This is a genomic window from Mesorhizobium sp. M0208 (assembly GCF_040322015.1).
Classification (GTDB): domain Bacteria; phylum Pseudomonadota; class Alphaproteobacteria; order Rhizobiales; family Rhizobiaceae; genus Mesorhizobium.
The window spans coordinates 1-53,504 of the sequence record NZ_JAMYSP010000035.1; the positions used below are offsets into that span (position 1 = coordinate 1).

Annotated in this window: 60 protein-coding genes and 2 pseudogenes (1 of these 62 running past the window's edge); 30 read left to right on the forward strand and 32 right to left on the reverse strand. The window is 62.7% G+C overall.

Going from position 1 to position 53,504, the window contains the following annotated elements; translation table 11 throughout:
• Positions 1 to 111: 111 nt before the first annotated feature.
• A pseudogene (locus NKJ17_RS26360) lies at positions 112 to 897 on the reverse strand (glycoside hydrolase family 25 protein); the annotation flags it as partial.
• 90 nt (positions 898 to 987) lie between these two features.
• A pseudogene (locus tag NKJ17_RS34120) lies at positions 988 to 1,131 on the reverse strand (glycoside hydrolase family 25 protein); the annotation flags it as partial.
• 260 nt (positions 1,132 to 1,391) lie between these two features.
• On the opposite strand from NKJ17_RS34120, the gene NKJ17_RS26365 reads away from it, so the two are divergent.
• Positions 1,392 to 2,306 carry a hypothetical protein gene (locus NKJ17_RS26365; protein WP_352509963.1) on the forward strand — a complete coding sequence of 305 codons (915 nt, stop codon included), beginning with the start codon at positions 1,392 to 1,394 and terminating at the stop codon, positions 2,304 to 2,306.
• Between the two features lie 12 nt (positions 2,307 to 2,318).
• Here the strand turns inward: NKJ17_RS26365 and NKJ17_RS26370 are convergent, their stop codons facing one another.
• From NKJ17_RS26370 to NKJ17_RS26390, 5 genes are all read right to left on the reverse strand, one after another.
• Complete coding sequence (locus NKJ17_RS26370) at positions 2,319 to 2,531, reverse strand: hypothetical protein (protein WP_023717422.1); 213 nt, start codon at positions 2,529 to 2,531, stop codon at positions 2,319 to 2,321.
• 118 nt (positions 2,532 to 2,649) lie between these two features.
• A complete protein-coding gene (locus NKJ17_RS26375) occupies positions 2,650 to 3,048 on the reverse strand; it encodes a GFA family protein (protein WP_352509964.1) in 399 nt (132 codons plus the stop codon).
• A 195-nt stretch (positions 3,049 to 3,243) separates the two neighbouring features.
• Positions 3,244 to 4,200: an alpha/beta fold hydrolase gene (locus tag NKJ17_RS26380; protein ID WP_352509965.1), complete on the reverse strand. Its 957-nt coding sequence runs from the start codon at positions 4,198 to 4,200 to the stop codon at positions 3,244 to 3,246.
• Between the two features lie 41 nt (positions 4,201 to 4,241).
• Complete coding sequence (locus tag NKJ17_RS26385; RefSeq protein WP_352509966.1) at positions 4,242 to 4,727, reverse strand: SRPBCC family protein; 486 nt, start codon at positions 4,725 to 4,727, stop codon at positions 4,242 to 4,244.
• A gap of 120 nt (positions 4,728 to 4,847) precedes the next feature.
• Positions 4,848 to 5,096 (reverse strand): ParB N-terminal domain-containing protein, encoded by a 249-nt coding sequence (locus NKJ17_RS26390; RefSeq protein ID WP_023674751.1) that lies wholly within the window; start codon positions 5,094 to 5,096, stop codon positions 4,848 to 4,850.
• A 156-nt stretch (positions 5,097 to 5,252) separates the two neighbouring features.
• Between NKJ17_RS26390 and NKJ17_RS26395 the strand changes: the two genes are divergently transcribed.
• The 5 genes from NKJ17_RS26395 to NKJ17_RS26415 are packed head-to-tail and all read left to right on the forward strand — an operon-like array spanning position 5,253 to position 10,752.
• Positions 5,253 to 6,893 (forward strand): N,N-dimethylformamidase beta subunit family domain-containing protein, encoded by a 1,641-nt coding sequence (locus NKJ17_RS26395; RefSeq protein ID WP_352690840.1) that lies wholly within the window; start codon positions 5,253 to 5,255, stop codon positions 6,891 to 6,893.
• Position 6,894: 1 nt separating this feature from the next.
• A complete protein-coding gene (locus tag NKJ17_RS26400; protein WP_352506403.1) occupies positions 6,895 to 8,262 on the forward strand; it encodes an aminotransferase family protein in 1,368 nt (455 codons plus the stop codon).
• A gap of 10 nt (positions 8,263 to 8,272) precedes the next feature.
• Positions 8,273 to 9,202: a 3,5-dioxohexanoate:acetyl-CoA acetone transferase gene (kce, locus tag NKJ17_RS26405; RefSeq protein ID WP_352506404.1), complete on the forward strand. Its 930-nt coding sequence runs from the start codon at positions 8,273 to 8,275 to the stop codon at positions 9,200 to 9,202.
• A 9-nt stretch (positions 9,203 to 9,211) separates the two neighbouring features.
• Positions 9,212 to 9,724: a GNAT family N-acetyltransferase gene (locus NKJ17_RS26410; protein ID WP_352506405.1), complete on the forward strand. Its 513-nt coding sequence runs from the start codon at positions 9,212 to 9,214 to the stop codon at positions 9,722 to 9,724.
• Positions 9,721 to 10,752 (forward strand): histone deacetylase family protein, encoded by a 1,032-nt coding sequence (locus NKJ17_RS26415; RefSeq protein WP_352506406.1) that lies wholly within the window; start codon positions 9,721 to 9,723, stop codon positions 10,750 to 10,752. Before NKJ17_RS26410 ends, NKJ17_RS26415 begins: the two co-directional genes overlap by 4 nt.
• An 18-nt stretch (positions 10,753 to 10,770) precedes the next feature.
• Here NKJ17_RS26415 and NKJ17_RS26420 read toward each other — a convergent pair whose 3' ends face one another.
• Positions 10,771 to 12,036, reverse strand: coding sequence for a cysteine desulfurase-like protein (locus NKJ17_RS26420; RefSeq protein ID WP_352690844.1), 1,266 nt, complete (start codon positions 12,034 to 12,036; stop codon positions 10,771 to 10,773).
• Between the two features lie 47 nt (positions 12,037 to 12,083).
• Positions 12,084 to 13,151 (reverse strand): aldo/keto reductase, encoded by a 1,068-nt coding sequence (locus NKJ17_RS26425; protein ID WP_352506408.1) that lies wholly within the window; start codon positions 13,149 to 13,151, stop codon positions 12,084 to 12,086.
• 329 nt (positions 13,152 to 13,480) lie between these two features.
• Between NKJ17_RS26425 and NKJ17_RS26430 the strand changes: the two genes are divergently transcribed.
• On the forward strand, positions 13,481 to 13,645 hold the full coding sequence (locus NKJ17_RS26430) for a hypothetical protein (RefSeq protein WP_352506409.1): 165 nt from the start codon (positions 13,481 to 13,483) through the stop codon (positions 13,643 to 13,645).
• A 50-nt stretch (positions 13,646 to 13,695) separates the two neighbouring features.
• On the opposite strand, the gene NKJ17_RS26435 is transcribed toward NKJ17_RS26430, so the two are convergent.
• The gene (locus NKJ17_RS26435) at positions 13,696 to 14,202 is read right to left on the reverse strand and encodes a DUF1993 domain-containing protein (RefSeq protein ID WP_254817666.1); all 507 of its coding nucleotides are present in this window, start codon (positions 14,200 to 14,202) and stop codon (positions 13,696 to 13,698) included.
• 123 nt (positions 14,203 to 14,325) lie between these two features.
• Here NKJ17_RS26435 and NKJ17_RS26440 point away from each other — a divergent pair, with 123 nt between their 5' ends.
• Complete coding sequence (locus tag NKJ17_RS26440; protein WP_352506410.1) at positions 14,326 to 15,363, forward strand: DUF1176 domain-containing protein; 1,038 nt, start codon at positions 14,326 to 14,328, stop codon at positions 15,361 to 15,363.
• Here NKJ17_RS26440 and NKJ17_RS26445 read toward each other — a convergent pair.
• From NKJ17_RS26445 to NKJ17_RS26465, 5 genes are all read right to left on the reverse strand, one after another.
• Positions 15,360 to 16,217, reverse strand: a complete 858-nt coding sequence (locus NKJ17_RS26445; protein WP_352506411.1) for an alpha/beta hydrolase family protein — start codon at positions 16,215 to 16,217, stop codon at positions 15,360 to 15,362. The two genes, NKJ17_RS26440 and NKJ17_RS26445, sit on opposite strands and share 4 nt — an antisense overlap.
• Before the next feature lie 92 nt (positions 16,218 to 16,309).
• Positions 16,310 to 17,920, reverse strand: a complete 1,611-nt coding sequence (locus NKJ17_RS26450; RefSeq protein ID WP_352506412.1) for an NTP transferase domain-containing protein — start codon at positions 17,918 to 17,920, stop codon at positions 16,310 to 16,312.
• The gene (locus NKJ17_RS26455; protein WP_352506413.1) at positions 17,917 to 18,621 is read right to left on the reverse strand and encodes an XdhC family protein; all 705 of its coding nucleotides are present in this window, start codon (positions 18,619 to 18,621) and stop codon (positions 17,917 to 17,919) included. The genes NKJ17_RS26450 and NKJ17_RS26455 overlap by 4 nt, the downstream gene beginning before the upstream one ends.
• A gap of 6 nt (positions 18,622 to 18,627) precedes the next feature.
• A complete protein-coding gene (locus tag NKJ17_RS26460; RefSeq protein ID WP_352506414.1) occupies positions 18,628 to 18,966 on the reverse strand; it encodes an XdhC family protein in 339 nt (112 codons plus the stop codon).
• A 224-nt stretch (positions 18,967 to 19,190) separates the two neighbouring features.
• Positions 19,191 to 19,685, reverse strand: a complete 495-nt coding sequence (locus tag NKJ17_RS26465; protein ID WP_352506415.1) for a flavin reductase — start codon at positions 19,683 to 19,685, stop codon at positions 19,191 to 19,193.
• A gap of 180 nt (positions 19,686 to 19,865) precedes the next feature.
• Here NKJ17_RS26465 and NKJ17_RS26470 point away from each other — a divergent pair, with 180 nt between their 5' ends.
• Both NKJ17_RS26470 and NKJ17_RS26475 read left to right on the forward strand, forming a co-directional pair.
• On the forward strand, positions 19,866 to 20,939 hold the full coding sequence (locus tag NKJ17_RS26470) for a branched-chain amino acid ABC transporter substrate-binding protein (RefSeq protein WP_352506416.1): 1,074 nt from the start codon (positions 19,866 to 19,868) through the stop codon (positions 20,937 to 20,939).
• 14 nt (positions 20,940 to 20,953) lie between these two features.
• Entirely contained in the window at positions 20,954 to 21,973 is a 1,020-nt protein-coding gene (locus NKJ17_RS26475; protein WP_352506565.1) for a P1 family peptidase, read from the forward strand.
• Between the two features lie 47 nt (positions 21,974 to 22,020).
• Here NKJ17_RS26475 and NKJ17_RS26480 read toward each other — a convergent pair whose 3' ends face one another.
• Positions 22,021 to 22,275 carry a DUF2171 domain-containing protein gene (locus tag NKJ17_RS26480; protein ID WP_254817658.1) on the reverse strand — a complete coding sequence of 85 codons (255 nt, stop codon included), beginning with the start codon at positions 22,273 to 22,275 and terminating at the stop codon, positions 22,021 to 22,023.
• A 245-nt stretch (positions 22,276 to 22,520) separates the two neighbouring features.
• Here NKJ17_RS26480 and NKJ17_RS26485 point away from each other — a divergent pair, with 245 nt between their 5' ends.
• From NKJ17_RS26485 to NKJ17_RS26500, 4 genes are read left to right on the forward strand one after another with little or no spacing between them, the layout of a single operon-like run.
• A complete protein-coding gene (locus NKJ17_RS26485) occupies positions 22,521 to 23,246 on the forward strand; it encodes a DUF2259 domain-containing protein (RefSeq protein ID WP_352506417.1) in 726 nt (241 codons plus the stop codon).
• Between the two features lie 11 nt (positions 23,247 to 23,257).
• Positions 23,258 to 23,758 (forward strand): hypothetical protein, encoded by a 501-nt coding sequence (locus NKJ17_RS26490; protein ID WP_352690847.1) that lies wholly within the window; start codon positions 23,258 to 23,260, stop codon positions 23,756 to 23,758.
• 59 nt (positions 23,759 to 23,817) lie between these two features.
• Positions 23,818 to 25,125, forward strand: coding sequence for an adenylosuccinate lyase (purB, locus tag NKJ17_RS26495; protein ID WP_352506419.1), 1,308 nt, complete (start codon positions 23,818 to 23,820; stop codon positions 25,123 to 25,125).
• Positions 25,125 to 25,697, forward strand: coding sequence for an RBBP9/YdeN family alpha/beta hydrolase (locus tag NKJ17_RS26500; RefSeq protein ID WP_352506420.1), 573 nt, complete (start codon positions 25,125 to 25,127; stop codon positions 25,695 to 25,697). Before purB ends, NKJ17_RS26500 begins: the two co-directional genes overlap by 1 nt.
• A gap of 5 nt (positions 25,698 to 25,702) precedes the next feature.
• Here NKJ17_RS26500 and NKJ17_RS26505 read toward each other — a convergent pair whose 3' ends face one another.
• Positions 25,703 to 26,515 carry a VOC family protein gene (locus NKJ17_RS26505; protein ID WP_352506421.1) on the reverse strand — a complete coding sequence of 271 codons (813 nt, stop codon included), beginning with the start codon at positions 26,513 to 26,515 and terminating at the stop codon, positions 25,703 to 25,705.
• A gap of 271 nt (positions 26,516 to 26,786) precedes the next feature.
• Between NKJ17_RS26505 and NKJ17_RS26510 the strand changes: the two genes are divergently transcribed.
• Complete coding sequence (locus NKJ17_RS26510) at positions 26,787 to 27,335, forward strand: RBBP9/YdeN family alpha/beta hydrolase (RefSeq protein WP_352506566.1); 549 nt, start codon at positions 26,787 to 26,789, stop codon at positions 27,333 to 27,335.
• Here NKJ17_RS26510 and NKJ17_RS26515 read toward each other — a convergent pair.
• Together NKJ17_RS26515 and NKJ17_RS26520 are read right to left on the reverse strand one after the other, a co-directional pair.
• Positions 27,332 to 28,105, reverse strand: a complete 774-nt coding sequence (locus tag NKJ17_RS26515) for an HpcH/HpaI aldolase family protein (protein WP_352506422.1) — start codon at positions 28,103 to 28,105, stop codon at positions 27,332 to 27,334. The two genes, NKJ17_RS26510 and NKJ17_RS26515, sit on opposite strands and share 4 nt — an antisense overlap.
• A 118-nt stretch (positions 28,106 to 28,223) precedes the next feature.
• Positions 28,224 to 28,544: a DUF1476 domain-containing protein gene (locus NKJ17_RS26520; protein ID WP_352506423.1), complete on the reverse strand. Its 321-nt coding sequence runs from the start codon at positions 28,542 to 28,544 to the stop codon at positions 28,224 to 28,226.
• A 270-nt stretch (positions 28,545 to 28,814) separates the two neighbouring features.
• Here NKJ17_RS26520 and purC point away from each other — a divergent pair, with 270 nt between their 5' ends.
• The 6 genes from purC to NKJ17_RS26550 are packed head-to-tail and all read left to right on the forward strand — an operon-like array spanning position 28,815 to position 32,318.
• Positions 28,815 to 29,609 carry a phosphoribosylaminoimidazolesuccinocarboxamide synthase gene (purC, locus tag NKJ17_RS26525; RefSeq protein ID WP_023674725.1) on the forward strand — a complete coding sequence of 265 codons (795 nt, stop codon included), beginning with the start codon at positions 28,815 to 28,817 and terminating at the stop codon, positions 29,607 to 29,609.
• Between the two features lie 40 nt (positions 29,610 to 29,649).
• A complete protein-coding gene (gene purS, locus NKJ17_RS26530) occupies positions 29,650 to 29,892 on the forward strand; it encodes a phosphoribosylformylglycinamidine synthase subunit PurS (protein WP_352477508.1) in 243 nt (80 codons plus the stop codon).
• Between the two features lies 1 nt (position 29,893).
• Positions 29,894 to 30,562 (forward strand): phosphoribosylformylglycinamidine synthase subunit PurQ, encoded by a 669-nt coding sequence (gene purQ / locus NKJ17_RS26535; protein ID WP_352506424.1) that lies wholly within the window; start codon positions 29,894 to 29,896, stop codon positions 30,560 to 30,562.
• Between the two features lie 31 nt (positions 30,563 to 30,593).
• Positions 30,594 to 31,259: a glutathione S-transferase family protein gene (locus NKJ17_RS26540; RefSeq protein WP_352477367.1), complete on the forward strand. Its 666-nt coding sequence runs from the start codon at positions 30,594 to 30,596 to the stop codon at positions 31,257 to 31,259.
• A gap of 2 nt (positions 31,260 to 31,261) precedes the next feature.
• On the forward strand, positions 31,262 to 31,672 hold the full coding sequence (locus NKJ17_RS26545; protein WP_352506425.1) for a hypothetical protein: 411 nt from the start codon (positions 31,262 to 31,264) through the stop codon (positions 31,670 to 31,672).
• A gap of 4 nt (positions 31,673 to 31,676) precedes the next feature.
• Positions 31,677 to 32,318, forward strand: coding sequence for a Pr6Pr family membrane protein (locus tag NKJ17_RS26550; protein WP_352506426.1), 642 nt, complete (start codon positions 31,677 to 31,679; stop codon positions 32,316 to 32,318).
• Positions 32,319 to 32,332: 14 nt separating this feature from the next.
• On the opposite strand, the gene NKJ17_RS26555 is transcribed toward NKJ17_RS26550, so the two are convergent.
• Positions 32,333 to 32,578, reverse strand: coding sequence for a DUF1127 domain-containing protein (locus NKJ17_RS26555; protein ID WP_352506427.1), 246 nt, complete (start codon positions 32,576 to 32,578; stop codon positions 32,333 to 32,335).
• A gap of 92 nt (positions 32,579 to 32,670) precedes the next feature.
• On the opposite strand from NKJ17_RS26555, the gene NKJ17_RS26560 reads away from it, so the two are divergent.
• From NKJ17_RS26560 to NKJ17_RS26570, 3 genes are all read left to right on the forward strand, one after another.
• On the forward strand, positions 32,671 to 34,083 hold the full coding sequence (locus NKJ17_RS26560) for an aminotransferase-like domain-containing protein (RefSeq protein ID WP_352506428.1): 1,413 nt from the start codon (positions 32,671 to 32,673) through the stop codon (positions 34,081 to 34,083).
• A gap of 148 nt (positions 34,084 to 34,231) precedes the next feature.
• Complete coding sequence (gene purL / locus NKJ17_RS26565; protein ID WP_352506429.1) at positions 34,232 to 36,469, forward strand: phosphoribosylformylglycinamidine synthase subunit PurL; 2,238 nt, start codon at positions 34,232 to 34,234, stop codon at positions 36,467 to 36,469.
• An 85-nt stretch (positions 36,470 to 36,554) separates the two neighbouring features.
• Positions 36,555 to 36,788 carry a BolA/IbaG family iron-sulfur metabolism protein gene (locus tag NKJ17_RS26570; protein WP_023674714.1) on the forward strand — a complete coding sequence of 78 codons (234 nt, stop codon included), beginning with the start codon at positions 36,555 to 36,557 and terminating at the stop codon, positions 36,786 to 36,788.
• A 12-nt stretch (positions 36,789 to 36,800) separates the two neighbouring features.
• Here NKJ17_RS26570 and NKJ17_RS26575 read toward each other — a convergent pair whose 3' ends face one another.
• Positions 36,801 to 37,607: a phosphodiester glycosidase family protein gene (locus NKJ17_RS26575; protein WP_352477360.1), complete on the reverse strand. Its 807-nt coding sequence runs from the start codon at positions 37,605 to 37,607 to the stop codon at positions 36,801 to 36,803.
• A 162-nt stretch (positions 37,608 to 37,769) separates the two neighbouring features.
• Between NKJ17_RS26575 and grxD the strand changes: the two genes are divergently transcribed.
• Both grxD and NKJ17_RS26585 read left to right on the forward strand, forming a co-directional pair.
• A complete protein-coding gene (gene grxD, locus NKJ17_RS26580) occupies positions 37,770 to 38,105 on the forward strand; it encodes a Grx4 family monothiol glutaredoxin (RefSeq protein ID WP_023674712.1) in 336 nt (111 codons plus the stop codon).
• Between the two features lie 206 nt (positions 38,106 to 38,311).
• Positions 38,312 to 39,511 (forward strand): multidrug effflux MFS transporter, encoded by a 1,200-nt coding sequence (locus tag NKJ17_RS26585; RefSeq protein ID WP_352690868.1) that lies wholly within the window; start codon positions 38,312 to 38,314, stop codon positions 39,509 to 39,511.
• Between the two features lie 18 nt (positions 39,512 to 39,529).
• Here the strand turns inward: NKJ17_RS26585 and NKJ17_RS34125 are convergent, their stop codons facing one another.
• The 4 genes from NKJ17_RS34125 to rpsD all read right to left on the reverse strand — a co-directional run bounded on the left by NKJ17_RS34125 (position 39,530) and on the right by rpsD (position 42,461).
• Positions 39,530 to 40,102, reverse strand: a complete 573-nt coding sequence (locus NKJ17_RS34125) for a UCP034077 family protein (RefSeq protein WP_502906571.1) — start codon at positions 40,100 to 40,102, stop codon at positions 39,530 to 39,532.
• Complete coding sequence (locus NKJ17_RS26595) at positions 39,987 to 40,814, reverse strand: inositol monophosphatase family protein (protein WP_352506431.1); 828 nt, start codon at positions 40,812 to 40,814, stop codon at positions 39,987 to 39,989. Before NKJ17_RS26595 ends, NKJ17_RS34125 begins: the two co-directional genes overlap by 116 nt.
• Entirely contained in the window at positions 40,804 to 41,685 is an 882-nt protein-coding gene (gene ttcA, locus NKJ17_RS26600; protein ID WP_352506567.1) for a tRNA 2-thiocytidine(32) synthetase TtcA, read from the reverse strand. The genes NKJ17_RS26595 and ttcA overlap by 11 nt, the downstream gene beginning before the upstream one ends.
• A 158-nt stretch (positions 41,686 to 41,843) precedes the next feature.
• Positions 41,844 to 42,461, reverse strand: a complete 618-nt coding sequence (rpsD, locus tag NKJ17_RS26605; protein WP_352506432.1) for a 30S ribosomal protein S4 — start codon at positions 42,459 to 42,461, stop codon at positions 41,844 to 41,846.
• Positions 42,462 to 42,841: 380 nt separating this feature from the next.
• Here rpsD and NKJ17_RS26610 point away from each other — a divergent pair, with 380 nt between their 5' ends.
• Positions 42,842 to 43,054 carry a hypothetical protein gene (locus tag NKJ17_RS26610; protein ID WP_023674706.1) on the forward strand — a complete coding sequence of 71 codons (213 nt, stop codon included), beginning with the start codon at positions 42,842 to 42,844 and terminating at the stop codon, positions 43,052 to 43,054.
• Between the two features lie 90 nt (positions 43,055 to 43,144).
• Here the strand turns inward: NKJ17_RS26610 and NKJ17_RS26615 are convergent, their stop codons facing one another.
• The 4 genes from NKJ17_RS26615 to NKJ17_RS26630 all read right to left on the reverse strand — a co-directional run bounded on the left by NKJ17_RS26615 (position 43,145) and on the right by NKJ17_RS26630 (position 45,971).
• Positions 43,145 to 43,333 carry a DUF3008 family protein gene (locus NKJ17_RS26615; protein WP_023674705.1) on the reverse strand — a complete coding sequence of 63 codons (189 nt, stop codon included), beginning with the start codon at positions 43,331 to 43,333 and terminating at the stop codon, positions 43,145 to 43,147.
• A 76-nt stretch (positions 43,334 to 43,409) separates the two neighbouring features.
• Positions 43,410 to 44,222 carry a glutamate racemase gene (murI, locus tag NKJ17_RS26620; protein WP_352477507.1) on the reverse strand — a complete coding sequence of 271 codons (813 nt, stop codon included), beginning with the start codon at positions 44,220 to 44,222 and terminating at the stop codon, positions 43,410 to 43,412.
• Between the two features lie 159 nt (positions 44,223 to 44,381).
• Entirely contained in the window at positions 44,382 to 45,026 is a 645-nt protein-coding gene (locus NKJ17_RS26625) for a DUF805 domain-containing protein (protein ID WP_352506433.1), read from the reverse strand.
• Positions 45,027 to 45,104: 78 nt separating this feature from the next.
• On the reverse strand, positions 45,105 to 45,971 hold the full coding sequence (locus NKJ17_RS26630) for an RNA methyltransferase (protein ID WP_352690855.1): 867 nt from the start codon (positions 45,969 to 45,971) through the stop codon (positions 45,105 to 45,107).
• Positions 45,972 to 46,177: 206 nt separating this feature from the next.
• Here NKJ17_RS26630 and NKJ17_RS26635 point away from each other — a divergent pair, with 206 nt between their 5' ends.
• From NKJ17_RS26635 to NKJ17_RS26645, 3 genes are read left to right on the forward strand one after another with little or no spacing between them, the layout of a single operon-like run.
• The gene (locus NKJ17_RS26635) at positions 46,178 to 47,389 is read left to right on the forward strand and encodes an NADP-dependent isocitrate dehydrogenase (RefSeq protein ID WP_352506435.1); all 1,212 of its coding nucleotides are present in this window, start codon (positions 46,178 to 46,180) and stop codon (positions 47,387 to 47,389) included.
• A gap of 9 nt (positions 47,390 to 47,398) precedes the next feature.
• The gene (locus NKJ17_RS26640; RefSeq protein WP_352690856.1) at positions 47,399 to 48,019 is read left to right on the forward strand and encodes a glutathione S-transferase family protein; all 621 of its coding nucleotides are present in this window, start codon (positions 47,399 to 47,401) and stop codon (positions 48,017 to 48,019) included.
• A 15-nt stretch (positions 48,020 to 48,034) separates the two neighbouring features.
• A complete protein-coding gene (locus NKJ17_RS26645; protein WP_352506437.1) occupies positions 48,035 to 48,616 on the forward strand; it encodes a demethoxyubiquinone hydroxylase family protein in 582 nt (193 codons plus the stop codon).
• A 128-nt stretch (positions 48,617 to 48,744) separates the two neighbouring features.
• Here the strand turns inward: NKJ17_RS26645 and NKJ17_RS26650 are convergent, their stop codons facing one another.
• The 3 genes from NKJ17_RS26650 to recA form a co-directional block, all read right to left on the reverse strand.
• Positions 48,745 to 49,524, reverse strand: a complete 780-nt coding sequence (locus NKJ17_RS26650) for a PhzF family phenazine biosynthesis protein (protein ID WP_352506568.1) — start codon at positions 49,522 to 49,524, stop codon at positions 48,745 to 48,747.
• Between the two features lie 58 nt (positions 49,525 to 49,582).
• Positions 49,583 to 52,249 carry an alanine--tRNA ligase gene (alaS, locus tag NKJ17_RS26655; RefSeq protein ID WP_352506438.1) on the reverse strand — a complete coding sequence of 889 codons (2,667 nt, stop codon included), beginning with the start codon at positions 52,247 to 52,249 and terminating at the stop codon, positions 49,583 to 49,585.
• A gap of 260 nt (positions 52,250 to 52,509) precedes the next feature.
• Positions 52,510 to 53,504, reverse strand: the 3' portion of a protein-coding gene (gene recA / locus NKJ17_RS26660; RefSeq protein ID WP_023674696.1) for a recombinase RecA. 103 nt of this gene lie beyond the right edge of the window; only the last 995 of its 1,098 coding nucleotides appear in the window; the start codon falls outside the window, past its right edge — the gene reads right to left on this strand; its stop codon occupies positions 52,510 to 52,512.

The following is a 53,504-nucleotide window of genomic DNA, read 5'->3' on the forward strand; positions in this document are numbered from 1 at the left end:
ACTGGCCCATCTGCTTCACTGCCATCGCGATTCCCTCCGAGCTTCGTCTCAGAGAATCACAATCAGCGAATTACGCAACAGGCCCACAAGGGGAGAAGGCAAGAGCTGCCGCTACTCCGCCTCCGCTACCATCTGCCGGCCGCCAACCCAGTCGCGCCATGCCCGCTCATCGCCATGGAACACGTTGAGGTCGATGCGGCCCCTCACCCCGTGCGACAGGCCGGAGCCGGAATATTGCCAGAACAGCCATTTGCGGCCGGGATAGACCTTTGACGGATGCGCGGCCACGGCGCGCAGCCAGAATGGATAATCGGGGAAGGCGCCGCGCAGATTGTCACGGTAGAAATCGGGCGCGGTGTAGATGATCGGGCGCTGGCCGTAGTGGCGCTCGAGCTTGTCCATGAACACCTGCATCTTTTCCAGCACCTTTTGCCGCGACGGGCGGCGCTTGCAGCTGGATTCGCCGTTCCACTCGACGTCGATCACCGGCGGCAGCGCGCCCTCGACCCTCGGCACGTTGCGGATGAACCAGTCGGCCTGCTCGCCGGCGGTGCGGCACCAGTAGAAGAAGTGATAGGCGCCGCGCTTCAGGCCGGCGGCGTCGGCATTGCGCCAGTTCCTGGTAAACATCGGGTCGATATGATCGCCGCCGTCGGTCGCCTTGATGTAGGCGAAGTTGGCGCCCTGGGCGCGCAGCTTTTGCCAGTTCACATTGCCCTGCCAGCGCGAAACGTCGACGCCATGGACGGCAAGGCGCCTCGGCGAGGAGGACTTACCGAAATTGATCGGCTTGGCGTCGCGAAAACCATAGCGCGTGACCGGCTCGGCAAGCATCGCCGGTGCTGCGCGTGTCAGCCGCTTCGGCGGCGACATCAGCGCGATGACCTCGGCCGGCGGTTCGATGTCCTGATCGGGCACGTTCATCGCGACCGGCTGTTCGTCGTGCTCCTGTTCGGCAAAAGCGGGCGCAGCATCAGTCTTCGCCACGGATGCCACCGGCGCGGGTGGCCGCACAACCGAGCTGGTGGTCTCGCCGGACGGCACTTGCAGCGCATCGACGCCGGAGGTCGACGTGCAGCCGGCAAGGCACAGCGCTGCGATCGAAAAGATGACGACGCCTGATAACCGCATCTGGACCTGTACGCAAAACACAACAGACCGAAGGCAGGACAACGCCGTCGGACAAACCAAGCTGGATTCCTAACAAGAAACTACCAACAAAGTTTGAATCGAATTGTTAGGGGGTTTGCATCGGAACGTTCGCCCGGACGGGGGTGCGCCATCCCCCAACGTTCGACCACGTGGCTGCCTCGCAATCCCGCTTGACAACTCACGGCATGAGATTAGTCTCCACTAATCTTACGGTGTAAGGCCATACTTGGGAGGAAGTCATGCAGCCCGCCGCCCTATCAGAATTGCAGCCCGTAGCCCCGCCCGAGCCACGCTCGCCCGCCATCGGGATCGACGAAATATCGCGCGATCTCAGCCGCGTTATCGAACGCGCCGAGGTCAATGCCTGGCTCGATCTCTATCGCGCCGCCCCGGCAGACTTTGCCGCAAGGCAAGGCCTTGCCATCGCCGAAGATGGCGATCTCGTCTGGACCACCTGCACGACGATCCCGTTCATCCATTTCAACTGCGTCAAGAATCTCGGTGTCGATAGCGCTGCCACCGAGAGCCGGCTCGACGCGCTTCTGGCGCATTATCGCGAGGCCGGTATTCTGCGGCCCTGGTTCTACACCAATCCGCATACCGAGCCCGCGACGCTCAGCTGCTGGCTCGAGGCACGCGGCCTGCAGCGTCAGGGCGGTTGGGAACGCATCTTTCGCGACGCCACGCCATTGCCAACGGAGCCGCTTTTCCCGTCGAAGGATGTCTCGGTCGAGCGGGTGACGTCGGCAACGGCAAGGGAATGGGCTGGGTTCATCGACAGCCAATATCGGTTGCCGACCTCACCATGGTTGCTAGCGCTGGCCGGCCGACGCGGCTGGCATCATTATATGCTGCGGCGGGACGGCGCGGTGGCGGCGGTGCGCTCGATGTTCATCGGTGCCGACGGCATGGCCTGGAGCGGCATCGACGCGCCGGTGCCCGGCATCATGGCGCCGAGCTTCGACCTCGATGCAATGCTCGGCGAAGCGATGGTGCGCGACGGACTTGCGGCCGGTGCAAAACTGTTCGTGGCCGACATCGAGGCGCGGCAGTGCGAACGCGACGGGCCGGCGTATCGCAACTATGCGCGCCTCGGCTTCAGGCTCGCTTATTTCCGCAGCCATTACAGCTATTTGCCGGCAAATTCCGGCTGACCGCTTCAAGACCTAGCCGCAAAGCCACAGCTTGTGGCAGGTCGTGGCCATAAGGTGGGCCGGCGGTACAAAACGATCGTTGACCGCCACATCATCGTCCGCCCGGCGGACCTTTTCCTCGAGCAGCGTGCGAAGTTCTGCCGGCTGCACGCGGTCGCGCTCCATCACCAGCTTGATCATCGGATCACTCAAGAGCTCGTCCAGGGTGTTGATGCTGTCGTTCATTCCGTCGCCTCCTCGACTGCCGCCCGCACGCAATAGATAGGCAGCAATGATGGCCCGCCAATGACGCTTTGCCGGCTATCTCGTGTCGCTTTGGATTAAATTTTACCCAGACTTCACCTCAAGCCGGAGGTGGCGCGCCTTCATATTGCGGCAGGCCGTCGTCGATCTGGACCCAGGGCTGCTTCGAGGCGGTCCAGATATGCATCTCAGGCCTGAACACCGAAGGATCATCGAGCGAGCCGGTCGTGATGCCGATGATGCCGGCGGAATCGCGCCGGGAAAACAGCGTCGTGCCGCAACGCGGGCAAAAGCCACGCTTGAGATCGGGCGAGGAATTCACCGTCGCCAGCGGACCGTCGACCGTCACATCGTCGATGCGGAACAGCACGCGCGCGTTGAAGGCGGCACCCAGTGCCTTCTGGCAGAGCCGGCAATGGCAGACGCGCTCATTGATCGGTGTCGCCTCGACATGGTAGCGCACCACACCGCACAAACACCCGCCCTGATATCTTGCCATCGCCCATGTCCCTTCCTGCGAGGATAGGCGATACCTATCGACAGGCGTGGCACCGTCAATTGAAAAGCTTTGATGGCGTCATCTAAAGCTGTGATCCGGGCCGATGGGCGATCGGCTGGATGCGCCGCGCCAAGGCCTCATCAACGAAATGCCGGCCATCTCGCGGGAGACGGCCGGCAGCCAATTGACTGGACGTCAGTTCGTTTCGTTGACGACCTCATCCCAAGTCTTGACCTTGGTCTCGCCATTGAGGAACGGCAGCGCGGCAGCTGTCAGTTCCGGCGCGAAGAACACGTCGTAATGAGTGCGGTTCGGCAGGATCGCCAGGCGGTTTTGCGACAGGTTCTCGCGCATCCAGCCGGCGTCCTTCAACCCGCCGCCAAGCATCTGGTAGAACTTGATCTCGTGCTCGGGCCGGTACATGTCACTGTCGCCGAACACCAGCATGACCGGCATTTTCAGCTTCGGCACGTCGGCAGAATAATCGTAGTCCTTGCGCATATAGGCGCCGAGCTGGTCGAGCAGTTTCGGAAAATCCTCCGGATGCGGCGCGACCGCGACGTAGGATTTGTACATCGGCGTGTCCTTCATCATGTCGGCCATCGCTGCGCCGACTTGTGCCTGCTGGCCACGCATCTCGGCATAGAAGCCGTCCGCGGCGTAGCCGGTCGAGACCAGGACGAGCCGGCGCACCACGTCGGGATGCTGCACGGCCATGCGGAAGGCGACGCCCCCACCCAGCGAATAACCCATGACGTCGACCTTGTCGTAGCCGAGCGCCTTGACGATCGCCGCCATGTCGTCGCCCATCGCCTCCAAGCTGAGCGGCCGGTCGCCGAGCGCGGTGCGGCCATGGCCCTGCAGGTCGACCCCGATGACGGTGCGGTCTTCGGTAAGCTTCGGCAGGATCGGCGCGAACATGTCGGTTGTGCCGAGACCGCCATGCAGCAGAAGCAGTGGCTCGCCCTTGCCATGGACGGCGTAATAATAGTTCAGGCCGTTGATCGGCAGCAGGCCGGACTTTTGCGGCTTCGGCAGTGTTGCGGTTGCGGTCGTCATGGCAGGCTTGGCCTCCTCTGCGTTGATGGTGCCCGGCGCGGCAAAGAGCGCGGCGGCCGAGGCGAAAATGGCAAAAAATATCGATCTGGACATATCAGTCTCCCTCTCTCGTTTGCATCAAAGTCGCTTGTGCATCAAAGTAGCTTGGCGACCTCCTCGAGCTGTTCGGCGCACTGGCCCCAGCCGTCGTGAAAACCCATTTTCTCGTGCTGTTCGCGGTCGGCGACCGACCAATGCGCAACCCGGGCGATGTAGCGGGTCTTGCCCTCGCCCTCGTCGTCGAAGGTCAGCACGACCGTCATGAACGGCTTTTCGGACGGCTCCCACGCCTTGGTATAGGCATCGGTGAAGACGAGCTTTTTGCCTGGTACGACTTCGAGGAAGATGCCTGGATTCGGGAACTCCTTGCCGTCGGGATCGGCCATGACCACAAGGGTGGAGCCACCGGTCCGCACATCCATTTCGGCGCGCGGCGTCGTCCACGGCTTCGGCGAGAACCATTGCGTCAACAGGTTCGGCTCGGTCCAGCAGCGATAGACGTTCTCGCGCGGCGCATCGATGATGCGGGCGAGAACCAGCTCGCGGTTGGAGTTGGGGGCGATGTCGAGCTTGGTGGTCATGGCGTTCCTCACACGTCGGTTTTGGCTTCCGTGTCTAGGACGAACCAACAAGACGCAAGCCGACACGGTCCGCGAAAAAATCCGCGGGACCGGAGATTCGAGCGACGGAACTGAATGGCTTCAGTGGCGCTTGGCTTGCACCAGATAGGCGTCGATCTCGGTCTCGCCGAGCCACTTGGCCGCTTCCAGCCGATGCAACCCTTCGACCAGGATATGACGCTTGCCGTCATGGCGCACCTGGATCGGCATCTTCATTCCGTTTTCCAGAATGTCCTCGGCCAGATGGCGGACGGTTTCGGGATGCAGCGTCTTCTTGCGCGCGGTCGGCACGTAGATATCGTTGACCCTGACCTTTTGCACTCTCAGCATATCGGCTCCCGTGGCGGACAACGCCGCCCTTTGTGAGATAGTCTGTTTGGCCGGCAAGGCCAAGGGAGCAGCCCGGCAATGGCTGGCCCGATCGTTTCCAATTGACGCTTGGCCGGCGGATGGCCGAAATGGCGGCCTTCGACCTTAGCGGTGTCCATGAACCATCTGCCGACCGAGTTTCCCGATTTCGGACTGACGCCGCAGCAGCGACGCCAGGCGGTGCGCAGCCATTACTGGGAATGGCCCGGTATGGATGGCGGGCGCGGCGAAATCTGGTGCTACAGCGACCGTTTTTCCTATCGCCCCGGCGAGATGGTGGCGCTGCATGTCAGTTCGACGGCCGCCGGTTTCGGCATCGCGATCATCCGCGACGGCGGCGCGGAAACGACAATGTTGGAAAGGACCGGGATTGCGGCGCGCTGGCAAGATACGCCGGATCAATGTTCGGTCGAAGGCTGCGGCTGGCAGGCGTCGTTCGAGTTTCGCATCGGCGACGACTGGCCATCCGGCGCCTATCGCGTCACGCTTGAAGCGGACGGTCGCGACGGCAAGCCGATCCGCTGTCATCACCTTTTCATCGTCTCGCCGCAGCCCGGCAAGAAACCCGGCCGCGTGCTGCAGGTCGCGGCCACCGGCACCTGGCTCGCCTACAACACATGGGGCGGTTCCAACCATTACGAAGGCATCACCGGGCCGGCCCGCGACCAGTATGCACGAATGGTGTCGACGCAGCGGCCTTGGTGCCGCGGGTTCGTCGTGCTGCCCAAGGATGCGCCGCGCGTGCCGCTCGAAGTCGCGGTGCCGCCGAAAACCGTGCCGCGCTATCCGCACATGGAATGGGCCTTTGCCACCGGCCATTCGAAGAAATACGCCTCAGCCGGCTGGGCAAGCTACGACAGCCATTTCTTCCGCTTCGCTGAGCGTTCCGGCTACGCCGTCGATCTCGCTAGCCAGCACGATCTGCATTTTTCGCCCGACATTCTCGACGGCTATGACTGCGTCGTCTTCGTCGGCCACGACGAATATTGGACCTGGGAAATGCGCGATGCGGTCGACACCTATGTCGAGCGCGGCGGTCATGCGGCGCGCTTTGCCGGCAACTTCATGTGGCAGACCAGGCTGGAGGACGAAGGCCGCCGGCAGGTCTGCTACAAATACCGCGCCCGCGCCGAGGACCCGGCCTATCGCGGCGGCGATATAAGGCGCGCCACCAATTCCTGGGAAGCGCCGGAAATCGGCCGGCCGGGTGCGGCGACCTTCGGCCTCAACTCGACAAGAGGCGTCTATGCCGGCTGGGGCGGCTGCGCGCCGCGCGGTGTGCGCGGCTTTCCGGTCTACCGGCCGGAGCATTGGGCCTTTGCCGGTACCGGCATCTACTATGGCGACCTGCTCGGCGCCGACAGCCATGTCTATGGCTATGAGGTCGATGGGCTCGATTTCGAGATCCGCGGCGGCCTGCCCTACCCGACGCCCGACAGCGGCGCACCGGACGGCCTGCAGGTGCTCGCGGTCGGCATGGCTGCCCAGGTCGAGGAAAGCGCCGACATCCCGTTCGAGGACCAGTTCCTCGGCGACGAGGACGGCCGCTTCACCGCCGAAACGCTGTTCGGCGAGGCGAGCGACGCCAATCTCGATAAGGTTAAGCGCGGCAACGGCATGATCGTCAATTTCCGGCGCGGCAAAGGCGAGGTGTTTCACGCCGGAAGCTGCGAATGGGTTGCCGGCCTGCTAAGGCAGGATGCGATGGTCGAGCGTGTTACCAGAAATGTCCTCGACCGCTATCTCGGAAAGTCATGACATGCTGAAGTCCCCTGCCCCGGAAGCCCGCGAAGCTTCGCATCTGTTTTATCTGTCCAGCCTGCGCCGGCCGCTGATCGACCGCGCCGAAGGCATCTACATGTGGACGCAGGATGGCCGCCGCTTCATCGACGGATCGAGCGGCCCGATGGTCGCCAATATCGGCCACTCCAATCGCAACGTGCTCGACGCGATGAAACGGCAGATGGACCGCGCCACCTTCGCCTACCGCCTGCATTTCGAGAACGAACCGGCAGAGGAGCTCGCGCGGCAACTGGCGGCCAAACTCCCCGAGGGCCTGGACCGCATCTTTTTCGTCTCCGGTGGCTCGGAGGCAACGGAATCCTGCGTCAAGCTGGCGCGGCAATGGGCGGTCGCCATCGGCCAGCCCAGCCGCTGGAAGGTGATCACGCGCTTTCCGTCCTATCATGGCGGCACGCTCGGCGCGCTCGCCGTCACCGGCGACGATGCGCTGGCCGAAACTTTTGCGCCGATGATGCAGCTCATGCCGACGGTTCCGGCGCCCACCGCCTGGCGTGACCGCGACAATCTTTCGATGGAACAGCGCGGTATCCGCTACGCCGACATGCTGGAGGAAAAGATCCTCGCCGAGGGATCGCAGAGCGTGCTCGCCTTCATCATGGAGCCGGTCGGCGGCGCTGCCACGGCAGCATTGGTGGCGCCCGACAGCTATTATCCGCGCATCCGCGAGATCTGCGATCGCTACGGCATCCTGCTCATCCATGACGAAGTGATGAGCGGTGCCGGCCGCACCGGAAAATTCCTTGGCGGCGACCACTGGAACTGCAAGCCAGACATCATCGCGCTGTCGAAGGGGCTGGGCTCGGGTTATGCCCCGCTCGGTGCGCTGGCGGCACCGATGCGGCTGGTGCAGCCATTGCTCGCGTCGGGCGGCTTCCAGCACGGCCATACCTATGCCGGCAATCCGCTCGCCTGCGCCGCCGGGCTCGCCGTGCTAGGTGAGATGGACCGTCTCGGCCTGATCGCCAACGCGGCTGTCATGGGCGAGCTATTGATGGACGAGCTGAAGGGATTGGCGAAGCGGTTTCCGTTCATCGCCGACGTCCGCGGCAAGGGCCTGCTCACCGGTGCCGAAATGGTCGCCGATCCGGACACGCTGAGGCCGATCGAGCCGGCGAAAAAGGCCACTCAGCGCCTGCTCGACCTCGCCTATGAGCGCGGCCTGATCATCTACGGACGCAAGGTCAAGGGCGGTGTCGACGGCGACAATTTCATGGTTGCGCCGCCGATGATCGTCACCGCCGCGCAGATCGGCGAGATCATATCCATCATCGGTGACGCGCTCGAGGTGCTGGCCGGCGAGCTCGACCTGCCGGTCGAAGGCTGAGGAACGAACCATGGCACCGCGCAAAGTCATCATCACCTGCGCCGTCACCGGGTCGGTGCACACCCCGTCGATGTCGCCGCATCTGCCAGTGACGCCGGACCAGATCGCCGCAGACGCAATCGCCGCCGCCGAGGCCGGCGCTTCGATCCTGCATCTTCATGCCCGCGACCCTAAGGATGGGCGGCCGACCGCCGACCCCGAGGTGTTCATGCAGTTCCTGCCGCGCATCAAGCAGGCGACCGATGCGGTGATCAACATCACCACCGGCGGATCGTCGCTGATGACGCTCGACCAGCGGCTGGCCGCGCCGCTCAGGGCCGAGCCGGAAATGAGTTCGCTCAATATGGGTTCGATGAACTTTGCGCTGTTCCCGATGCTCGAGCGGCCGCGGGAATGGCAGCACGAATGGGAGCCGAAACTGCTCGAGGCCACCCGCGACACGATCTTCAAAAACACCTTTGCCGACATGGAGACGGTGCTCGAGAAGCTCGGGCGCGGTTGCGGCACGCGCTTCGAATTCGAGTGCTACGATGTCGGCCATCTCTATTCGCTGGCGCATTTTCGCGATCGTGGGCTGGTGTCTGGACCTTTGTTCATCCAGTTTGTTTTGGGCATCCTTGGCGGCATCGGCGCCGATCCAGAAAACCTGATCCACATGAAGCGCATCGCCGACAAACTGTTCGGCGACAGCTACCAATTTTCGGTGCTGGCCGCCGGACGCCACCAGATGCCGATGATCTCGATTGCGGCGGCGATGGGCGGCAATGTCCGCGTCGGGCTGGAGGACAGCCTCTACGACGGGCGCCAACTCGCCAAGTCCAATGCCGACCAGGTGCGCCGCATCCGCAGCGTGCTCGACGGCTTGTCGCTGGAGGTCGCGACGCCGGCCGAGGCGCGGCAGATGCTGGCGCTCAAGGGCGGCGATCGCGTGGCGTTCTGAGATGCGGCCGTGACCAACCCACCGTCAAGAGACATCGTCATCCGCCCCGGCTGGGTGGAGGACGTCGAAACCATCCACGCCGCGCTCCTACGGCTCGGCGCGCATGTCGGCGCACATCAGGAGATCACCTCGACAGCTCGGGATCTCCGCACCTATGGCTTTGGCGAGAAGCCTGCCTTCTCGACCCTGATCGCCGAGGTCGGCGGCGAGTTTGCCGGGCTTTGCCTGCATTTTCCAATCTTCTCGACATGGATGGGACGGCCCGGCGTCTATGTGCAGGACCTCTATGTCGAGGACCGTTTTCGCGGCCGCAGGATCGGCGAGCACCTGCTGCGCCGGGTCGCGGCGCAATGCCGGAAGGACGGCGGCGTCTATCTCAAGCTGTCTGTCGATACCGACAACGAGACCGCCAAGGCTTTTTACGAACGGTTGGGCATTGCCTGGTCCAGCTACGAGCAGGTGCAGAAGATCGTCGGCGACGCCTTTTTCGCCTTCGCCGATGCACCGGAGGAGCCAACATGAAAGCCTTCTATGCCGAAGAACAGAAGCGCCACGACCCGAAGGCGTTCCTCTCCAGCGGCGCGCCGCAGCCCAATCCGGAAAAGCCGGAACGGGTCGAGCGATTGTTGGCCGGCGCAAAGGCTGCCGGCTGCACGATCGAACGGCCGCGGGATCACGGACTCGGCCCTATTGCCGCGGTACATACGCCGGAATATCTCGATTTCCTTCACCATATCTTCGCGCGCTGGCAGCGCATCGAGGGCGCCTCGGCCGAGGTCATCCCCAACATCCACCCGATCGCGCGGAACGGCTCCTATCCGGCCTCGGCGGTCGGCCAAGCCGGCTACCACATGGCCGACACAGCCTGCCCGATCTCCGGCGAGACGTGGCAGAGCGCGCTTTGGAGCGCCTGGAGCGCGGTTGAAACCGCCGAGGCGGTGATGTTGGGAGCGCCGGCCGCCTACGCGCTGTGCCGGCCGCCCGGCCATCACGCCTTTGCCGACGTCGCCGGCGGCTTCTGCTTCATCAACAATTCGGCGGTCGCCGCACAGGCTCTACGCAAGCAGGCAGCGCGGGTGGCGATCCTCGATGTCGACCTGCATCACGGCAACGGGACGCAAGGCATCTTCTATGCCCGGCCGGACGTGCTCACCGTGTCGCTGCATGCCGACCCGGCGCGGTTCTATCCGTTTTTCTGGGGCTATGCGGACGAGCGCGGCGAAGGCGCCGGCCTCGGCTACAATCTCAACCTGCCGCTGCCGCGCAAATCCGGCGATGCGGCTTTCCTCGAAGCACTGGCGGCAGCGTTCCAGCGCATCGACGCCTTCTCGCCCGATGCGCTTGTGGTCGCGCTGGGCCTAGACGCCTTCGAAGGTGATCCGTTCGGCGGGCTGTCGGTGAGCACGCCTGGTTTTTCGCGCATTGGCGAGGCGATCGCCCGGCTCGGCCTGCCAACGGTCATCGTCCAGGAAGGCGGTTATCTCTGCGATGAGCTCGGCGACAATCTCACCGCCTTCCTCACCGGTTTTGGCGGCGCCCACAAGCGATGATCCGTCGGCGTGGCCCGCTCAGGATCGCTCCTGCCTCAGCATGGCGACAACGCGGTGCACGCTCTCCAGCGTCTCGTCGATCTCGGCTGCAGTGTTGTAATGAGCGATGCCGATGCGCACCACGCCCTGCTCGGCCGGAATGCCGAGCTGGTGGACGATCTCCCAGGCGTAGTTGTGGCCGGACCACAGGAAGATGTTTTCCGCATTCATCTGCCGCACGACCGTCTCCGGCACTATGCCTTCGACAGTGAACGACACCGTCGGCACACGCTCATCGATCCGCTTCGGATCGGTGATGCCGTGGATGGTCAGGCCGGCAATATCCGACAGACCGTCGATCAACTGTTGCGTCAGCGGGTTCTCGTAAGCGATTGAGACTTCGAAGGCCTTGGCGATTTTCCGCCGACGCGACCCTTGCGCGCCAGCTGCCGCTCCCAACTCGGCAAAATAATCGATAGCCGCCGACAGGCCGGCCATCAATTCAATTTGCAGCGTGCCGAGCTCGAAGCGCTCCGGCAAGGCATTGGACGAGCAACGGCATTTATACGGCTTAAGCGCATCGATAACGCCCAGCCTGCCCCACAAAATTCCCATATGCGGGCCGAAGAACTTGTACGCCGAGCAGATCAGGAAATCGCAGCCGAGGTTTTGGACGTCGATCAGACCATGCGGCGCGAACTGGACGGCATCGACGTAGACCAACGCACCAGCCCGCCTAGCGATGCCGGTCAACGCCTTCACCCGGTTGATCGACCCGGTGAGATTGCTGGCGTAGTTGAGCGCGACGAGCCGCGTCCTCTCGGAAAGCAACGCGGCGAGCGCCGCCTCCTCGATCTGCCAGCTCTGCTGGTCGAAAGGCAGCCAGCGCACGACAAGGCCAAGGTCTTCAGCCAGTTGCAGCCAGGGTGAGACGTTGCCCTCATGGTCCATGCGGGTGAGGATGATCTCGTCCCCGGGCTTCATCGTGCGGCCGAGCGTTCGCGACATGTGGTAGGTCAATGTCGTCATGTTGGCACCGACGATAATTTCCGGCGGACTTGCCGCACCCAGGAAATCGGCCATCGCCAGATGGGCCTCGTCGACAATGTCCTGTGCCGCAATGGTGGTCTCGAAGAAGCCGCCGAGGTTGGCATTGGTGGTCAGCAGGCAGCGTGACACCGCGTCCGCCACCGACTGCGGCACCTGCGTGCCGGCAGGATTGTCGAGATAAATGCGCCGGCGGCCCTTGTCGGTCAGCGACAAAGCCGGAAATTTCGCGCGCACCGCGTCGATCCGGAAGCCCATGGCTGTTCCCCTCTCCTTATGACGATCGGACAACCACGCCCGACGCATCAAGGGCACGGATTGCCGACGCGCTGGTGGATCGCATCAACGGCTTTCTGCATGTCCTCGGTCCAGACCACGTCGGCGGAAGAGAGCGCCATTTCGAGTTGCGAAATGGTGGTGGCGCCGATGATGTTCGAGGTGACCAAGGGCCGGTTCGAGACATAGGCATTGGCAAACAGCGCCGGCTCCATGCCGAAGGTGCGCGCCAACCGGTTGTATTCGAGCTGCACCTCGGCAGCATTCGGCGTCTCGTAGCGCTGGCCGCGGTTGAACAACTGCGAGCGCGAGCCCTGCGGCCGCGCGCCATGATCGTATTTGCCGGTCAAATAGCCTTGCGCCAGCGGTGAATAGGCAAGCAGCGACACCTGCTCGCGCTCGCAGACTTCGGCAAGGTTCACCTCGAAGGTGCGATTGACGAAATTATAGGCGTTCTGCAGCGAGGCGACGCGCGGGCCGAGGCCCTTGTCGGCTTCGGCAATGAAACGCATGACGCCCCAGGAATTCTCGTTCGACAGGCCGAAATGGCGGATCTTGCCGGCCTTCACCAGTTCATCAAATACGGCAAGCGTCTCGGCGATCGGCGTCTCGCCTTCCGGCACACCGGCGGCATCGGAGCGTCGCGGCAAGGTGCCGATGCGGTTCGGATTGGCGCCCCACGGCACGTCGCGTTCCGGCCAATGGATCTGATATAGGTCGATGTAATCGGTGTTGAGCCTGGCGAGTGACTTATCAATAGCGTCGAAGATATCGGCGCGCACCAGCTTAGACGAGCGGTCGCCGCGAAACCAAGTGTTGGCGGTGCGACCAACTACCTTCGAGGCGACGATCACTTGGTCCCGATTGCGCTTCTCCTTCATCCAATTGCCGATGATTGTCTCGGTACGGCCTTGTGTCTCCGCCTTGGGTGGGATCGGATAGAGTTCGGCGGTGTCGATGAAATTGACACCGCGAGCAAACGCCAGATCCATCTGGGCGTGACCGTCCGCCTCGGTGTTCTGCTGGCCCCAAGTCATCGATCCGAGGCAGATTTGCGACACGAAAAGATCGGTCTGGCCGAGACGGCGTTTGTGCATGGAGTTTCTCCGGCGGGAATTTTGCGCGGCTGCGCGAGGAGGAAGCAATAGCATACAGGAAAGCGCCGCCCGCTTCCAAGCCCACCGACGGCAGGCCAGGCGACTTTCCAGGATGCCGGCGAACGGAGTTTTTCGCTGCGTCTAACAAAAAACCGGCCAAGTGCCGGGACTGAGGCCTACGCTCGAAGCACCGCCGAAGTTTCGCCGGAACAGCCGAATTATGTCAAAAAAGATCAGGGCAGCATGGCTGCCATGCGAATGCTGCACTGCACAATTGTCATGATCTGCCTATATTGACGGCCGTGGAGGTTCAATAAGGGGCTTGAATCATGGGATTCTTCACTGAAATGTTCGCCCGTCCGCGTCCGCGGGAACAACTGCGTTATCGTGCGGCACTGGCGCTGCTCCATTCGATGAGCAATGCCGATCGCGCCGATATCGGCGTCAAGCCGGCCGATTTCCCGCGCATCGCTCGGGAAATGTCCGTACGCTAAACAGCGCGCCGTGAGAATCCCGCCGCAGCGGGATATCTCACGAGCTAATCTCAACGCAATCCGAGGAAGATCGACTTGCCCAATGGCACGCCGTTGTGGCGCAGGATGTCGTAGGCGGTGGTCAGGTGGAAGTAGAAATTGGGCATGGCGGCATGCAGCAGATACTGCATTCCCGGCATCGAAACCTCGCGCCCGGCAAGCCGCAGTTCGACCATCCTGTCATCTGAACCATCGAATTCGGCCGCCGAAAATGTCGCGAGATAGTCGAGCGTCTTGGTAAGGCGGGCCTGCAGATCAACGAAGCTCGTCTCATTATCCTCGTATTTTGGCACCTCACGCCCGGCAAGCCGCGACGGCGCGCCCTTGGCGTGATCGGTGGCAATCTGTACCTGCCTGGTCAGCGCAAACATGTCCGGCGCCAGCCTCGCCGTCAGATACACCTGCGGATCAATCTTGCGATCAGCCGCATTTTGCTCGGCAATGTTCAGCACATTGGCTAGTGACTTCAGCCTCGCCGAAAATACCGGCACGGATGCTTCATACATTGATATGGTCACAAGAAATCTCCACGGGGCCCTACTGCCTATGGCGAGAGGTAGCGCTTTCGCAGGCGATTGTTCAAGCGCCACCACGTCGCCGCGATCGATATGATAGGATTTTTTATCGAGTGGAGGTTCCCGATGAGACGCGCCCTTTTTGCAGCGACCGCCTTTATCTCTCTTGCCGTTGCCGGCCAATCGGCGCTCGCCGCAGACGCGCCTTATATCGACGACAGGTCGAATGCCGAGGCGGTGATCCGGTCGCTTTATAGTGCCATCAGCCGGCACGAATTCGCGCGCGCCTGGGACTATTTCGGCGACACCAAGCCGGCCAAGGATTTCAATTCCTTCGTCAAAGGCTATGACGGCACGGACACGGTCGAAGTGAAAACCGGTGGCGTATCCGAAGACGGGGCTGCCGGCAGCATCTACTACAGCGTTCCGGTCGCCATCCGGGCGACGGCCAAGGACGGCAGCGAGAATGTCTTTGCCGGCTGCTATACGCTGCGCCAGATCAACGCCTCGATCCAGGAACCGCCATTTCGCTCGATCTTCATCGACAAGGGTGCGCTGAAACCCTCAAAGGCCGATTTTGAGGATGCCGTGCCGGCAAGCTGCGGCGAAGGACCGCCGCCGCCGAAGAAGGACGCAGCGCTTGAGCAGGCCAACAAGGCGTTTGCCGCGACTTATGGCGACCAGTGCGACAAGGATCTTTTGGCGCAGAAGCCGGACATTTTCTCGATCCACTACAAGGACAAGGATGCGGCTGCCAGCGATCCCGAAAGCGAAACGCGGCTTTTCCATTTCGCCTGCTCGGCCGCGGCCTACAACGAAAACTCGATCTATTACATGAGCGACGACGTGCTTGGCGTAAGACAATTGCAGTTCGCCGAACCTGAAATGGACATCCGCTACGAGAACAATGACAGCGACGGCAAATTGCTGGGCATGACCATAGTTGGCTTCCAGACCTCCGGCTGGGCAACCAATTCCGATTACGACGAAGAGACCAAGACGATCACCACCTTCAACAAATGGCGTGGCATCGGCGATGCCTCTTCGTCGGGGACCTATCTGTTTCGCAACGGCGATTTTTCCCTGGTCCAGTACGACGTCGACGCGTCTTATGACGGCGAGGAAAATCCGCAGACGGTCGTCGACTACAATACCGCGCCTTAAGGGGCCTTCGACAACATCCAGTTGAGCGTGCCGCGCCAGTCGGTCATGCGGATGGGCGTGCCGTGCGTGCCGGTCTCGAAGCGGACGAAGCGCGTGGGATAGCTCTTCGATTTGGCCAGGATGGAGCGGAAGAAGGCTTCCTGTTTCTCGATTGGAAACACCGGGTCCTTGCTGCCTTGGCCGAAGAAGACCGGCACACGACGCTTGAAGGCGGGGCTTGAGAAGAAACTCTCGTCCCATAGCGAGCCGAGCAGCAGCAGCCCGTCGATGCGCCGGCCGGTATCATTGCGGGCGGCCAGCTTCCAGCATAATGAGCCGCCCATCGAGCCGCAGGCGACGAAGATTTTTGCGCTCGGCGATTGTTCGGCATAGTGGTCGATCAGCGCGGCGATCTGGGCGGCACCTGTGTCGCCGAAATCGGAAAAGTCCGGCGATAGATAGAGACCGCCGTTGCCCGCCATCAGGTTCTTGATGCGATTGAAATTACCGCCGAAGGTAAAGTCGTCGGTGCCCTGCTTACGGCTGCCGCCCTGCCCGTGCAGATAAAGCACGATGATGCTGGCGCCCCCGGTCTTGCCGACGGCAATGTGGCGGACATCGCCGGCGTCGGTCTTCAGCAAGAGATCCTGCTGCACCTTGCGCACGCCGGTTTCGGTGTATTGCGCGTGCACACGACGCTCAGGCACTTCGTCACGAGCGTTGATGTCGCGCAGCTCACGATAATCGACCACCGTATAGGCGCCGTTGCTCTCGGACGAGAGTGTGACCGGATAGGCGAACAGATCGTCCTTGAAGGGTTTGAGTTCGAGAGCGTTGGCGTAGGCGACACAAAAGAGCTGCAAAAGAATCGCCATCGGCAGGGCCGGGAGGCCAGAGGGGGGCAAGCGGAACCGGAAGCAGGAACGAAAGGCCATCCCTCAGCCATGCGTTTTTCGGCTTCGGTTTGTCAATCCTGCAGCACGCCGCCGGCGCCTTCCAGCGCCTCGCGCGTGTCGACATCGATCGCTGCCCCTTCGCCGATCTCGACATCGATGACGTCGAGCCCTTCGGCCTCGACCAGATGGCGGGCGCCGGTATCGCCTTGGAGGTGAGCGATCGCGGCAAACAGCGAACGCGGCAGCAGCACCGGATTGCCGCGCCGCCCAGCGTGCGAGGCCCGCACCACCGATCGGCCTTCGGACCTGCGGAACGCCTCGATCAGCCTGTCGAGGTCGGCCGAGGCGACGCCGGGCATATCGCCGAGGACAATCATGGCGCCGGCGGCGTCGCCGGAAATCTTGGCGATGCCGGCCTTTAGCGACGAAGACAGACCCTCGGCGAAATCCGGATTGTCGGCGAAGGTCACATCGAGGCCAGACAGTGCACTGCGCACGCGCTCGCTCTGGTGGCCGGTGACGACGATGGTGGCCGCGGCTTTCGAACCGACTGCGCGTTCGGCGGTGCGGCGGACCAGAGGCTTGCCATCGAACAGTGCCAAGAGCTTGTTCGGCCCGCCCATGCGGCTGGAGCGGCCGGCGGCCAGAAGCACGATCTCGACCTTTGGTTCGGCTTTGGCCGGCAACGGCTCGCGCGGTTGCGGCCGCGTCGGAATTTCCATCAACAGCCCGCCGACACCCATGCCGGCAATATCCCTGGCGGTCACGTCGAGACCGGCGATCAGCCGGTCGAGCACCCAGTCGAAGCCGTTCTCCTTGGGACTGCGGGCGCAGCCCGGCGCACCGATGATGCGCTTGCCGCCGAGTGTGCCGAGCACCAGCAGATTGCCGGGATCGACCGGCATACCGGCGCGGATGACAGTGCCGCCGGCCCTTTCGATCGCAGCAGGAACGACGTCGCCGAAATCGGCCATCGCCGAAGCGCCGAAGATCACCACCATATCGTTGTCGCGGATCAGCGAGGCCGCAGCCTCGGCGACGGGGATAATTTCATGCGGCGTTCGACGCTCCGCCGTCAGCCTGCCGCCCGAACGCGCCAGGCGTGCTTCGGTGACGCGCAGCGTCTTGTCGAGCACGCTGGGTTTGATGCCGGGCAGCACCGTCTGGATGACGCCGACGCGCACCGGCTGATAGGCGTTGACCGCAAAGATCTCGCCGCCCGCGCAGATCCTTGCCACCGCATCGACCAAAGCGGAGGCGACCGCAAACGGAATGATCTTCACCGTTGCTACCATCTGACCTTTTTCGACCGGCGCATGCTGCGCGAGCGTGGCGATGGTGATCGTCGGATCGACGGCGTTGATGGCGTCGATCATCGCCGCGTCGACGGTGAACATGCCGGCAGCCTGCGCGTGGAGGTTGACCCTACCTGTCGCGGCAGGCTTCGCCTCGATGTTGCGATGGATCATACATGCGGCGATCTTTTCAGCGGCGACGTCCTCGCTGAGATCATCGGGCGCCAACACCGCCGCGACGACCTCGGAAATGCCAGCGGCCTTCAACAGGGACACATCCCCGGCGCTTAACCGGTGCGCCTTGCGGTAGCGGCGCTCTCCGGCTGTAGTGGCGTGCGCAAGCACTGCCCCTTCGGCCGCATCGATCGCAACGGGACCAAATTTCACGCGACCGCGCCTTTGGATTCGAGGCCGCGGGAGCGAAAGGCATGGATCGCTTGCGCCAACACCGCGACGGCAATCTCGGCCGGGCTGGCAGCTCCAATGTCGAGGCCGATCGGGGCATGAATGCGGGCGATCTGGTCGGCTGTCGCCCCCGAAGCCAGCAGGCGTTCCACACGTTTGGCGTGGGTCTTGCGGCTGCCGAGCGCGCCGACATAAAAGCAGCCGGCGTCGAGCGCCGCCTTCAACGCGAAATCGTCGATCTTCGGATCGTGGGTGAGAGCAGCCAGCGCCGTATAGTTATCGAGCGGCTGACGCGTCAGCACATCCTGTGGCCATTCGGCATGCAGCGCGATATCGGGAAAACGATCGGGCGTGGCAAAGGCCGTGCGCGGATCGATGATCTCGACAGGATAGCCGGCGATCCTGGCCATCGGTGCCAGCGCCTGGCTGATGTGGACGGCGCCGATCACCACCAGGCGCGGCTGCGGCAGATGTGCGTTGAGGAAGAACGTGCGCCCCTCAGCTTCGACCGAACCGGAATTGCCCGTGCGAAATGCCTTGGCGACGGCCGCCCCGAGTTCACCGGCTACCCGGTCTCCCTCGCGCACGACACGGTCGCGGCCGTCGCCGAGATCGGTGACCAGGATTGCCGCGCGGCGGGCGCGGCGTTCGGCGTTGAGTGTCTTCAGCGCATAGGGATCCATTCGAGATCAACCCAATCTTTCTACATAGACCTTGATGCGGCCGCCGCATGACAGGCCGACTTGCCAGGCGGTCTCGTCTGCGACGCCGAATTCGAGCATTTTGGCCTTGCCGCTATCGATAACCTCGAGCGCCTCGGTGACTACGGCGCCTTCGACGCAGCCGCCCGAGACGGAGCCGTGGAAATTGCCTTCGGCGTCGATGACCAGGTGGCTGCCGACCGGCCGCGGCGCCGAGCCCCAGGTCTCGACCACGGTGGCAATGGCGACATCCTTGCCGTCCTTCATCCAGCCCTCCGCGATGATCAGCGGGTCGCGAGCCTCATCGAGATAGATACTGCGTTCCATGATTTCTCCCTGAGAGACATGTGGTTATGCGACGCGCTTCACGCCAGCCTCGATCCACCCGCGCGGGTCGACCGAACCCATAAACAGCACGGTTGCCAGCGACCGGTTCCGCCACATAATCCGCACGGGGCAACAGATCGAGCGTCTCGTCGATCATCCGCGGCGCCGGACGCGGTTTTCCACTCGGTCATTCTGTCTCCGCGGGCGCAGCCATCTGAAAGCCTCTACAGAGCGTGGTAGCCGCGGTTGTGATAGATCAGCGGCCGCAAGTTATCGCCGATGCGCAAACCTGTAACCTTGCCAAAAAGCACACGGTGCGTGGCCAGATCCTTGGAGTCGATCAGTTCGCAGTCGAAGACGGCGAGCGCGCCCTTCAGCGTCGGCGCACCAGTCGAGATCACGTCCCATTCGGCCAACGCGAAACGCTCCTCGACCGGCAGGCCGGTCATGCCGGAAAAGCCGATCGACAGCGGCTCCTGATCCGAAGCCAGCGTGTTCAGGGCAAATTTGCCGTTTTCCACGAACGGCTCATTCTTGGGATTTTCGCGATTGAGGCAGACCAGGATCGTTGGCGGCGTGTCCGACACCGAGCAGGCCGCGATCACCGTCGCGCCGCGCCTGCCGGCGGGGCCATCGGTGGTGACTACATGCACATGACCGGCAAAATGGGCCATCGCGTCGCGGTAGGCCTGCGGCCCGATGTCATTCTTCTTCAGCACCGATGATTTTCCACTAGTCAGAACCAACCGTTATATATGGGGGGATATTGCAGCCCACAAGCGAAGTGCTTGACGTATATCCTGGATTCCCGTGTTGCGCCAAAGCTGGCCAGCCTTTAGGTCTTGACGGCATTGGCGCCGGCAGAACACGCGATCGGCGCGGAGGAATTCTTCGCTCGCATGCGACCTTGGACAACCACAATAGCGGTGCTGGCCTGGCTCTCGGTCGCCGGTGGTGCGAGCGCCGAGAGGCTGCGGGTCGGCGTCGCGGCACCGCTGTCGGGGCCGTCGGCGATCCTCGGCAAACAGATCGAGGCTGGCGCGACAACGGCGGCTGAAGCGAACGACGCCGAAATCACGACGATCGATGACGCCTGCACGGCCGATGGTGGCGCCGCCGCCGCGCGGGAGTTAACCGCGGCCAAGGTCAACGTCGTCATCGGGTTTTTGTGCACCGACGCAATCGAGGCGGCTCTGCCGATCCTCAAGGATGCCGGCATACCGGTGATCACAGTCGGCGTTCGCACGGAAAGCCTGACCGACCGGCGCGCCAAGACGGGATGGCCGATCTATCGTCTCGGGCCGCGCGGCGACGACGAGCGCAATGCCGTCGCTGCCATCCTCACCCGCCTATGGCAGGCCGAGCTGTTCGCCATCGTCGACGACGGCACGATCTATGGCCGCGAAATGGCCGAGACGTTTCGGGCAGCCGCCGAGCAAGCGGCTCTGAAGCCGGTGTTCGTCGACACGTTCCGGCCGCAGCTCGACAACCAGATCGGCCTGATCGGCCGACTTAAGAAAGCCGGCGCAACGCATGTCTTTGCCGGCGGCGACGGCGATGATGTCGCCATTATGGGCCGGGATGCTGGCCAGCTAAATACCGGCATGGTGTTTGCCGGCGGCGAAGCGTTGCGCGCGCCGCTCGGCGATGTGCCTTATGCCATCGGCACGCTGATGATCGCGCCGCCCGAATGGGCCGATGTCGCCGACCCCAAGGTGCTGCAGAGCTTTGCCGGGCAAAACATCGTGCCGGAAGGTTACACCCTGCCCGCCTATGCCGCGGTCGAGATCGCCAAGTCGGCTTCGGCATTGACGCAAAGCTCAGGCGAGAGACTGGCCAACGTGCTGACCGCGCATGACTTCACCACGGCGATCGGACCGATCCGCTTTGACGAAAAGGGTGACCTGACGCAAAATCCTTATCGAGCCTACCGTTTCGACGGCGGCCGTTTCGTGCCGGCGGAGAGCCAATGATGTCCAGCACGGGGATGTTCCGTACGGGTCCACGCAATCTCATCACCGACGTCGCCGGCCTGCGTGTCGGCAATGCGGCGAATGCGAAGCTGAAATCCGGCGTGACCACCGTCATCTGCGACGAGCCGGCCGTGGCCGGCGTGCAAATCCTGGGCGGTGCGCCAGGCACCCGCGAAACCGACCTGCTCGAGCCGCACAATTCGATCCACGCCATCCATGCCGTGGTGCTTTCGGGCGGCTCGGCTTTTGGCCTTGACGCCGCGTCGGGGGCGCAGGCGGCCTTGCGCGAAAGAGGCATCGGCGTCGAGGTCGGCGGCTTTCGGGTGCCGATCGTGCCGGCGGCGATCCTGTTCGACCTGCGCAATGGCGGCGACAAGGATTGGGGCCGGTATCCGCCTTACCGTGACCTTGGCTACGAAGCCGCGCAAGCCGCCGCGATCGACTTTGCCCTCGGCACGGCCGGCGCAGGTAGCGGGGCTTTGAGCTCCGGCCTGAAGGGCGGGCTCGGTTCGGCCTCGACAGTGCTGGACAGCGGCGTCACCATCGGCGCGCTCGCCGCCGTCAACCCGACCGGCTCGGTGACGGTCGCCGGGACCCGCCATTTCTGGGCGGCACCGTTCGAGATCGGCGACGAGTTCGGCGGCTTAGGCTATCCCCACCCGATGCCTGACGATGCCAGAAAGATCCTGCTGAAGTTCCGTGACAAGCATGCCGCAGAGCAGGCGGAAACCGGCGCCAACACGACCATCGCCTTGATCGCCACCGATGCGGTACTCACGAAGGCCGCCGCCAAACGCCTGGCGATATCAGCGCATGACGGCTTTGTCCGTGCCATTTGGCCGACGCACACGCCCGCAGACGGCGATCTGGTCTTCGCGCTGGCAACGGGCAAGAGCGGCATCGAGCTCAGGCCCAACGATGCAATCGATCTCTACGCCGCCGCCGGCGCCACGATGGCGCGCGCCATCAGCCGCGGCGTCTTTGCCGCGACGCCGGCCGAGGGCGATCTGTTCCCGGTCTGGTCGTCGCGCTGACCGCGCAGTGCTTATTCGGATTTGCCGTAATCAGACTGGACTTATGATCAGGTGGGGTCGGATTTTTCTTCCTCGAACGTGACCGCAACGTCTGAGTTTGCCGACAGCCGCACCTTCTGGCCCTCGACCTCGGCGACAAGGCTGAGAGGAATGAAGTGGTGATGACCCCTGTGAGCGCCCTCACCGCTGTCGCGCTTGGTCAGCTTGATGCGATCTCCGTCAACCTTGTCGACAGTACCGACATGGACCCCGTCGGCGCCGATCACTTCCATACGTTCGCGAATCTTGGCTGCATCTGTCATGGGGGTCTCCCTTATAGCGCCGCGCGCTTTTGAACGCGCAAAGGACGCTCTAAAACATTTTGAATCAATGCGCCGTACCTTCCGAAATCGATTCTGATTTTCGGAAGGCACGATGCGGTGAAGCTGCCGACAATAACAAACGACAGCCGGATTGGATGCATCGACTTTGTGTTTCAGTCAGCACGATCTTTTGACGGCATCGTGATAGGAATCTAACGGCGTCCACCGCCTGAATGGAATTCCCCATGCGAAATCTTGCTCTGTTTGCCGTCTGCCTGCTTGCCCAGCTTGCAACTTTGGCCGCCGCCCACGCAGGCGATGTCGCCGAGCTTGAGATCCTCGGCTTCAGCCGCGATGGCGGGGTCTTTGCCTTCGAGGAATACGGCGTCCAGGACGGATCGGGATTCCCCTATGCAAACCGCTATTATATCGACACGGCCGACGACAGTTTCCTGAAGGGCTCGCCGATCCGTGTCCGGCTCGATGACGAGAATGCCGCGGTGGACGCGGCGCGGCTGCAGGCCCGGCAAAAGGGCGAAGCGATCGTCAGTCAAGCGGAACTGAAGGCAAATCGCGGCATCACCGCCGGCTTCAACCCGGTGACCGAGCTTTCTGCCGATCCCTTCCGCATGGTGGTCAATCCGCGCCCGATCTTTTCGCCGGTCGACGAGCCGCTCGAGTTCCGGCTCGACCAGATCGGCATGAATGACACCGAGCGCTGCCAGAGCCAGGGCGAGATCAATGGCTTTCGCCTGCTGCGCATCGAGGCGAGGGACGGCGGTCAGACGAGCATTATTCACGAGGACAAATCGATCCCGCAAAGCAGAGGCTGTCCGAATGGCTACCAGATCGGCGCGGTTCAGACATTTTCACTGGATAGCCTCAGCGCCTATGCCGTGCTGATCGCAGTGCGCCAATACGGGTTCGAAGGGCCGGACTATCGCTGGATCGCGGTAACCGGTCGCCTGTGACGTTCCCCGCCATGCGCTATCGCGCCCTGCATCGTCTCCGCCGCGCTCTGCCGTCGCTGCGCACGGCATTTGCCGGTGCCTTGCTGTGGGCCATGGCGATGGGCGGCAGCGCGCTGCTCAATCTGCTGCAGTACGATTGGGAGACCCCGGCAAAGATCCGCTTCGTCTCGCTGCTTTATGCAGCCGGCGGTGCGCTCGCTTTCCCGATTGGGCTGTTCCTGGCGCGGCTCGTCTCGCTCGGACGCCACTGGGAGATCGCCCTCGCCGCCGCCTTCGTCTGCCTTCTCGCAGCGACGATTGTCGTCACCGGCGGCCTCTTTGGGCTGCAATACCGCTCCTACTATGTCCAATGGCATGCGCCCGCGTTCACCATCACCTGGGTTTTCCAGTTCGTGTTCACGATGTTGACGGCACTCTACCAGTTCGTCGTCCTTGGCATCCGGCTGTATTTTCCGCTCGGTTTCATTGCGCTCGCTGTCGCCAGTGTCTGGTTTGCGCGCCAGCAACGTTGAGCATTTTGCCTGCCTCTGTTAGGACGCGGGCAAATGCTCTCGCAAGTCAGGACCGACTGATGATCCCTCGCTACTCCCGGCCGGAAATGGTGGCCATCTGGTCGCCCGAAACCCGGTTCCGCATCTGGTTCGAGATCGAGGCCTACGCCTGCGACGCATTGGCCGAGCTCGGCGTCATCCCGAAGGAGGCCGCCAAGACCATCTGGGAGAAAGGCGGGGCGGCGAAATTCGATGTCGAAGCCATCGACGAGATCGAGCGCGTCACCAAGCATGACGTCATCGCCTTTCTCACCCATCTTGCCGAATTCGTCGGGCCGGATGCCCGCTTCATCCACCAGGGCATGACATCCTCCGACGTTCTCGATACCTGTTTTGCCGTGCAGCTCACCCGTGCCAGCGACATCCTGCTGGCCGACATTGACGGGTTGCTTGCGGCGCTCAAGCGCCGCGCCTTCGAGCACAAGGACACGATCACAATCGGCCGCAGCCATGGCATCCATGCCGAGCCGACCACCTTCGGCGTCAAGCTGGCGCAGGCCTACGCCGAATTCTCGCGTTGCCGCGAGAGGCTGGTGCACGCACGCAAGGACATCGCCACCTGCGCCATCTCCGGTGCGGTCGGCACCTTTGCCAATATCGACCCATATGTCGAAGAATACGTGGCCAAGAAACTCGGACTGAAGCCGGAGCCGGTGTCGACGCAGGTGATCCCGCGCGACCGCCACGCGATGTTCTTCGCCACGCTCGGCGTGATCGCCTCGTCGATCGAGCGGCTGGCGATCGAGGTGCGCCATCTGCAGCGCACAGAGGTACTCGAAGCAGAAGAGTACTTTTCACCCGGCCAGAAGGGTTCGTCGGCGATGCCGCACAAGCGCAACCCGGTGCTGACCGAGAACCTAACCGGCCTTGCCCGCATGGTGCGCTCGTTCGCATTGCCGGCAATGGAGAATGTGGCGCTGTGGCACGAGCGCGACATCTCGCATTCCTCCGTCGAGCGCATGATCGGGCCCGACGCGACGGTGACGCTCGATTTCGCACTCTCACGGCTGACCAGCGTTGTCGACAAACTGCTCGTTTACCCCGACAACATGCTGAAGAACATGAACAAATTCCGTGGCCTTGTGCATTCGCAGCGCGTGCTGCTGGCGCTGACGCAAGCTGGCGTTTCGCGCGAGGACGCCTACCGGCTGGTGCAGCGCAACGCGATGAAGGTGTGGGAGCAAGGCGCTGATTTTCTTGAGGAACTTTTGGCCGACAAGGACGTTGTCGCAGCCTTGCCCGAGGCCGAGATCCGCGAGAAATTCGACTTGGGCTATCATACCAAGCACGTCGATACGATCTTTAGCCGAGTGTTTGGAGAGGCCTGATGATTTCGTCGGCCGGAGATTTCGATTTCCTTGCCCTGCCCGGGCGCGGCAACTCCGGGCCGGATCATTGGATGTCGCATTGGTGCCGGGTGTTCCCCAATTCGAGCCGCGTGCTGCAGGCCGAGTGGGACCGGCCTAAGCCTGGCGACTGGATCGGCCAGGTGGATGCCGCGGTGGCCGCCGCACCGCGCCGCGTCGTGCTACTTGCGCATTCGCTGGCGGTGGCGACGGCGGTGAAGTGGGCTGCCGGCGCCAGTCAAAGCCAACTCGACAAGGTCGCGGCGGCATTCCTGGTTGCCGCGACCAATGTCGAGGATACCGATCCCTCATTCGACGCGGTGCGCCCGTTCGCGCCGATGCCGCTGAAGCGCCTGCCCTTCCCGGCATTGGTGGTGGCGAGCCGTAGCGACCCGCGCGTCACTTTCGACAAGGCGACCGCTTTTGCTGCAGCCTGGGGCGCGGATATCGCCGATGCCGGCGATCTCGGCCATATGGGAAACGAGGCCGGCCTCGGCCTGTGGCCGGCGGGCCTGCTGATGCTTGGCCGCTTGCTTGAAAAGGCGAAGCTCTAACCGAACTACGCCTTGCCGGGAACGGTCCTGATCACCGTGCCCCACGGATCCTCGCGGGTCGTTGCATCAGCCACATTGTCCGAACGCATCTCGACCCAGGCCAAGCCGGAGCGGGCGGGATCGCGGCGGCCGGCACCCGCGCTCTGCCACGCATTTGCGCCAATGTGGTGATGGTAGCCGCCGGACGACAAGAATACCGCCGCGCCACCGTATTTTGCCACGGTGTCGAAACCGAACTCCTGATGCCACCATGCTTCGGCTTCTTCCGGCCGGCCGACCCGCAGATGGACGTGGCCGATAAAGCTGTTTTCCGGCGCGCCCTGCCAGCCGACGTCACCGGCCGGCACTTCGGCAATGACCGACGGAATGTTCAGCCGCTCCGTCGCCATCGCGATCTTGTCGCCATTCCATTTCCAATCCTGGGGGCGGCGGTCGGCATAGATCTCGATGCCGTTGCCTTCCGGGTCGGTAAGATAAAGCGCCTCGCTGACCAGATGATCGGACGCGCCCTCGATGCCAATCTTGCCCGCGATGGCGTGGTTGATCCAGCGGCCGAGATCGACCCGGCTAGGGAGCAGGAAGGCGGTGTGGAAAAGACCGGCGCTGCGCGGGTCATCGGGTTTCGCAGCCGGATCCGCTTCGATGTCGAGCAAAGGGCGATTGACTGCGCCGAGCGTAATCGTGCCGCCGGCGCGGCTCAGTTCCTGCAAACCGACGACTTTGCGATAGTAGGCAGCGAGATTTTCTGCATCGCGCGCCCGCAAGCCGACGCGGGCAACGCTGACCGGGGTCGTTGCGGCAAAAGGCAGTTCGCTCATCAAAGTGCTCCGTTCCGCCGGCGCTCGACAAGCTTCCAACGGAGGAACCCGGCGCCATCAATCATTCTACGCCGTGTCCGTGCCAAAATCTCGGAACAGCCATTCTTTCCTGGCGACAGATCGTCGATCGCTATCGTTCACACAAGAGCGCAAGAAGCGAACAAGGTGTTCACAATAGCGAGCAGACCGGGCTCATGAGAGGTGCGTTTGCATGTCGCTGTTGAGTTTATACCCGGTTGCACCCGACAGCGCCTCTCGCTACATGCGCGCCATGAAAGTCAGGGAAGCAGATATTCTCATCGTGCCGGGCTACACCAATTCCGGCCCCGATCATTGGCAGAGCCGCTGGCAGGCGAAACTATCGACAGCGCGCCGCGTCGAACAGACGGAATGGTCGAAGCCGGTGCGCGAGGATTGGACGGCCGGTGTCGCCAAGGCGGTTAACGAGGCGGAGCGGCCGGTCGTCATTGTCGCTCACTCGCTTGGCGTCGCCGCGGTCATCCAGGCATTGTCTCGGTTCGAGCGACCGGTCGCCGGCGCTTTCTTCGTGGCGCCGCCCGATGTCGCCAATCCAAAGATAAAGCCGAGGCACCTGATGACCTTCGGTCCCTATCCGCGCGATCCTCTGCCATTTCCGTCGGTGGTGATCGGCAGCCGCAACGACCCGTTCTGCGCCTTTGGCGTCGCCGAGGACATTGCCGCGGCCTGGGGCTCGCTGTTCATCGACGCCGGCGATGCCGGTCATCTCAACGCGGATTCCGGCTTCGGCCCCTGGCCCGAAGGTTCGATGACGTTCGCGAAATTCCTGACGGATCTCTAGGAAGCGATCGAATCCCTGACGCTGCTCAGCAGGGTCTTTGCCCCAAGCGAAATCAGAGAATGCTCCGAACCCATCGCCAGCAGCCGGTAACCCATCGACACCACACGACCGGCAATGGCCGGTTCCATCACATAGATCGCCGCATGCTTGCCGGCCTTGCGGGTGCGCTCGGCGATCGAGGCGACGGTCTCCATCATGCTCTCCAGCGTCGAACTGACGGTGGTCCCCTTCGACCAGGCGATCGAGAAATCCGACGGGCCGAGGAAGATGCCGTCGATACCCGGCGTGTCGAGAATGCCGTCGAGTGCAGCAAGCGCGGCGCGCGTTTCGACCATGGCGAACGCCATGGTGCGCTGGTTGCTGTCGCGCAGCCAGTCGGCATGATCGCCCTTGCCATGGCGCGGAAAGGCATAGGTGGGGCCCCAGGAGCGCTCGCCGAGCGGCGGGTATTTCATGGCGGCGGCAAACAGCCTTGCGTCCGCCACTGAATTCACCATCGGTGCAATCACAGCCTCGGCGCCGAAGTCGAGCGCGCGGCTGGCCATGTCGAAGCGGCCGACCGGGATGCGCACCAAAGCCGGCTTGTTGGCGGCCAGCACCGGCACAAGCCCGCGCAGCACGCTGTCCTCGTGATGGCCACCATGCTGCATGTCGAGCGTAACCGCGTCGAATCCTTGTCTGGCCAGTATCTCGACCGTCAAAGCATCCGGCACGCCTGACCATGCGGTGAACAGTGTCTCGTCGGCCGCAAGGCGTGACTTCAGGGACATTGGCGATTTCCTCTTTGGTTGCAACAATTCAGCCGGAAATGACCGCAAAGGCAAAGAAAAACCGCCCGGTTGGGCCGAGCGGTCGATTGGTCCAGCATTCGATCGGTATCGAGAAGGATCAGGTGTTCTTGATCTGCTCGATCGCCTGCGCCATCAATTCATCCATGGTGCGGCGGATCTGATGGTCCGACTGCTCAATGCCGGCCGCATCGAAATCCTTGCGTATCTTGCGGAAAACGTCGTGATCGCCGGCTTCCTCAATGTCGCTGACGACCACTTCCCTGGCATAAGCGTCGGCATCGGTGCCTGACTTGCCGAGCTTTTCGGCAGCCCACAGGCCGAGCGCTCTGTTGCGGCGTGCCGCGGCCTTGAACCGAAGTTCCTCGTCGAATGCGAATTTGCGCTCAAAGCCCTCTTCGCGGTCTTTCATGCTGCTCATGGCATCCCTCCGTGAAATCCGATTCGTCGTGCCAATATGTGTTGCCGGAGCACAAACCAAAAGGGCGCCGGCCGGTCAATATGCTACATTGGTTGCTGCGCTGCGGCATTTCGGTCCCCGAAAGCGGTTGATTGAAAGGATTTGCCGATTGAGCAAACAGTGCGATTGGGATAGACACCGGCATTGAACCCCACCGTCGCCATCTTATTTTAGGCAGACGGACAGGAACTGGTCGCTTGCCGCCTGCCCGCAAATCCAGAGAAAAATCAGATGAAAAATCGCCGCCGCATTTATGAAGGCAAGGCCAAGATCCTTTATGAGGGACCGGAGCCTGGCACGCTGATCCAGTTCTTCAAGGACGACGCTACCGCTTTCAACAAGAAGAAGCATGAAATCGTCGATGGCAAAGGCGTGCTCAACAACCGCATTTCCGAGCACATCTTCAATCATCTCAACCGGATGGGCATTCCGACCCACTTCATCCGCCGGCTCAACATGCGCGAGCAGCTGATCAAGGAAGTCGAGATCATTCCACTCGAAGTGGTGGTGCGCAACGTCGCCGCCGGCTCGCTGGCCAAGCGTCTCGGCATCGAGGAAGGCACCGTGCTGCCGCGCTCGATCATCGAATTCTATTACAAGGCCGATGCGCTCGACGATCCGATGGTCTCGGAAGAGCACATCACCGCCTTCGGCTGGGCGAGCCCGCAGGAGATCGACGATGTCATGGCGCTGGCCATTCGCGTCAACGACTTCCTTTCCGGACTGTTCATGGGCGTCGGCATCCAGCTCGTCGACTTCAAAATCGAATGCGGCCGCCTGTTCGAAGGCGATATGATGCGCATCGTCGTCGCCGACGAGATTTCGCCGGATTCCTGCCGGCTGTGGGATGTGGCGACGCAGGACAAGCTCGACAAGGATCGCTTCCGCCGCGACATGGGCGGGCTGGTCGAAGCCTATCAGGAAGTTGCCCGCCGCCTCGGCATCATGAACGAGAACGAACCGCCGCGTCCGGCCGGGCCGGTGCTGGTCGCATCGACCGACGGCGTCAAAGGCAAGCCGCACTGACGGCTTGCCCGCTCAACAGGTGAACAGGAGCATGTCCAGCGTGATCAAGGCCCGCATTACCGTAACCCTCAAGAACGGCGTGCTAGACCCACAAGGCAAGGCAATCGAGCATGCGCTGTCCGCAATGGGTTTCGGCGGCGTCGGCCAGGTGCGGCAAGGCAAGGTTTTCGATGTCGAGCTTGCCGAGGGCGACAGGGCCAAGGCCGAGGCCGATCTGAAAGCCATGTGCGACAAGCTTCTGGCGAATACGGTGATTGAGAATTACGCGGTGGAGATCGCCTGAGGTGAAATCAGCCGTCGTCCTGCTCCCCGGCCTCAATCGCGACCGCGACATGATCGCGGCGCTGACCAAGATTTCCGGCACGCCGCCGGTCACCGTCTGGCAGACGGACACCGAAATTCCCGATGTCGACCTGATCGCCATTCCCGGCGGCTTTTCCTTTGGCGATTATCTGCGCTGCGGCGCCATTGCCGCGCGCATGCCGGTAATGCGGGCTGTCGCCGAAAAGGCAGCCAAGGGCGTCACGGTCATCGGCGTCTGCAATGGCTTCCAGATCCTGGTCGAGGCCGGCCTGCTGCCGGGCGCTTTGATGCGCAACGCCTCGCTGAAATTCGTCTGCAGCCAGGTGAAGCTGCAGATCGCCAATGCCAACACGATGTTCACCCGCCGCTACCAGCCGGGCCAGATCATCCGCGCACCGGTAGCGCACCATGACGGCAATTATTTTGCCGACGCCGAAACTTTGGCCCGCCTCGAAGGCGAAGGCCAGGTGGTGTTCCGCTATGCCGAAGGCACCAATCCAAACGGCTCGATCAACGACATTGCCGGCATCGTCAACGGCCGCGGCAACGTGCTCGGCCTGATGCCGCATCCCGAAAATCTGATCGAAGCGGCGCATGGCGGCAGCGACGGCCGGGCGCTGTTCGAAGGCGCCTTGGGCATCGCCGCTTGATGCCTTCAATTTTCCTCCTGGAGCGACGGTCATGAAACTCTATTCGCGGCCGTTGTCGCCCTATTCGTCGATCGTGCGGGCGCTGGCCTACATCAAGAACGTGCCGCTCAAGGTCATTGCACCGCCGCCTGGGTTTCCCATCCCCGAGGCATTTCGTGCCATCTCGCCGCTGAACCGGATTCCGGTGCTGATCACCGGCTCGGGCGAAACGATCGTCGAATCGGTGGTGATTGCCGAATATCTGGAGGAGCGCTTTCCCGAGCCAGCGCTGCTGCCCAAGGATTCGAAGGACCGGGCACTGGTGCGCATGTTCGCTCGCATCACCGACCTTGACGTGCTCGCCCCCACCATGAAGCTGTTTGAGCTCTATTTCGTGCCGCAGCGCAACGAGGCCGAGATCAAGGCACAGTTCGCCCGATTGCATCACGGGCTTGCAGCAATCGAGGCCCGCATGGCGCATGGCCCGTTCGCGCTCGGCGACGACATCTCCTTCGCCGATGCGTGGCTGACGCCGACCCGCTTCGTCTTCAACAATTTTAGGGCGACGATCGGCCGCCCCGACCTGCTTGATGCCTATCCGAAATTCGATGCCTATGAGCAAATCGCCTTGCAGCACCCGGCGCTGTCGCGCGTCTGGGGTGAGATGACGGACGGTCTGAAGATCTTTCTGTCCGAACTCGAGATGGGCGCCGCTTGACCATGCGATCGACACTAGCCCGCCTCGCCCTCGCCGCTTCCGCCGGTCTTGTACTCGCCTCCTGCCAGTCAGGCCCGAAGAGCACGCCAGCGCCGGCGGGCAAGAGCGCGTCACTGCTTGCCATGGAGCAGGTGGCAATAGCTGCCCACAAATGCTGGATCGCCAGCAAGGACCCTGCGTTCAAATCCTATCAGATGGCCAACGAACTGAATTCGTTCAGCGGCACACCGCGCTTCCTGCTGGTGCCGGCCAAACACTATGGCGGAAAGCCGTTGCTGGTCGTGCAGGCGCAAGGCAATTCGAGCCGCGTCGACGTATTCGGCCCATTGATGGCGGAACCGCTCGGCGCCCGCATCGGCTCGGACATTACCCGCTGGCAGACGGGCAATCCGGCCTGTGGCGCTGCTGCCTAGCCCAATGGGTCGCTTGCTGCAGATCACCGGTCTGGTCGTCGGCCTGGCCGGGCTCGTCCTGCAGCTCTGCATCACCGTCCCGGCATCAATGGAAGCCGGCCGCGGCTTTGTCGGCTCGCTGGTCTTCTATTTCAGCTTCTTCACCATCCTGACCAATATCGGCGCGGTGCTCGTCCATGCCTCGTTGCTGTCGTCAACGGGTTATGCCTGGTTTCCGGCTTTTGCCGCCCCACGGATGCGGGCGGGCGTAGCCGTCGCCATAACGCTGGTTCTCATCGTTTATGCAACGGTCTTGGCGCGGCTTTGGCAGCCGCGAGGGCTGTTCCTGCTCTGCGATGTGCTCTTGCACTATGTGACGCCGGTGTTGTTCGTGCTGTGGTGGCTTGTGGCGGGCGCCGACGGCTCGACGCGGTGGCGTGACATCTCCTGGTGGATGATCTATCCGATCGCGTATCTGGCCTATGTACTGGCGCGGGCGCCAATATCGGGCGAAGTGCCCTACCCGTTCCTCAACGTCGCCAAGAACGGCGCGACCAGCGTCGCCGTCTCGGCCGTGGCCATCACGGGGCTTTTTCTCGTGCTATGTATTGTGGCGGTGCTTGTGGACCGCGGCGTCGCGCGGCTCAGGACGGCGAGCGTCCGCTGAAGCGCTCGAACGCATCAGTCCCAGAACAGCCTTAGACCTTCACGATGGGCATCGCAGCGCGAGATACCGATGTCCTTGAGCTGATCGTCGGTCATCTCGAGCAGGACCAGCCGACTGCGCCGGCGCTCCAGCAGACCATCGATCCATCGGACGAATGACGTGACCACTTGCACGATCCGGCGAACATAGGATCTCCGGCCCGACGAGCGGCTTCCGGTCAATTCAACTGCCGCGTAGCGGATTGTCTCTATTGTACCCATTGTCTTTCTGCCAAGATTGCAATTGTGCCTTTCGTGCGGCCCGCTTCATATGTATTGACTCCCATTTCGGTGCAATGTAAAAAATTGTCACCATGACAACTTGGCTTCCGGACCTGACCGCCCGCACCGGCCCGCTCTATCAGCGGCTTGCCGATTCCATCGAGACGGACATCGACCGCGGCCTGATCGGTGCAGGGGCAAAGCTGCCGCCGCAGCGCGATCTGGCATACGACATCGGCACGACCGTCGGCACGGTCGGCAGGGCCTATCAATTGCTGCGCGAGCGGGGACTGGTCAGCGGCGAGGTCGGCCGCGGAACCTATGTTATCGCTCAACAGTCGGAGAGCGCAAAGCCGGATTTCCTGGGGCCGGTCGAACAAGGCACACGCTATATGGATGCGCCCGGCGACAAGCTGCGCTTCGATAGCACGGCCGCACCGGATGTCGGCCAGGGTGCCATCGTCGCCGACGTGTTGACACGCACGGCGCAAGACCATCCGCATGAGATTTCAAGCTATACTCGTGATTTCCCGGACCGCTGGTTGGAAGCGGGGAGGCGCTGGTTGTCGCGCAATTCCTATCGCCCGGCGGCGGATGCAATCGTTCCCACGCTCGGCACCCACGCCGCGGTGATGGCAACCATTGCGGGACTCACCGCCCCCGGCGACTATGTCGTCTTCGAGCACCTCACCTATTCGCAGATCTCCCGCAGTGCCGGCCTGATCGGTCGCCGGACCGCGCTGGTGGCGGCTGACGACGAGGGCATAGATCCCCAGGATTTCGAGCGCGTCTGCGCACAAAAGCATCCGAAGATGATTTTTTTGATGCCGACGGCGAAGAACCCGACGCTGACAACGCTGTCGGCATCGCGCCGCGAAGCAATCGCGCATGTCGCCCGTCAATATAACGTCGTCCTGATCGAGGACGATCTCTATGGTGGACTGACCGATGACCCAACGCCTTTAATGGCCGAATATGCTCCCGAACGGACCATCGTTGCCGGCGGCCTGTCGAAATCGGTCGCGGCGGGTGTTCGCGGCGGTTGGCTCGCTTGCCCGCCGGCCTACCGTCACCGCATCCGGGTCGCCCATAAGATGATGACGGGCGGCCTGCCCTTTCTGCTGGCGGAGGTGGGCAGCCGGCTGGTGCTGTCCGGTCAGGCCGCCGAGATGCGCAAGCGCAGCATTGCCGAGATCGGTGCGCGCATCGCGATCGTGCGCGAGACACTCGACGGCTTCGACTTCAAGGCGCTGGACAATGTGCCGTTCGTCTGGCTCACTTTGCCCGACCCGTGGCTGTCCGGCACCTTCAAACAGGCTTGCCTCGAACATGGCGTGCTCATCGACGACGAGGATGAGTTCAAGGCAGGGCGTTCCGAACAGGCCTTTCATGGCGTGCGGTTTGGCATCTCGCAGCCGCGACAGCGGGACGATATCGCGCACGGCGTCGCGGTAATCCGGCGGCTTCTGGACGAAGGCCGCGCCGGCTACGACAGCTTTTCCTGAACCGGCTTGAAACCGGCGGGTCGAGTGGCGATCTTTCGCTACTTGCGGTCAGCTGTTGCTTTCCATCGTTTTAGTCATCCAACGGGGTGTATCGGCTGCATCGCTTGCGATAAGACGGGACTCGATCCCAAGGACACAATTGCCGATCATGACCATTTCCAATTCCGTGCCGATCACTCCTGAACTCATTGCCGCGCACGGGCTGAAGCCCGACGAGTACCAGCGCATCCTCGACCTAGTCGGGCGCGAACCGAGCTTTACCGAACTTGGTATTTTTTCGGCGATGTGGAACGAGCATTGTTCCTACAAATCCTCGAAGAAGTGGCTGCGCACGCTGCCGACCACCGGGCCGCAAGTCATCCAGGGCCCGGGCGAGAATGCCGGCGTGGTCGACATCGGCGACGGCGACTGCGTCGTCTTCAAGATGGAGAGCCATAACCACCCCTCCTATATCGAGCCTTATCAGGGAGCTGCGACCGGCGTCGGCGGCATCCTGCGCGATGTCTTCACCATGGGCGCGCGGCCGATCGCGGCGATGAACGCGCTGCGCTTCGGCGCGCCGGACCATCCCAAAACCAGGCACCTCGTTGCCGGTGTCGTTTCCGGCGTCGGCGGCTATGGCAATTCCTTCGGCGTGCCGACGGTCGGCGGCGAGGTCAATTTCGACGCCCGCTACAATGGCAACATCCTGGTCAATGCCTTTGCGGCGGGACTTGCCAAGACTGATGCGATCTTCCTGTCGGAAGCCAAGGGTGTTGGCCTGCCGGTGGTCTATCTCGGCGCCAAGACCGGGCGCGACGGTGTCGGCGGCGCCACCATGGCCTCGGCCGAGTTCGACGACAAGATCGACGAGAAGCGGCCCACCGTGCAGGTTGGCGATCCGTTCACCGAAAAATGCCTGCTCGAAGCCTGCCTCGAACTGATGGCGTCCGGCGCCGTTATCGCCATCCAGGACATGGGTGCCGCCGGCCTCACCTGCTCGGCGGTCGAGATGGGCGCCAAGGGCGACCTCGGCATCGAGCTCGATCTCGACAAGGTGCCGGTGCGTGAAGAGCGCATGAGCGCCTATGAGATGATGCTTTCGGAGAGCCAGGAGCGCATGCTGATGGTGCTGCGCCCCGAAAAGGAAAAACAGGCCGAGGCGATTTTCCACAAATGGGGCCTCGACTTTGCCATCGTCGGCAAGACTACCGACGATCTGCGCTTCCGCGTGCTGCACCAGGGCGACGAGGTCGCCAACCTGCCGATCAAGGATCTCGGCGATCAAGCGCCGGAATATGACCGTCCCTGGGTCGAGCCGAAGAAGCCGGCGCCGCTGGCCGGCGATGCACCGCAAGCCGACGTGGCCGAGGCACTGCTCAAGCTGCTGGGCGGACCGGACCTGTCCTCGCGCCGCTGGGTGTGGGAGCAGTACGACACGCTGATCCAGGGCAATTCGTTGCAGCTTCCCGGCGGCGACGCCGGTGTCGTGCGCGTCGACGGCCACCCGACCAAGGCGCTCGCCTTCTCCTCCGACGTGACGCCGCGCTATTGCGAAGCCGACCCTTACGAGGGCGGCAAGCAGGCGGTTGCCGAATGCTGGCGCAATCTTACCGCCACCGGTGCTCTGCCGCTCGCGGCCACCGACAACCTCAATTTCGGCAATCCGGAACGGCCGGAGATCATGGGTCAGTTGGTCGGCGCGGTGAAAGGTATTGGCGATGCCTGCAGGGCGCTCGGCTTCCCGATCGTCTCCGGCAACGTCTCGCTCTACAATGAGACCAACGGCCAAGGCATCCTGCCGACACCGACCATTGGCGGCGTCGGATTGATTGCCGACTGGTCGAAGATGGTACGGATCGGTTTTGCCGCCGAAGGCCAGATGATCGTGCTGGTCGGCGCGCCGAGCATGTGGGGAACGCATCTTGGCCAGTCGGTCTATATGCGCGACATTCATGGCCGCGCCGACGGCCCGCCGCCGCCGGTCGATCTCGGCCACGAGAAGCGGGTCGGCGACCATGTGCGGGCACTGATCGCCTCCGGTGTCGTTACCGCGGCGCATGACGTTTCCGATGGCGGCATCGCGGTGGCGCTGGCCGAGATGGCGATGGCCTCCGGCATCGGCGCGACCATCCCCGGCCTGATCGGCACAGATCCAATCCCGGTCTGGTTCGGCGAGGACCAGGGCCGCTATCTCTTGACGCTGTCGATCGACCCGCAGAGCGAGCAATGGGACGCCATTCGCGAACAGCAAAACAAGCTCGGCGTTTTTGCGCCGTGGATCGGCTCGACCGGCGGCAGCGAACTGAAGCTGGGCGAGGCGCGTGCGATACCGGTCAGCGAATTGACTGCCGCCCACGAATCCTGGTTCCCTCGCTTCATGGCAAATGAGGTCGTGGACCCGTGATGTGATCGAGTGGCCCCTTTCCCTGTGGTTCATCCGCCATTTCGACCATATCTATGAGATCACGACCTGAACAAGGAATCCTCACATGGCAATGGACGCCCACGACATCGAACGGCTGATCAAGGAAGGCATTCCGGACGCCAAGGTGACGATTCGCGACCTGGCCGGCGACGGCGACCATTATGCGGCTGAGGTTGTGGCCGAAAGCTTTCGCGGGAAAAGCCGCGTCCAGCAGCACCAGATGGTCTATGACGCGCTGAAGGGCAACATGGGCGGCGTGCTGCACGCGCTTGCCCTGCAGACCAGCGTGCCGGACTGAGCTCTCTTGCAGTTACCGGCTCGCAAGCTTCTTACCGGTCACGGCGATGATCGGCCCGGCTGGATAGTTTCCACCCACAATCATCCGCTCGCCGTTCGACAGCGCCGAAACGGCCCCGTCGAAGAAAAGCGCGCTGGGACAATCGAGCGCGTCTCGAAACAGTCGGGCGAAGCTGCCGAGGCTGACCTCAGAGCGCGAGATCGCCAGCACGACAGTGTTTTCGTCACGCACGCCGACGCCATTGCGGATATAGCGCGATGTGCCGTTTTGCTCGAAGCGGGGATGAAGCCGGCCGTCGATCACCAGCATCGGGCCGGATTGCGTGGCAAACATCACGTCCAGTCTGGTCGCAACATAGGCGCTTGTCTCGATGACCGCCGCCTTGCCATCCTTCCGGACCAGGAAGACGCCGTTCGGTTTCAGGAAGAAATTGCCTTCGCTGTCGGCGAGGTTGATCGGCGCCTTCTCCCGGCCGTCCTCGACGAGAAGGCCGACCGGAGTCAGGTCTTGGTGATACATGCCGGCGTTCATGGCGAGCAGCACCGGCCGGCCCTGATCCGCCATCGCCTTGTCGAATTTGTCCAGTGAACCGAAAGCCTTGCCGTCAATGCCTGCGTGGAACACACCGATGTCATAGCGGCGCAGATCGATTTCGCAGACGACATAGGCGACCGCCTCGAAGCTCGCGTCGCGGCACGGCGCCGGTAATCCACCGCCGACGACGAGAGGTGGCTGCCTCGGCGACTTGGCCCACCAGATCAAGGACAGTGCGGCGAACAGAACGGCGAGGACGACCCCGGCGAGATACCGTCTTTTCATCACGCCTCGGGACAAATGGTGGCCAACGGCTTGGCCCAAGATCAGACCTTCCTTTGCGCCATTTGCATGGCAAGGCGGCAAACATCTTGTTTCGCGCAACCCATGGGTTTATTTGAAGGGTAATGTTCGAGCCTGACTCCCACAGGCATGAAAGGGTATTCCATGAGCGGCATCAACGATTACATTGACAATGAGGTGAAGGGCAACGACGTCGTTCTCTTCATGAAGGGCACCCCCGGCTTTCCGCAATGCGGATTTTCCGGCCAGGTCGTGCAGATCCTCGACTATATCGGCGCCGACTATAAGGGCGTCGACGTGCTGACGTCGGCCGAACTGCGGCAAGGCATCAAGGACTACTCCAACTGGCCAACCATCCCGCAGCTCTACGTCAAGGGCGAGTTCGTCGGCGGCTGCGACATCATCCGCGAGATGTTCCAGGCGGGCGAATTGCAGACCTTCCTCGTCGAAAAAGGCGTCAGCGTCAAAGGCGCCGCCTGACTTCTGTTTCTGCGTATGACCTTCCGACTGCGATTTTCGGGGGTCAAGCGATAAGCGCCGGGGCAGCCCCCACCTTGGCAAAAGTTCTGCCCGACATCGGGGCAATCAACGAATGGATGCGTCGGCCAGCCGGCGCATTTTCGTTGAGGATCGGACTGGCCGTGGATCAGCAAGCACAAGCGCAGCAAAAGGCAAGCACCTTGCCCATTCCGCGCTGGGAATTCATTGCGCTGTGCGCGGCGCTGATGGCGCTCAATTCGCTGGCCATCGACATTATTTTGCCGGCGCTGCAGCAGATCGGCGCTTCGCTTGGCGTCGAAAATGAAAACCACCGGCAATATGTGGTCACCGCCTATATCCTTGGCTTTGGGGGCGGACAGCTGTTCTTCGGGCCGATCTCGGACCGTTTCGGGCGCCGCGCGCCTCTTGTCGCAGGGCTGGTGATCTACGTCGTCGCGGCCGGCGCTGCGGCAATCGCCCCGTCATTCGCCACGCTTCTGCTATGCCGGGCCGTGCAAGGCATCGGCGCGGCGGCGACGCGCGTCATTGCCGTCTCGATCGTGCGCGATACGTTCGACGGAAGGCGCATGGCCGAAGTCATGTCCTTGATCTTCATGGTGTTCATGGCCATTCCGGTGGTCGCGCCCGGTATCGGCCAGTTCATCATGCTGTTTGCGACCTGGCATGTGATCTTCGTCACCATGGCAGCCGGCGCGCTGATCGTGTCCGCCTGGTCGCTGCTGCGCCTGGCCGAGACATTACATCCCGAATATCGCCGGCCGCTGACGCTGTCCTCTATCATCGGCGGCTTCCGCATCGTTCTCACCAACCGCATCGCGCTCTGCTACGCCTTCGCCAGCACCTTCATCTTCGGCGCCATGTTCGGCTTCATCGCCTCGGCCCAGCAGATCTATGTCAGCGTGTTCAATGTCGGTGAGATGTTCCCGGTCATCTTCGCGGGGGTTGCCGGCGTGCTTGCGTTTTCGAACTACCTCAATTCGCGCCTCGTCGGCCGTATCGGCATGCGCCGCCTGTCGCAAAGCGCGCTGCTGCTGTTTCTGGCAATCAGCCTTGCCTGGCTGGTCGTTTCCATCGAAATGAAGATGCCGCTATGGCTCTTCATTGCCTTCTTTGCCTGCGCCATGGTCCCGTTCGGCGCGCTCGGCGCGAACTTCAACGCGCTCGCTATGGAGCCGCTGGGGCACCTGGCCGGCACTGCGTCGTCGATCCTTGGGTTCATGCAGACATTTCTTGGCGGCATTCTCGGCACGCTAATCGGCCAAGCCTTCAACGGCACGGTGACGCCGCTGGCCGCCGGGTTCTGCAGCGTGTCGGTGGCGGCGCTGCTGATGATCCTGCTGGCCGAGCGCGGCAGACTATTCCAGCCGCATAACCCGCCGGTTTAATACACATTGCGCGTGCGCCTATGATGCACCCTCACTGACCGCGGTGAAGCGAGGGAACAGCGTACGTCCTGCGATTGCTCCACCCATACTGTCGGAAACGGGCAGTGGAAGAGCCTTGTCGAGCGCCTCGAGGACGGAAGCCACAAAGGCCCGGTTGAGCGGACCATCGTCCCCTAGATGGGAGAAAGTGGCGCGCGGCTTGCCAATAAGCGTGCCGTTTCGGCGAATTGAGAACTGCAGCGTCAGGGTCATGCCCGCGGTTCCGGGCGGCGGCTTCCAACAGGCGAAGATTGCGGAGAACATCTCGTCTATGGTGTCGACGGAGTCGGGACTGCGACATGCGCGTTCCCCAGCTCTTGCTTCATTGACACCGGCAACCAAGGCAAGGGCAAAGGCCGTTGCAACAATTGCGGACCGAGGTTTCATTCGAGATCTCCGGTTTCGCACAAGATTGGACACCTTTGGCAGCGAAGAGCTATTCCGCCCAGAGCTCGCGGCGCAGCTCCCGCCAGCTCTCACGGTCCGGCGCGACCAGCAAGCCACCCCCGACATGCGACGGCAGATAGGCGCTGCCGTCGAAGCGCGCGGCATGGCCGCCGGCCTCCGCATGGATCAGCACGCCGGCCAAGTGGTCCCAAGGCATCAGCTTGTTGTAGACGACGAAATGGCCGTGGCCGCTGGCCAGCAGGCGGTATTCGTGGGCGGCGCAGCGATAATTGAACTGCGATAGCGACTTAGTCTGGTTGCGCGCCAAACGTGAGCGGTCCGGCTCGGGCACATAGTGCCATGAGACCGCACCGGTCATTTCCGACATCGGCGCCGGTTTGGCGACATGGACCTTTTCCAGATTGCCATGGGCATGGCGGATATGGCTGCCGGCGCCACTAACGCCGATCAGCCAATCCTTGCCGACGGGGTCGTGAATGATGCCGGCGACCGTCTTGCCCTTGACCACGACGCCAAGCATGACGCCGAACAGCGGCACGCCGGAGGCGAAGTTGAAAGTGCCGTCGACCGGGTCGATGACGAAGGCGAGTTCGGCATCGCCGAGACCGTCGAGCAGCGTCGGGTCGTCGGAGCAGGCCTCCTCGCCGACGATCATTGCGTGGGGATAACGCTGGCGCAGGCTGGCGGTGATGAGCCGTTCGGCATTGACGTCGGCCTCGGTGACGAGATCGGCGGCCGAGGTCTTGCGACGGACGTCGCCCTCGCTCAAACGGCGAAAGCGCGGCATGATCTCGGCGACGGCGGCTTCCGACAGAAGGTCGGCAAGCCAGTCGATCGCGCTATCTTCAAATGTCATCGGGACGCCTAGTGGTGAGGGTTTCGTTGAGGGCGGCGAAATCGAACAGTTTCCTGTCGAGCAGATGCGAACGCCGCACATTGGTCATGGCGCGGATCATCGTGTCCTTGCGGCCGGGCATGCGCTTCTCGATGTCGTCGAGCATCGCCTTCATGGCGTTGCGCTGCAGACCTTCCTGGCTACCGCACAGATCGCACGGAATGATCGGGAATTTCATGGCGCCGGCGAATTTCTCGAGATCGGCTTCCGCACAATAGGCGAGCGGCCGCAGCACCATGACATCGCCTTCGTCATTGAGCAGCTTCGGCGGCATGGCGGCCAGGCGCCCGCCATGGAACAGGTTCATGAAGAAGGTTTCCAGTATGTCCTCGCGGTGGTGGCCGAGCACCAGCGCCGAGCAGCCCTCCTCGCGGGCAATGCGATAGAGATGGCCGCGCCGCAGCCGCGAGCACAGCGAGCAATAAGTGCTGCCCTCGGCCAGCTTGTCGGTGACCACCGAATAGGTGTCCTGATATTCGATGCGATGCGGAATGGCATAGCTGTCGAGATAATCGGGCAATATGTGCTTGGGAAAGTTCGGCTGGCCCTGGTCGAGATTGCAGGCCAACAGCTCGACCGGCAGCAGCCCGCGCCATTTGAGATCAAGCAGCACGGCAAGCAAGCCGTAGGAATCCTTGCCGCCCGACAGAGCGATCAGCCAACGGTCGCCGGGTCTCACCATGGCGAAATCGTCGATCGCCTGGCGGGCAAGCCGCAACAGCCGCTTGCGCAGCTTGTTGAACTCGACGGAGGACGGCACATCGGCAAACAGCGGATGAAAGCCGCCTTCGGCCTCGGCGATCGGGTCAAGCGTTTTGGCGTCTGGCTGCATGTTCACGGCGCGTCGGCCCTAAAGTCCTGTTGCCGCCCGCAGTAGCGCATCGGATCGAAAATCGAAATCGATTTCCGACTCACGTCCCTGAAAAGGACGAAGAAAGAAAAGGCCGCCTGGAGGGGCGGCCTTCGGTTTTGTCGTGACGAACGCGCCGATCAGCGCGAATAGAATTCGACGACCAGATTCGGTTCCATCTGCACGGCAAACGGAACGTCCGCCAAGCCGGGGATGCGCGTGAAAGTCGCGGTCATCTTGTTGTGGTCGGCCTCGATGTAATCGGGCACGTCGCGCTCGGCCAGGCCCACCGATTCCAGCACGATGACCAGCTGCTTCGACTTCTCGCGCACTTCGATGACATCGCCCGGCTTGCAACGGTACGAGCCGATGTTGACGCGCTTGCCATTGACGTTGATGTGGCCGTGATTGACGAACTGGCGCGCCGCAAAGATGGTCGGCACGAATTTGGAGCGGTAGACGACGGCGTCGAGGCGCGATTCGAGCAAGCCGATCAGGTTCTCCGAGGTGTCGCCCTTGCGGCGGTCCGCCTCTTCATAGACCTTGCGGAACTGCTTCTCCGAAACGTCGCCATAGTGGCCCTTCAGCTTCTGCTTGGCGCGCAGCTGCAGGCCGAAATCGGAAAGCTTGCCCTTGCGGCGCTGGCCATGCTGGCCGGGGCCGTATTCACGCTTGTTGACCGGGGACTTCGGGCGGCCCCAGATGTTTTCGCCAAGACGGCGGTCGATCTTGTACTTCGCGGATTCGCGCTTGCTCATCGCATTCCCTTTCAAAACAACACACCCGGAACCTTATGGTCCGGGTGAAGGAAACGCGCCCTCCTCTGGCCTCCGTTTTCGAGACCTGACAGGGTTTTCCACGCAACGCGACGGAAAACCCACGGGACACGTCATTTCAAACAAGACATAGGGAAAGTAAAACCGGCTGCCCAAACGTCTTGCACACATAAAGAAAACCACCGGGCATTGCGGCCCGGTGTTGGTGGGCTGGTTAAACGGAGATTTAACCGCTGTCAAGCTTCTGGCTGGCGCGAGTCGCCGAACCGGATAGTGTTACGGTTGTAGAACGTGCCGGATGTGGCGGGAGGTTGCGCCAGCGGCATCAGGAAGGGACTGAAGTCAGAGGAGCAGGAATTCGCATGAAGAAGTTCTTCCTTACGTTGGTAGGAGCCGCGGTGATGGCCGGCACGATGGCGGTCGCGCCCGAGCCAGCGCAGGCCCGGCATTGGCATGGGCACAGGCATCACCAGGTCTGCCGCATCGTGGTCAAGAAAAAGGTGGTGTGGCGTCACGGTCATCGCAAGGTCATCCGCTACAAAGTGCGGCGCTGCGGGTGGGGCTGGAACTGGTAATTTTCGCCCTCGCCCGTTGAGACTTCATGGCCCGCGGCTCAGCCGCGGGCCTTTTATTGACCGGCATCCGCCGCCAGAATGGTCAGTCGATCAGTGTTTCGACTTCTTTTCCGGCAGGCCTTTGCGCTTGGTCTCGGCGAATTCCTCGAGCTGTTTTTCGCTCATGGATTTATACATTCCCTTCGACGCACCTTTGAGCGCGCCCTTCTTGGTCTCGCCGCGCTTGGCTGACAATGCCGCGCCGGCCGCTTTCTGCTGGGCTTTTGAGGTGGCTGGCATGATGGTTTCTCCCGTTTCCGATGAGAGGAAAACGCATTGTCTGGTGTGATGTTCCCAAAGCGAAAATTGCTTGCGGTCAGGATATCGCCAGGCCAAATCCCTGCATCAGCCGGCGCGTCGGAAAATCGGCGCTGTTCGAGGTGAAGAACGCAAGGTCGGCCCCTTCCGGCAGTGCCTCTCTGCGATAAGCGGCCTCGGTATCGGCAAGCAGCGACAGCGCGCGGCGTGCGATCGCCTCGGCCGGGTCGAGCCAGTCGACCGGCCAAGGTGCTGTCTTGCGCATGCGGTTGGCCAAAAAAGGATAATGGGTGCAGGCAAGCACGACGATGTCGGTGCGCAGCCCGTCATGCTCAACGAAGCACGGCGCGATCTCGGCGCGCACGGCGTCCTCGTCGACAAAACCATCGCGCATATAGGCTTCGGCCAATCCAGCCAGCCTGTCGCTGCCGACCAGGCGGACGTGGCATTTCTGCGCCCACTTGCTGATCAGGTCGCGCGTGTACTGGCGCTTGACGGTGCCGGGCGTCGCCAGCACCGAAACCAGGCCTGAGCGCGTGCGTTCCGCCGCCGGCTTGATGGCCGGCACGGTGCCGACGAAAGGGTGGCCGGGAAACCGCTCGCGCAACGCATCGATGACCAGTGTCGAGGCGGTGTTGCAGGCGATGACCGAAATGGCCGGCGAAAACCGTTCGAGCAGCCTAGCGAACAACTCCAGAATATGTGTTCTCAGCGCCGTTTCCTCCCAGGCGCCGAAGGGGAACGCCGCGTCGTCGGCGACATAGATGAAGCGGCGGTCAGGCATCAGGACGCGCGCCTCACGCAGCACGGTGAGGCCGCCAATGCCGGAATCGAACATCAGGATCGGACGGGCGCTCGACGGATCGGTCATGGTCATTGAGTCACTAAGGGCTGGGAATCACTAAGGGCTGGGGAATTACAAAACGAGATCACGAGAGAAGGCCGGCCTATGCATTTTGCTTCGGCCAATGATGCTTTGTCCCGGCCGCTTCTATGTGGAACCATCATGGCCTTGATGCGGCGAGACGGGTCACACAAGGCCCCGCTTGCCGAAGCCGCCGGCCCGCGGCCGGCCGATTGCCGGAGATGCAGGTTGAGATGCGCGATGGTTCGACGGCACCGGTGCGGCGCGCATGGCGTAGGGCGGAGCCTGGGCCGTCACGCCGGCGGCTGACGCTGAATGGAGCGCCGCGGTGCCGCGTAGCGGCCCGGGCGGGTCGAAATCGTCGAAACTCAGGGATGACGCTATATCGGAAGAGCGACCGCCCGCCGGCCTGGCCGCCAAGATGACGGCCCACAGCCCGACAAGAGCTAATCCCAGCAGGTTAAGACCGGAATGCGAATCTTCGCCGTCGAATTTTACGACAAGAACAGTGCCGGCCTGCAGGATCGCGAACAGCGTCGAGAACACGATATACGACCAAAGGATCCAACCGGACCCTTGCGCGTCGCGGCTTCGACGCCAGGCGAAATTCGCGCGGAACAGAACGATCACCAGCGAGGCGACGAGAACGGCCGCGGCCAGCCCTTCCCTGGAAGGACCTGGTTTCGAATTGGCCAAGCCCTCGATGCCGATGGTCAGCACGACACACAGCACAAAGGTCGCGATTTCCGCAACCAGCAGAGTCACGGAATAGAAGAAAAAGCGAAGACGACCGATATTTGAGCTAAACATTCGAGATCCATCGTTTCGAAAACCATGGATCAAACCAAATAAAATTCGGTTACTGGTAAGACAGCTGCATTTGCGCGCCTAGTCTTTGTCTTTCGCCCTCGCAGCGCGTGCCGCGGCCGCCGGGAGCCGCCTTGGATCGTCGCCGGGCGATCCGTCGCCGCGCGGCATGGCCGGCGAGAACCTGTCCAGCGATGATATTATTCCGCGCAGCACCTTGAGCTCCGGCTCGGCAAAGCCGGGGCGGGTCAGCACTGCGCGCAAATTGTCGACCATCTTCGGCTTCTTCGCTGCCGGGCGGAAATAGCCGCGCGCCTCCAGTGCACCTTCCAGATACGCAAACAGGCCGTGCAATTCTTCCTTGGCAGCCGGCGGCATTTCAGGGCCGGAAAAGTTGGTCATGGTCTCGTTTTCCAGGCCGGACTTCATCCATTCATAGGACATCAGCAGGGCCGCCTGGGCGATGTTGAGCGAGGAGAAGGCTGGATCGACGGGGAAGGTGACGATCTCGTCGGCAAGGCCGACCTCGTCATTATAGAGGCCGAAGCGCTCGCGGCCGAACAGGATGCCGGTGCGCTGGCCGGCCCGCTGCCGCGCCCGCAGCGCCCTGCCCGCCTCGACCGGACCGCGCACCGGCTTGAAATTGTCGCGCGCGCGCGCCGTGGTGGCGAAGACGAAGTTCAAATCGCCGACCGCCGAGGCCAGGTCGTCGAACACCGTGACGGCATCGATGAGGTGGTCGGCGCGACTTGCGGCGGCACGCGCCTTGTCGCTCGGCCAGCCGTCGCGCGGATTGACGAGCCGCAGCTCGGCAAGCCCGAAATTGGCCATGGCGCGCGCAACCATGCCGATATTCTCGCCGAGCTGCGGCTCGACCAGGATGATCGCCGGTCCGGACGCAGGCGTTCCGGAGGCAAGAGGGGTGTCGGGATCCTGGGTAGCGGCCATGGTTGTCAGTGAACTGCTGTTTGCGGCATTTCGCAGTCCCCTGCCACATTTGGCGGCGAAAATGAAGCTTTGGCAAAGAATGCCGGCACTACGGCGCGGTTCGCCGTTTGCGCGGCCAAAAAGCCTTTGATATACGGGCCGCATCCCAGGGCCGGCAGCCGTGCGGGCAAGGCCGTTCCGTTCCCCAAAAGCGAGGCATTCTTTTCATGGCGAAGATCAAGGTGGCGAACCCGGTCGTCGAACTCGACGGCGACGAGATGACCCGCATCATCTGGCAGTTCATCAAGGACAAGCTGATCCACCCTTATCTCGACCTCAAGCTCGAATATTACGACCTCGGCATCGAGCACCGCGACGCCACCAACGACCAGGTGACCATCGATTCGGCCAACGCCATCAAGAAATACGGCGTCGGCGTGAAATGCGCGACGATCACGCCCGACGAGCAGCGCGTCGAGGAATTCAAGCTGAAGAAGATGTGGAAGTCGCCGAACGGCACCATCCGCAACATCCTCGGCGGCACCATCTTCCGCGAGCCGATCATCATGAAGAACGTGCCGCGGCTGGTGCCCGGCTGGACCAAGCCGATCATCGTCGGCCGCCACGCCTTTGGCGACCAGTACCGCGCCACCGACTTCCGCTTTCCCGGCAAGGGCAAGCTGACGATCAAATTCGTCGGCGAGGACGGCCAGGTGATCGAGCACGATGTGTTCGACGCACCCGGCCCCGGCGTCGCCATGGCCATGTACAATCTCGACGAATCTATCCGCGAATTCGCCCGCGCCTCGCTGAACTATGGCCTGCTGCGTAATTACCCCGTCTACCTCTCGACCAAGAACACAATCCTCAAGGCTTATGACGGCCGCTTCAAGGACATCTTCCAGGAGGTCTACGAGGCGGAGTTCGAAGCCGAATTCAAGGCGAAGAAGCTCTGGTACGAGCACCGGCTGATCGACGACATGGTGGCCTCCAGCCTGAAATGGTCGGGCGGCTATGTCTGGGCCTGCAAGAACTATGACGGCGACGTTCAGTCCGACACGGTGGCGCAAGGCTTCGGCTCGCTCGGCCTGATGACCTCGGTGCTGATGACGCCGGACGGCAAGACCGTCGAGGCGGAAGCCGCGCACGGCACCGTTACCCGCCACTATCGCCAGCACCAGAAGGGCGAGGAGACCTCGACCAATTCGATCGCCTCGATCTTCGCCTGGACGCGCGGCCTCACGCACCGCGCCAAGCTCGACGACAATGCCGAACTGAAGCGCTTTGCCGAGACCCTGGAAAAGGTCTGCATCCAGACGGTCGAGTCCGGCTTCATGACAAAGGATCTGTCGCTGCTGATCGGCCCCGACCAGCCATGGCTTTCGACCACCGGCTTCCTCGACAAGATCGACGAGAATTTGCAGAAGGCGATGGCCTGAGCCCGCGACATGGGCAAGCCCGTCGTCTACGGCGCGGACTACAGCGTCTATGTGCGCATCGTGCGGCTGGTGCTCGAGGAAAAGGGCGTCGGCTACGAGCTGGTGCCCGTCGACGTCTTTGCCGCGGACGGCATTCCCGGCTGGTACTTCGAGCACCAGCCGTTTGGCCGCATCCCGGCCTTCGAACATGACGGCTTTTGCCTCTACGAGACCGGCGCGATTGCGCGTTATGTCGACGAAGCCTTTGACGGCCCGGCGCTGCAGCCGGTCGGAGCCCGGCGTCGAGCACGCATGAACCAGATCACCGGCCTGCTCGACGCCTACGCCTACAGGGCCATGGTCTGGGATGTCGCGGTCGAGCGGCTGGAGAAAACGCCACCCGACGAAGCCGTGATCGCCAACGGGTTGCGGCAGGCGAGAACGGCATTGCAGGCGCTGTCGTCGCTGAAAGCCGGAGGGCCTTGGCTGTTGGGGACGGACCTGACGCTGGCCGACCTGCACGCTGCGCCAATCATCAGCTATTTCGTCAAGGTCGCCGAGGGGCAAGCCCTGCTGGCCGAGTCTGCCGAGCTTCGGGATTGGTGGACCCGCATTGCTGCGCGTGCGAGCGTTGCCGGCAGGCTGACTTAACTCTCGGGCGCATTCATGACTGAACTCTCCCACCAGGACGTACTGACGGTGGCCAGAATAGTCAGAGTCAACCACGCCGGCGAATACGGCGCGATCAGAATCTACTCTGCACAGATTCTTGTCGCGAAGCGTTTCTGGCCGGACTGCGTGCCGTCTTTGTCGCAGATGCTTGGGCACGAGCGCAGCCATTGCGCGGCTTTCCATGCAGCCATGCCGCTGCGACATTCCCGACCGTGCCGCGTGATGCAATTCTGGAGTTGGGGCGGCTGGCTGCTAGGCTTCCTCACTGCCCTGCTCGGCCCGCAAGGCGTCTGGGCCTGCACCGCAGCGGTCGAAGCGGCGGTGCACCGACATCTCGATGATCAGCTGTTCTTTCTAACCGGACGCGATCACGAGTTGCACGGCATCATCCTGTCCATCCGCGAAGAAGAGCTTGCCCATCTCCGTCACGCCGAAGAGCAGTTGAGGTCGCCTGGACCGTTGCTGAACTGCCTGCGCGCAGCGATCTCCGTTACCACCGACTGCCTGATTTGGCTGTCGACCTGGGGCGACTCGACGCGAATGACGCGTGCCCTGAAGGCATCAAGGCATCCCTGATGAGCGCTATGCCGTTCCAGCGGCGCTTCTTCCAGGCCACTGGCCTGCGCCATCTGGCCGCCGCCACGGCCCAAGCGCCATACCGTGATCTTGGCTGAGGCGAAGCAGCCACCGAATTGGCGAGCCGCTCAATCGGGAAGGTAGATTTCCGCCTTCATGAAGGTCTTCGCACGGCCTGTGATCAGCACGCGATCTCCGGCCAGTTCGCATAGCAAATGCCCGCCGCGCTGCGAGCATTGGAATGCCGATACATGCGTCTTGCCGAGCTTTTCAGCCCAGTACGGCACCAATGTCGCATGAATGGAGCCAGTCACCGGGTCCTCGGGAATGCCAGCTCCGGGTACGAAATAACGCGAGACGAAATCATGGGCTTGCCCAGGCGCGGTAATGACCAGGCCGAGAGGATGAAAACGTCCGATCCTGAGCAGATCGGGAACGAAAGATCGCACGGTTGTCTCGTCGGCAAGCTCGACAAACAGGTTCTCGAAATTGCGGAAGCTCGCAACCGGCCGCTGAGGCAATATCGCTTGCAGCGCCGAGGTCAGTTCGTCCTCGACGGGCCGCGGCGGAAAACACGGCAGATCGAGCTGATAGGCGCCTTCCCGCCGGGAAACCCGCAGCTCGCCCACCCGGGTGGCGAAGGCCATTTCGCCCTGACCATCGTATTCCGTAGTCAGCACATGGGCGGCCGCAAGTGTAGCATGGCCACAGAAGTCGACTTCATGAACCGGCGTGAACCAGCGCAAATCCCAACCCTCGCCACTCGGCCGCGCAAACGCGGTTTCAGCAAGATTGTTCTCGTTTGCGATGGCCTGCATCACGTCGTCCGATAGCCAGTCCTCCAAAATGAGAACGGCAGCGGGGTTGCCTTGGAAAGCCCGTTCGGCAAAAGCGTCGACTTGATACATGGTCAACGTTGCCACATCATCCCCGCTGCCACTTCGGCCTGGCCTTACTGGTGCAGATTCACGCAGCTTCCAGCGCCGCCTTCACCGCAGCGATCGCGTCTTCGGCCTTCGAGGCGTCCGGGCCGCCGGCCTGGGCCATATCGGGTCGCCCGCCGCCGCCCTGCCCGCCCAATGCCGCGGACGCGACGCGCACCAGATCGATGGCGCTGAAGCGGCCGGTCAGATCATCGGTAACGGCGACGACGACGCTCGCCTTGTTGTCCTCGCCGGCGCCGACAAAGACGACCACGCCGGAGCCGAGGGACTTCTTGCCGGCATCGGCCAGTGGTTTCAGATCCTTTGGCGAGACGCCCGATACCGCCTTGCCGAGAAAACCGACACCGGCAATGGTTTCGTTTTCCGCAGGCACACCAGCTGGCGAGCGATCGCCCAGCGCCAGCTTCTTGCGCGCCTCTGTCAGCTCCTTTTCGAGCTTCTTGCGCTCGTCGAGCAGCGCCTCGACGCGGGCCGGCACATCGGCCGCCGAAATCCTCAGCGCGGCGGCGGCCGCCTTCAGCCGTTTGTCCTGTTCGTCGAGATGCTTTCTGGCGGCCTCGCCGGTCAACGCCTCGATGCGGCGCACGCCGGCAGCGACCGCGCTGTCGGACACGATGCGCACCAGGCCGATATCGCCGGTCGCCCTGACATGCGTGCCGCCGCATAGCTCGACCGAATAAGGCCGGTTGGCCTTGGCGCCATGCAAGCCCGTGCCCATCGAAACGACGCGCACTTCATCGCCATACTTCTCGCCAAACAGCGCCATGGCGCCCTCGGCGATGGCGTCGTCGACAGACATCAGTCGTGTGATCACCGGGCCGTTCTGAACGACGATCTCGTTGGCCATGCGCTCGACCTCTTCGATCTCGTCCGGCGAGATCGGCTTGTTGTGCGAAATGTCGAAGCGCAGACGCTCGGGCGCGACCAGCGAGCCCTTCTGCGCCACATGGGTACCCAGCACCTCGCGCAGCGCCTCATGGATCAGATGTGTGGCGGAATGGTTCGCGCGCAGCCTGGAGCGCCGCGCGTGGTCCACCTTCAGCTCGACGGTCGCGCCAGTCTTGACAGTGCCATTGGCCACCCTGCCGAGATGGACGAAAAGCCCATCGGCCTTCTTCTGGGTATCGGATATCTCGATCGAGAACCCGTCGCCCGAAATGACGCCGGCATCGCCCATCTGGCCACCGGACTCGCCATAGAACGGCGTCTGGTTGACAACCACGGCAACGGCGTCGCCTTTGCCGGCACTGTCGACGGTCTTGCCGTCCTTGACCAGCGCCTCGATAAGGCCTTCCGCCTGCTCGGTCTCATAACCCAGGAATTCGGTGGCGCCGGTCTCCTCACGCACCGCGAACCATACCGTCTCGGTTGCGGCCTCGCCGGAACCAGCCCAGCTTTTGCGTGCCTCCGCCTTCTGCCGCTCCATTGCCTCGGTGAAGCCGGCAAGGTTGACCGAGATGTTGCGCCGGCGCAGCGCGTCCTGCGTCAGATCGAGCGGAAAGCCATAGGTATCGTAGAGCTTGAACGCTGTCTCGCCATCCAGCATGTCGCCGGAGGCCAGCTTTTCCGTCGCCTCCGAAAGCAAGCCCAAGCCGCGCACCAGCGTCTTGCGGAAACGAGTTTCCTCAAGCTTCAGCGTCTCGGTGATCATCTGTTCGCCGCGCACCAGTTCCGGGTAGGCTTGCCCCATCTCGCGGACCAGCGCCGGCACCAGGCGCCACATCAGCGGATCGCGGGCGCCGAGCAACTGCGCGTGGCGCATGGCGCGGCGCATGATGCGACGAAGCACGTAGCCGCGTCCTTCGTTGGACGGCAGCACGCCGTCGGCGACCAGGAAGCAGGACGAACGCAAATGGTCGGCGATGACCCGGAACGATGCGACGGTGTCCGCATCCGGACCTTTGCCGAGCGCCGACGATGCAGCGTCGATCAGGTGGCGGAACAGGTCGGTTTCGAAGACGCTTTCAACCCCTTGCAGGATGGAGGCCATGCGCTCGAGGCCCATGCCCGTGTCGATCGACGGACGCGGCAGGTCGACGCGCTCTTCCTTCGTCACCTGTTCATACTGCATGAACACCAGGTTCCAGAATTCGAGGAACCGGTCGCCATCCTCCTCGGGGCTGCCGGGGGGACCGCCCCAGATATGCTCGCCACGGTCGATGAATATCTCCGAACACGGCCCGCAAGGCCCGGTGTCACCCATTGCCCAGAAGTTGTCCGAAGTCGCGATGCGGATGATGCGATCGTCCGAAAGGCCGGCGATCTTCTTCCAGTACGAGGCCGCCTCGTCGTCGGTGTGGTAGACGGTGACCAGCAGCTTGTCCTTCTTCAGCCCGAACTCCCTGGTGATCAGGTTCCAGGCAAGCTCTATGGCGCGCTCCTTGAAATAGTCGCCGAAGGAGAAATTGCCGAGCATCTCGAAGAAGGTCAGGTGGCGCGCAGTGTAGCCGACATTGTCGAGGTCGTTGTGCTTGCCGCCGGCGCGAACACTCTTCTGGGCAGTCGTGGCGCGCGAATAGGGCCGCTTCTCCAGACCGGTGAAAACGTTCTTGAACTGCACCATGCCGGCATTGGTGAACATAAGCGTCGGGTCGTTGCGCGGCACCAGCGGGCTTGACGCGACGACCTCGTGACCTTCCTTGCGAAAATAGTCGAGAAATGCCGACCGGATCTCGTTGACGCCACTCATGAATACTGCCTTTTCGAGAGAACCGCCGGCTGCCGGCGGAAAATAGACATGGCCTTTTAGCGGTCGCACCGCAGCCTGTCCAGAAACACCAAACGGGCTCAAATCCCCGCTTTCACCAGCGCTTTGAAATGGCTTCTGCCCCGCCGTCAAACGCAAACCGCCGGCACGGGGCCGGCGGTTCGAAACGCATCGATTACGCAAACTCAAAATCAAAACATCAAATCGAAACCCGGCTGAGGCTCCGCGAGGCGTCGCCTGCCCTACATCACCCCAGCGTCGTCCTCGAAACCGTCGTCGCTGCTTTCGGAGCCGCCGTTTTCAAGGAATTTCTCGGCGATCAGCCCGGCATTCTGTCGCAGCGCCAGCTCGATCTCGCGCGCCGTGTCGGGATTATCGCGCAGGAACAGTTTTGCGTTTTCGCGGCCCTGGCCAAGACGCTGCGAATTGTAGGAGAACCAGGCGCCCGACTTTTCGACCACGCCGGCCTTGACGCCGAGATCGACCAGCTCGCCGGTCTTGGAGACGCCCTCGCCATACATGATGTCGAACTCGACCACCTTGAAGGGCGGCGCCAGCTTGTTCTTGACCACCTTGACGCGGGTCTGGTTGCCGACGACCTCGTCGCGATCCTTGACCGAGCCGATGCGGCGGATGTCGAGGCGGACCGAAGCATAGAATTTCAGCGCATTGCCGCCGGTCGTCGTCTCGGGCGACCCGAACATGACGCCGATCTTCATGCGGATCTGGTTGATGAAGATGACCATGGTGTTGGAGCGCGAGATCGAGGCGGTGAGCTTGCGCAGTGCCTGGCTCATCAGGCGCGCCTGCAGGCCGGGCAGCGAATCGCCCATCTCGCCTTCGATTTCCGCCCGCGGCGTCAGCGCCGCCACCGAATCGACCACCAGCACGTCGATGGCGCCGGAGCGCACCAGCGTGTCGCAGATCTCCAGCGCCTGCTCGCCGGTATCGGGCTGCGAGATCAATAGGTTTTCGAGATCGACGCCGAGCTTGCGGGCATAGACCGGGTCGAGCGCGTGCTCGGCATCGACGAAGGCGCAGATGCCGCCCTTCTTCTGGGCTTCGGCCACCGTGTGCAGCGCCAGCGTCGTCTTGCCCGAGCTTTCCGGCCCGTAGATCTCGACGATGCGGCCGCGCGGCAGGCCACCGACGCCAAGCGCGATGTCCAGCCCAAGCGAGCCGGTCGGCACTGTTTCGATCTCGACGACCTGCTCGTTTGCGCCGAGCCGCATGATCG

Excerpts from the sequence above, each read along its gene's own strand:
- NKJ17_RS26365 (WP_352509963.1), top strand. The coding sequence starts at position 1,392 with ATGCAGCCCGCCGCCCTATCAGAATTGCAGCCCGTAGCCCCGCCCGAG.
- NKJ17_RS26370 (WP_023717422.1), bottom strand. The coding sequence starts at position 2,531 with ATGAACGACAGCATCAACACCCTGGACGAGCTCTTGAGTGATCCGATG.
- NKJ17_RS26375 (WP_352509964.1), bottom strand. The coding sequence starts at position 3,048 with ATGGCAAGATATCAGGGCGGGTGTTTGTGCGGTGTGGTGCGCTACCAT.
- NKJ17_RS26380 (WP_352509965.1), bottom strand. The coding sequence starts at position 4,200 with ATGTCCAGATCGATATTTTTTGCCATTTTCGCCTCGGCCGCCGCGCTC.
- NKJ17_RS26385 (WP_352509966.1), bottom strand. The coding sequence starts at position 4,727 with ATGACCACCAAGCTCGACATCGCCCCCAACTCCAACCGCGAGCTGGTT.
- NKJ17_RS26390 (WP_023674751.1), bottom strand. The coding sequence starts at position 5,096 with ATGCTGAGAGTGCAAAAGGTCAGGGTCAACGATATCTACGTGCCGACC.
- NKJ17_RS26395 (WP_352690840.1), top strand. The coding sequence starts at position 5,253 with ATGAACCATCTGCCGACCGAGTTTCCCGATTTCGGACTGACGCCGCAG.
- NKJ17_RS26400 (WP_352506403.1), top strand. The coding sequence starts at position 6,895 with ATGCTGAAGTCCCCTGCCCCGGAAGCCCGCGAAGCTTCGCATCTGTTT.
- kce (WP_352506404.1), top strand. The coding sequence starts at position 8,273 with ATGGCACCGCGCAAAGTCATCATCACCTGCGCCGTCACCGGGTCGGTG.
- NKJ17_RS26415 (WP_352506406.1), top strand. The coding sequence starts at position 9,721 with ATGAAAGCCTTCTATGCCGAAGAACAGAAGCGCCACGACCCGAAGGCG.
- NKJ17_RS26420 (WP_352690844.1), bottom strand. The coding sequence starts at position 12,036 with ATGGGCTTCCGGATCGACGCGGTGCGCGCGAAATTTCCGGCTTTGTCG.
- NKJ17_RS26425 (WP_352506408.1), bottom strand. The coding sequence starts at position 13,151 with ATGCACAAACGCCGTCTCGGCCAGACCGATCTTTTCGTGTCGCAAATC.
- NKJ17_RS26430 (WP_352506409.1), top strand. The coding sequence starts at position 13,481 with ATGGGATTCTTCACTGAAATGTTCGCCCGTCCGCGTCCGCGGGAACAA.
- NKJ17_RS26440 (WP_352506410.1), top strand. The coding sequence starts at position 14,326 with ATGAGACGCGCCCTTTTTGCAGCGACCGCCTTTATCTCTCTTGCCGTT.
- NKJ17_RS26445 (WP_352506411.1), bottom strand. The coding sequence starts at position 16,217 with ATGGCGATTCTTTTGCAGCTCTTTTGTGTCGCCTACGCCAACGCTCTC.
- NKJ17_RS26455 (WP_352506413.1), bottom strand. The coding sequence starts at position 18,621 with ATGGATCCCTATGCGCTGAAGACACTCAACGCCGAACGCCGCGCCCGC.
- NKJ17_RS26460 (WP_352506414.1), bottom strand. The coding sequence starts at position 18,966 with ATGGAACGCAGTATCTATCTCGATGAGGCTCGCGACCCGCTGATCATC.
- NKJ17_RS26470 (WP_352506416.1), top strand. The coding sequence starts at position 19,866 with ATGCGACCTTGGACAACCACAATAGCGGTGCTGGCCTGGCTCTCGGTC.
- NKJ17_RS26475 (WP_352506565.1), top strand. The coding sequence starts at position 20,954 with ATGTTCCGTACGGGTCCACGCAATCTCATCACCGACGTCGCCGGCCTG.
- NKJ17_RS26480 (WP_254817658.1), bottom strand. The coding sequence starts at position 22,275 with ATGACAGATGCAGCCAAGATTCGCGAACGTATGGAAGTGATCGGCGCC.
- NKJ17_RS26485 (WP_352506417.1), top strand. The coding sequence starts at position 22,521 with ATGCGAAATCTTGCTCTGTTTGCCGTCTGCCTGCTTGCCCAGCTTGCA.
- NKJ17_RS26490 (WP_352690847.1), top strand. The coding sequence starts at position 23,258 with ATGCGCTATCGCGCCCTGCATCGTCTCCGCCGCGCTCTGCCGTCGCTG.
- purB (WP_352506419.1), top strand. The coding sequence starts at position 23,818 with ATGATCCCTCGCTACTCCCGGCCGGAAATGGTGGCCATCTGGTCGCCC.
- NKJ17_RS26500 (WP_352506420.1), top strand. The coding sequence starts at position 25,125 with ATGATTTCGTCGGCCGGAGATTTCGATTTCCTTGCCCTGCCCGGGCGC.
- NKJ17_RS26505 (WP_352506421.1), bottom strand. The coding sequence starts at position 26,515 with ATGAGCGAACTGCCTTTTGCCGCAACGACCCCGGTCAGCGTTGCCCGC.
- NKJ17_RS26510 (WP_352506566.1), top strand. The coding sequence starts at position 26,787 with ATGAAAGTCAGGGAAGCAGATATTCTCATCGTGCCGGGCTACACCAAT.
- NKJ17_RS26515 (WP_352506422.1), bottom strand. The coding sequence starts at position 28,105 with ATGTCCCTGAAGTCACGCCTTGCGGCCGACGAGACACTGTTCACCGCA.
- NKJ17_RS26520 (WP_352506423.1), bottom strand. The coding sequence starts at position 28,544 with ATGAGCAGCATGAAAGACCGCGAAGAGGGCTTTGAGCGCAAATTCGCA.
- purC (WP_023674725.1), top strand. The coding sequence starts at position 28,815 with ATGAAAAATCGCCGCCGCATTTATGAAGGCAAGGCCAAGATCCTTTAT.
- NKJ17_RS26540 (WP_352477367.1), top strand. The coding sequence starts at position 30,594 with ATGAAACTCTATTCGCGGCCGTTGTCGCCCTATTCGTCGATCGTGCGG.
- NKJ17_RS26545 (WP_352506425.1), top strand. The coding sequence starts at position 31,262 with ATGCGATCGACACTAGCCCGCCTCGCCCTCGCCGCTTCCGCCGGTCTT.
- NKJ17_RS26550 (WP_352506426.1), top strand. The coding sequence starts at position 31,677 with ATGGGTCGCTTGCTGCAGATCACCGGTCTGGTCGTCGGCCTGGCCGGG.
- NKJ17_RS26555 (WP_352506427.1), bottom strand. The coding sequence starts at position 32,578 with ATGGGTACAATAGAGACAATCCGCTACGCGGCAGTTGAATTGACCGGA.
- NKJ17_RS26560 (WP_352506428.1), top strand. The coding sequence starts at position 32,671 with ATGACAACTTGGCTTCCGGACCTGACCGCCCGCACCGGCCCGCTCTAT.
- purL (WP_352506429.1), top strand. The coding sequence starts at position 34,232 with ATGACCATTTCCAATTCCGTGCCGATCACTCCTGAACTCATTGCCGCG.
- NKJ17_RS26570 (WP_023674714.1), top strand. The coding sequence starts at position 36,555 with ATGGCAATGGACGCCCACGACATCGAACGGCTGATCAAGGAAGGCATT.
- NKJ17_RS26575 (WP_352477360.1), bottom strand. The coding sequence starts at position 37,607 with ATGAAAAGACGGTATCTCGCCGGGGTCGTCCTCGCCGTTCTGTTCGCC.
- grxD (WP_023674712.1), top strand. The coding sequence starts at position 37,770 with ATGAGCGGCATCAACGATTACATTGACAATGAGGTGAAGGGCAACGAC.
- NKJ17_RS34125 (WP_502906571.1), bottom strand. The coding sequence starts at position 40,102 with ATGCCGCGCGCTTCGACGGCAGCGCCTATCTGCCGTCGCATGTCGGGG.
- NKJ17_RS26595 (WP_352506431.1), bottom strand. The coding sequence starts at position 40,814 with ATGACATTTGAAGATAGCGCGATCGACTGGCTTGCCGACCTTCTGTCG.
- ttcA (WP_352506567.1), bottom strand. The coding sequence starts at position 41,685 with ATGCAGCCAGACGCCAAAACGCTTGACCCGATCGCCGAGGCCGAAGGC.
- rpsD (WP_352506432.1), bottom strand. The coding sequence starts at position 42,461 with ATGAGCAAGCGCGAATCCGCGAAGTACAAGATCGACCGCCGTCTTGGC.
- NKJ17_RS26610 (WP_023674706.1), top strand. The coding sequence starts at position 42,842 with ATGAAGAAGTTCTTCCTTACGTTGGTAGGAGCCGCGGTGATGGCCGGC.
- NKJ17_RS26615 (WP_023674705.1), bottom strand. The coding sequence starts at position 43,333 with ATGCCAGCCACCTCAAAAGCCCAGCAGAAAGCGGCCGGCGCGGCATTG.
- murI (WP_352477507.1), bottom strand. The coding sequence starts at position 44,222 with ATGACCGATCCGTCGAGCGCCCGTCCGATCCTGATGTTCGATTCCGGC.
- NKJ17_RS26625 (WP_352506433.1), bottom strand. The coding sequence starts at position 45,026 with ATGTTTAGCTCAAATATCGGTCGTCTTCGCTTTTTCTTCTATTCCGTG.
- NKJ17_RS26630 (WP_352690855.1), bottom strand. The coding sequence starts at position 45,971 with ATGGCCGCTACCCAGGATCCCGACACCCCTCTTGCCTCCGGAACGCCT.
- NKJ17_RS26635 (WP_352506435.1), top strand. The coding sequence starts at position 46,178 with ATGGCGAAGATCAAGGTGGCGAACCCGGTCGTCGAACTCGACGGCGAC.
- NKJ17_RS26640 (WP_352690856.1), top strand. The coding sequence starts at position 47,399 with ATGGGCAAGCCCGTCGTCTACGGCGCGGACTACAGCGTCTATGTGCGC.
- NKJ17_RS26645 (WP_352506437.1), top strand. The coding sequence starts at position 48,035 with ATGACTGAACTCTCCCACCAGGACGTACTGACGGTGGCCAGAATAGTC.
- NKJ17_RS26650 (WP_352506568.1), bottom strand. The coding sequence starts at position 49,524 with ATGTATCAAGTCGACGCTTTTGCCGAACGGGCTTTCCAAGGCAACCCC.
- alaS (WP_352506438.1), bottom strand. The coding sequence starts at position 52,249 with ATGAGTGGCGTCAACGAGATCCGGTCGGCATTTCTCGACTATTTTCGC.